Source organism: Microbulbifer sp. S227A (assembly GCF_049800935.1).
Map to the genome: position 1 here is coordinate 1 of NZ_JBNAFZ010000016.1, position 55206 is coordinate 55206.

A 55206-nucleotide genomic window follows, 5' to 3' on the forward strand; every position below is an offset into this window, starting at 1 on the left:
GAGAGACGCATATGAAGGTATTGGTGCCTGTCAAGCGCGTGATTGACTATAACGTCAAGGTTCGAGTGAAGGCGGACGGAAGCGGTGTTGATCTTGCGAATGTCAAGATGTCGATGAACCCGTTTGACGAGATTGCGGTGGAAGAGGCGATCCGTTTGAAGGAAGCGGGCCAGGCGGATGAGATCGTGGCGGTTTCGATCGGTGTCAAGCAGAGCCAGGAGACGCTGCGCACGGCGTTGGCGATGGGGGCGGACCGGGCGATCCTGGTGGTGGCCGCGGATGACGTTCACAGCGATATCGAGCCGCTGGCGGTGGCCAAGATCCTCAAGGCGATCGTGGATGAAGAGCAGCCCGGCCTGGTGCTCTGTGGCAAGCAGGCGATCGACAACGACATGAACGCCACCGGTCAGATGCTGTCGGCGCTGCTGGGCTGGAGCCAGGGCACCTTTGCCTCCGAGCTTGGCATCGATGGCGACAGCGCGGTGGTGACCCGCGAGGTGGATGGCGGCCTGCAGACCATCAAGGTCAGGATGCCGGCGATCATCACCGTGGACCTGCGCCTGAACGAGCCGCGCTATGCCAGCCTGCCCAACATCATGAAGGCCAAGAAAAAGCCGCTGGATGAAAAGACGGCGGCGGATTACGGCGTCGACGTGGCGCCGCGCCTGTCGATCGTCAAGACCGCCGAGCCCGAGGCCCGCGCCGCGGGGATCAAGGTGGGTTCGGTGGACGAGCTGGTTGCGAAACTCAAGGAAGTGGGGGCTGTATAATGGCTGTACTTTTGCTTGCCGAGGTTACGGATGGCGAACTGGCGCTGGACGCGACGGCAAAGGCGGTGACCGCCGCAACCATGCTGGGCGATGTGACCGCGCTGTGCTGTGGCGCCTCAGCCGCCGCCGCGGGTGAGGCCGCCGCGAAGATCGCGGGGGTATCCAGGGTTCTGGTGGCCGAGGATGCCAGCCTGGGCCACCGCCTGGCCGAATCGACGGCAGCGTTGATTGCCAGCTTGGCCGGAGAGTATGAACATATCGTTGCCCCGGCCACGACCGACGCCAAGAACGTGATGCCGCGGGTGGCCGCGCTGTTGGACGTGATGGTGATTTCCGACGTTTCCGGGGTTGTCGACGGCGACACGTTCGAGCGCCCGATCTATGCGGGCAACGCGATCCAGACGGTGAAATCGGGCGATGCGAAAAAGGTCGTGACGATCCGCACCTCGACCTTTGACGCGGCGGGTGACGGCGGGTCGGCCACGGTTGCGACCGTGTCGGCGGCGGCGGATCCGGGCCTGTCGGAATGGGTCGAGGACAAGGTTGCCGAGAGCGATCGCCCCGAGCTGACCTCGGCGGGGGTGGTGGTTTCCGGCGGCCGCGGCGTCGGCTCGCAAGAGGATTTCGCGCTGATCGAGAGCCTCGCCGACAAGCTGGGCGCCGCCGTCGGAGCCTCGCGCGCGGCGGTCGATTCGGGCTATGCGCCGAACGACTGGCAGGTGGGCCAGACCGGCAAGGTCGTCGCCCCCGATCTCTATGTCGCGATCGGCATCTCGGGCGCCATCCAGCACCTCGCCGGCATGAAAGACAGCAAGATCATCGTCGCCATCAACAAGGACGAAGAGGCCCCGATCTTCCAGGTCGCCGATTTCGGCCTCGTCGCCGACCTCTTCACAGCCGTCCCCGAACTCACCGGGAAACTGTGAAGCGGCTCCGGCCGGGTGACCCCCCGAGCACCCGGCCGGACTCATACAACCGCTGGACGATACTCGCGGTCCAACCCCGCATAGCGCGGCCCAAACGCCTCCAACCCCCTCGCCGTCGTAAACGGCGCAGGCGCGGGAAGAACAACAACCGCAACCTGCTGGCCCTGGTAATAGTTCGGGTTGGTGACCGGTTCGCCGCTATCGGTGTCGATCATGCAGATCAGGTCGGGGATTGTGGCGTGAACCTCGTTATCCAGCCAGCCCACCATGTTCTCGTTCTTGAGCCAGATCCGATACGCCTTGCCCGCGAAGTCGCCCGCGCCGTCGATGGACACGTTGCCAAAGGTAAAGCCGTCACGGGTTTCCCAATCGCTGGCCGACACCGCGCCGCGAAAGGCGACAAAGCCCCCGCCCTGCCGCGCGATGGTCGCGCTCGTGTCTTGCCCGGCATCGCGGGCCTCGCGCCAGGCGCGGCCCATGTCCAGCGCCAGGCTGATCGCGCCGGGGATGATCGCGTCGCGGATTTCGCGGATTTCCAGCGCGTGATCGATGGCCGCGATATTGTTGCGGCTGACCTTTGACAACGCGCGCACCACATGTTCGGCACGGGCGTCGTCAATGACGTTCTCGCAGATGATCGCCTCGCCAAACTCGTTCGCCATGACGATGGGAGCAGCGGGCAGGCCATTGATGTAATAGGTCGAATGGGTGATTTCCGGCACCGCCCTGCCCGCCGGGTCGGCATCGATGATATAGGCATCCGACATGGCCGCGGCATAGAATGCCGTTGCCGTGTTGGAGCCGCCCAGCTCGCAGGAAATCGTGCCGTAGAACTTGCGCCCGAGATAATCCTCGAACCGGCTGTAGGCCGCCAGGATCTCGGGCTTGCCGGAGCGGGGCAGACGCGCATAGAGGCGTTCTTCCTCGGGTGGCAGCGCGGATATCGCGCCCAGCATGTAGGGCGTGCAAACCAGCGCGTCCTGCGGTGCCTCGTCAAGGCTGACCATGTTGAATTGCTTGCCCCGCGCGAGGGCGTCATCGATCATCGCGAGGCCCTCGGAGATCTCGCCGCCGCCGCCGGTGCCTAGGATCGCCGCGCCATAGAGGATGTCTTCCAGGTCTTGCCGGGTCAGTGTTTGCATGGGTCTCTTCCAGTTCAGAATGGGCGGCGCGGATCAGTCGCGCGAGGCCCCGAGGAGTTTCAGAAGGTCGGTGATCGAGGCCAGCACCAGCAGCACGCCGATCGTCAGCAGGGCAAAACCCATCGCCGCCGAGGCCACCACCGGGGTGTAGCCATATCGCACGTTGTTGAAGATGCGGATCGGCAGGGTTTCCACCGCAAAGCCGGACACCATGTAGGAGATCAGGTATTCGTTGACGCTGATGATCGCGACCAGAGCATAGCCGGTGATCACATAGGGCAGGACCAGCGGAAAGATCACCTTGGTAAAGGTCTGCAACGGGGTTGCCCCCATCGTCCGCGAAGCCTCGATGACATCATCCGACAGGGCGGCAAAGCCCCGCGCGATGATCACCAGCGGCAGCGTCACGAAGAACACCCCGTGCGAGATCACCGTGGCCTCGGCGCGCCCGTACCAGCCCATCTCGGCCCAGAAAACGCTGGCACCCATGGCAATGATGATCGGGGGCAGCATGAAGGGACCAAGGCCAAGTGCAAAGACCGCCCTGCCAAAGCCGGATTTCAGACGCCACAGCACATAGTTCGCTGCCAGCGCGATGCTCACCGCGATCAACCCGGCAAACGCGGCGATCACCAGCGAATTGCGGATCGGGATCAGCCAGTCGCGCTCGGTCAACAGCACCGTGTACCAACGCGCCGACAGCGCACTTGGCGGGAATGAGATGTTGCTGTCGGCGTTGATCGACACGCCGGCAACGATCAGGAACGGCAGGATCAGCCCGGCGGCAATACCAAAGAGAAACAGGCGTTTGAGCAGGTCGGTCATGATTTCGCTCCCCGGCGCGAGGCCAGCATCAGCCCGCCGATTATGATCAATGTGAAGATCAGCATGATGACCGACAGCGCCGCGCCAAGCGGCATGTTGGCATCGCCCACCGCCTTGTCGGTGATGATGACGGTCATGTTCCAGTCCTGCGGGCGGCCCAGCATCGTCGGCATCACGAACACGCCCAGGAAATAGACGAACATGGTGACCAGCGACGATATGATGGCCGGCATGAAATTGGGCAGCACCACCTTGGTGAACACCCGCGCCGGCGGCGTGCCAAGCGTCAGCGCGGCCTCTTCGATGCTGCGGTCCCGCTGGGCCATGCCCGGATAGAACATCAGCGCCACCAGCGAAAAGCCCAGGGTGACAAACCCGACCAGCATGGCACCGAAACTGGGCGACAGCGAGCGCGGTTCGTCCCAAAGCCCGACCCAGCCGAGGAATTTCGGGATGCCCGAGTTTTCCGAGAACAGGATCAGCCAGGCAAACCCGATGATGACTTCGCTCAGGCACATCAGCGACAAGAGCAGGATTGCCCAGAAAAGCTGCCAGCGGCGATGCAGGTCGACGATGATGTACATTGCCGGAAAGGCCAGGAGCACCACCAGCAGCGACCCGAGCGACGCAGACCACAGCGAGCGCATGGACACCGTGTAATAGAAGGACGAGAAGAACTTGGCGTAATTGTCCCAGACAAAGGCCACGTTGTAAAAACCCAGCGGGTCGCGTTCGAAAAAGCTGACAACGACCATGAAGGCCAGCGGCCCGAGGAAAAAGATCCCCAGCATGGCCAACGGGAAGGCTCCGATGAGATACGGGATGGCTGTGCGGGTCATGACGGGATCACCCAGGCGCGGTCGAGATCGAAGCTGATTTCGGCGCGATCGCCCACGTCGAACTCGGGGGCGCGGTCGCTGACCATGGTGTGAACGATGGTGCGATCCCCGACGGCCAGTTCGGTTTCGACCGATGCCCCCAGAAGTCGCACGAAATTCACCGTCCCGATCAGCCCGGAGCCGTCGCCCGAGACCGGTCGGAGCCGCAGGTATTCCGGCCGGATGGCCACCTTGTGCGCCCCTTCGAGCGCGGCCATGTCACCGCTCGGCCGCCCCAGGGACACGCCGTCCAGCATCGCGTCGCCGCCCGGCGTAAAGCTGGGCGTGATGATGTTGTTGGTGCCCATGAACTCGGCGACGAATTCGGTTCTGGGCCGGGCGTATACCTCGGTTGGCGTGCCGGCCTGCTCGATCCGGCCCTCGTTCAGAATGACGATGCGGTCGGCAATCGACATGGCCTCGTTCTGGTCATGGGTGACGAAAATCGTGGTCACGCCCAGGCGGCGTTGCAGCTTCTTGACCTCGATCTGCAAGTGCTCGCGCAGCCCGGCATCCAGCGCGCTGAACGGTTCGTCCATCAGGAACAGCACCGGTTCGATGGCCAGGGCGCGGGCGATGGCAACGCGCTGGCGCTGGCCGCCGGACAATGCGGAAACAGGGCGCTTGCCCAGCCCGGACAGGCCGACCACCTCGAGCAGCTCTTCGGCGCGGGCCTGTTGCGCCTCTCTTGGCACCTTGCGAATATCCAGACCATAGGTGATGTTCTCGCCGACATTCAGATGCGGGAACAGCGCGAGGCTCTGGAACACCATGCCGATATTGCGCTTGTGACACTCCACGCGGCTCAGATCCTCGCCATCCAGCAGCAGCGCGCCGGATGTCTGGATGTCGAGCCCCGCGATGATGCGCAGCAGCGTTGTCTTGCCACATCCCGAGCCACCCAGCAGGCAGATGAATTCGCCTGACCGGATATCGAGATCAACATTCCTGAGAGCCTGGTAGGTCCCGAAGGTCTTTTCCACATTCTTCAGAGCGAGCGTTGCCATCGGCCTGCCTCCTTGGTGTCTGGGGTATATGTTGGCGCGCACCACCGTGGCGCGCGCCGGGTTCGTTCAACGCGAGATCATTTCGAGATAACGATCCGACAGCCAGTCGCTTTCGCGCAGGTGAATCTCGGTCTGCACACGGATCGGGGTGCCCGCGCTGCCGACGGCGGCGAATTCCTCGTCGCTGAGATCCATCGTGTCCCGCTGCGCAACAGGCGCGACGCCAAGGGTGCGGGCCAGCTTTGCCTGCACGTCGGGGCGGGCCATGTAGTTGATGAATTTTTCGGCCGCCGCCACGTGTTCGGAGTCACGCGGTACGATCCAATAGGCATCGCCCAGGATGCCGCCCTCTTGCGGGAAGGTCGACGCCACCGGCAATCCGTCCGCCGCCGACAACATGGTCACGTCGTGGTAATACAGGCCGCCGACAAGTTCGCCCGCTTCGAGGCTTTGCTGAAACTGGCCCTCGTCGCGATACCACAGCTGCACCTGCGGCTTGAGTTCGGCGATCTTTTCGATGACCTGCTCCAACCCCTCGCGGGTTTCCATCACTTCGTAACCGCCAAAGAAGGTCTGCGCCACGACCTCCATCAGCCCGCTGTTGGAATTCGAGGTCAGGCCCAACTTACCGTCCCAGTCGCGCGTCCAGAGATCGGCCCAGCTGGCCGGCAGATCGGACACCTGATCGGTATTGGTGACAAAGGTGGTAAACCACGAAAGCGCGCCGACACCGTAAAGGTTGCCGTCCTCATCCGTCTTGGTAAAGCCATCGGCAAGGGTTGCGGTATTGGGAATGTTTTCCGCGTCCAGCGTGGCCCAGAGGCCGATCGACTGGCCCCGGATCAGAACCTCGTCCGCCACCAGCGACAGGTCGGCGGGGGCCGTGCGCGCCCGGGCGGCATTGGTCAGCTGCGTCAGCCACGCCTGGTCGGCGGGCTGGGCGATCGAGCGGATCTCGATACCGGTTTCCTCGGTAAAGCCCGGATAGACCTCGGCCTTGAGGGTCTCTTCGAAGAACCCGCCCCAGGCGCTGACGGTGAGTTCCTCGGCAAATCCCGCGCTCGCGGAGAATGCCAGAAGGCTGGCAGAGAGAATGAAGGAATTCGGACGATACATGTTGGGCCTTCCTGTTATCTGGTTCGAATGACGGGGCTGGTGTCGGGAAATTTCGATTTCAAGAACCCTAGGAAGATGTCCCCGGAGGTTCCATATCGTTCAGGTGATGCATTCATAACCCAATCGACATGCACCGGGCATCTGGCCTACATTTCCGGCGGACACTGGGAAAGGAATGCCCTTGCGATTGTCGGATATCGATCTGCGGCTGCTGCGGGTCTTCAAGGCGGTGGCCGAGGCCGGTGGGTTTGTCCGCGCACAGGACGAACTGGGCATCAGCCAGCCCGCCATCAGCTCGCATATCGCCAATCTGGAACAACGCCTGAACGTCCGCCTCTGCGAACGTGGCAGGCGGGGATTTTCGCTGACGCCTTACGGGCAAGAGGTGCTCGGGGAAACCAACCAGCTGCTCGCGCATCTGGATTCCTATGCCGACCGTCTTGTGGAAATCGGCAGACGCCCCCGCCAGCGGCTGCGAATCGGGGTGGTCGATTGCCTGCTGACGGATCGCAACAACCCGCTGCCGGCGGTGATCGGGTCGGCCGCCGCCGAGTTTGACGACATGCGCACGCGGATCGGGGTCTATGATTATCTCGACTGCCTGACCGAATTGCGCGCCGGGCGGCTGGACATCGCGGTTGCCGGCATCGCGCAGGATGAGCGGATGCCCGACGATTTCGAAACCCTGCATCTATATGACGAATGGAGCGGGCTCTATTGCAGCCCCGCCCATGATTGCGCGGGCATCGCCGATCCTGACGCGCTGTTTGCCGCGCTCAAGACGGCCAAGATCTCGGCCCACAGCTTTCTCAGTAACCCGCTGGATGACAGCCTCGATCTGTATCTGCTGGACGAGAATGCCGAGATTTCGCAGGGCAACATCGAATCCACCACCTATCTGACCCTCGCGGGAACCCATGTGGGGCTCATCCCCAACCACTATGCGGCAGGTTGGGTCGCCAGCGGTGATCTGGTGGCGCTCGCGCCGGAAACCTATGGCATCCTGTCGTCGATCCACGCGATGCGCCTTGCATCCGCCGAACAGAACGAGGTCGCGAACCGCATCTGGGACAGGCTTTCCAGCCCCTAGCGTTCCGGGTCGGGGCGCATCGTCGCCAGCAGTTCCGCCACCTTGAACCCGTATTTGCGCAGTTCCGAGCGGTTCAGGATGACGCCGTTATCTGTGAGATACAGCCAATCCGTCACCGTCAACACATGGCCACCGGCCTCCGGCGGCAGGATGATCTTGTAATCCATCCGCACGGTCGCCCCCGAGACAACGCCCCGCGCCGTGCCCACGATGTCATCCGCCGTTGCGGTAAAGCTGTTATCCGGCCCCAGCGTCAGAAACCATTTCCGGTTCTGCTTGCGCCCGGTGGAATAGGTGAATGCCTCGGACAAGGTACCAGTGTCACCCTCCCATGTGCCATGCATCTGGGCGGTAAAGCGACTGGTGACTCGGCCATCCGGCCCATAGATCAGCCCCTCGGACAGGATCGGCCCCGACAGGTGTGTCTTGAGCGAAAAGGCCGGGGCGGTGTCGGCATAGTCGGCGGGCGACTGGGCGCGAAAGCTGAAGAACATGGTCTTGACCACGATGACCGCAAACCCGAACAGAAGCAGCGCAATCAGGAGTTTCATGAAGGTCGTTCCTTTGCCGGAAGCGCCAGGACCAGCCCGATAGCGCCGAGTTTCAGGATGCAGGGGATCACCGCGTAACAGAAGTTCAGCGCACCAAGCGCCGTGGCGTCATTGTCGGTGCCGGGTTCGAAACCATGGCTCTGGAGCAGCGGCAACACCGAGAACGCGGCCAATGCCAGCCCCAGCTTGCCCGCGAAAGACCAGATGCCGAACGCCTGCGAGGCGCGCAGCCCGGCGCGCGTCAGGGCCACCGAAAACATCGCCGGAAGGATCACGAGATCGGCCCCAAGGGCGGCACCGGACAGTGCGCAGATGATGGCAAAGCCCAACAGGTTCCCGGCTGAGAGGAACGCCGCGCCGACAAAGCCGAGTATCGCCAGCGGCATGGCGATCAACAACGTGGCCCGCGGCCCCGATTTGTGGCTGAGCCGGGTCCAGAGCGGCACGCTCAGCCCGGCGCTGAGAAAGAACAGGATCAGCAACGGCCCCGCCGCACCCGCCAGCCCGAGCCGGTCTTCGACAAAAAACAGGAACAATGTCGAGGTGATCGCCACCGGCAGGCTGTTGACCAGGGCAAGCAACAACAGCCGCAACGCCCCCGCCTCGCCCAGGGCCGCGAGCGACAGGCGCGCGCCAAGCACAACCGGACGCCGCCAGATCGGCAGCGACGCCGCCACCGAGGCCAGCGCCATGGCCCCAAGGAACAACCCGAATGCCGGATAACCCTGTGACCCCGCGCCCAGCGACACAAACACCGTAGGCGCAATCGCCGCGATGACCACACCGGCGAGCATGCCGCCCTCGCGATAGGCGGCGAGTGTCATCAGCCCGTCCTCCGATGCGTCTTGGGCCAAGGTGGCGCTGCGACCATACAGCAGGATCATTCCCAGGCTGTAGGCCGAGAATAACAGGATCAGGATCGCGACCAGCTGGATCAGAACATGCGGTCCGCCATGTAGCATGAACAGCGCTGGAAACCCGACGGCCAGACCCAGTGCCGCCGCGACCGCAAATGCCATTTGTGCCCGGGGCCAGCGATCGATTGCCCAGCCGATCAAGGGGTCTTGTACCAGGTCCACCAGCCGGATCAGCAACAGCACGGTCCCGATCGTCCCCAGCCCGATGCCGAGGTTCACCGAGGCAAAGCGCGGCAGGTGGATATAGAGCGGAATCCCGGCGGCAGCCAGCATCAGCGCATAGAGACTGACCCGCGGATAGACCATCATTCGCCCCGCAGCTTGCGGGTAAAGCCGGGCGAGCGGGTATTGTCGCCCAGAAAGATCGCCATGAAGCGGGTTTTGATCCGGGGATGTTGCAACGTGCAGGTCCGTTGCCCGTTCAACCAGAATCCGATCCGGTCCTGCCCTTGCGAAACGGCGGTAAACCGGTCGCCGCTGCGCACATCCGCAAAGCACCGGTCCAATTGCCGGCGCAGCGGCAATGCCCCACCGGTCCGTTCAAGCTCGCGCAGGGTGCTCTCGGTCAGGTCACCCCGGCTCAGGTCGCGCAGATAGGTCAGTTCAAGCGCGAAATCGCGGCCCCAGTCCAACGGCGCGCCGGTCGGAGTATAGAGCCGGGCCCTGTAGAGCGGAAAACCGAACAGCCGGAACACCGCTTCGCCCCGCAGTTCGGCCCCTGGCAGGGTGCCGGCGATGACAGAGGCCTGCCCCACCAACGGCACGAGCATCGCGGCGCAGACACAAACAACCCTAAGCATGGGACAGCTCAACCTGAACGACATCGGTATGACCAATGGCAAAGGAGGCGGCGCAGCTCTCAAGATAATATTGCCAGTTGCGCAAGAACCCCTCGCCATGGCCCAGCCCGGAAATCCGCCGCTTTTGCGCGCGCAGCCGGTCGGCCCAGATCCGGCAGGTTCTTCCGTAATCGGGTCCAAAGGCAAAACTGTCCCGTACCTTGAGCCCCACCGCCCCGGCCTGTGCGCGGATCACCGCGTCAGACAACAGCATGCCGCCCGGAAACACATATTGACGAATGTAATCCGACGACGTGCGGTAGCGCTCGAAGTAACCGTCCCGCACGGTGATCGCCTGCAACAGGATACGACCCCCTTCGGCCAGGCTGCGCTTGAGAACGGCGAAATAGCTGGGCCAGTAGCGCGCGCCGACGGCCTCGATCATCTCGATCGATACGATGTTGTCATAGGTGCCGCGGATGTCGCGATAGTCGCGCAGCTGGATATCGGCACGCCCGTCCAGGCGCGAATCCGCATAGCTGTGCTGGTTCGGCGAAATGGTCACGCCGGTCACCGCGCGGCCTTCGGCGCTGGCCTGTTCGGCAAAACCACCCCAGCCACAGCCGATTTCCAGGACGCGGTCACCCGGCCCCAGCCGCGACAGGGCCCGCGCGTTCTTGCGGGTTTGCGCCCGGCCAAGATCGGTTTCGCCATCGGCAAAGAGGCCCGAGGAATAGGTCATGCCGTCGTCCAGCCAGAGGCCGTAGAATTCATTGCCCACATCGTAATGCGAGCGGATATTCCTGCGTGCCCCCCGCCGCGAATTGGCGCGCAGCAGCGTATCGACCATCCGGAACCTGGCCCGGCTTAGCGGCCCGGCGCGGTCATACTCCGCCAGGTGATCGCGATTGCGCATGACAACCGACATCAACCCTTCGATCGACGGCGTGTCCCAGAGCCCCTGCACGTAACTCTCGCCCAGCCCGACCTGGCCATGCGCCGCCAGCGCCGATACCGCCGCCCAATCGCGAATGGTTATCTCGGCCTCGGGTCCGCGCGTGCCGAAATGATAGCGTTCTCCCTCGGGAGTCCGCAGCAGAAGCTGCCCGTCACGCACACGCGCGCAAGTTGACAGGAAGTTCGTCTTGAGAGCCCTGTTGGTCACGCGCATGGGGCATTCCTTTCTGGTTGTAGGGGTCATTCAACCTGCGCACGATGCGCATGGCGCTGGCGATTCCGTCTTCGTGAAATCCGTGGCGGTTCCACGCGCCCGCGAACCAGGTGCGGTTCCGGCCTTGCAGATCGACAATGTCGCGCTGCGCGGCCAGCGCCGCCTTGTCGAAGACCGGGTGGTCGAAATCGACGCTGTCATAGATCATGTCGCCGGGGATTTCGCGCGAGGGGTTCAGGGTGACAAACAGCGGATCGCTCTCGGGGATGCCCTGTAGCCGGTTCATCCAGTAGGTGACACCAATCTTCCCCTCTTGCGAGTGATAGCTCCAGCTTGACCAGCAGGCACGGCGGCGGGGCATCTGGCTTACGTCGCAATGCAGAACCGCGCGGTTGGGCTGATACCGCAGGCGCGACAGGGCACCGGTTTCCGCCGCTGTGGCGCTGCTGCCCAGGATTTTCATCGACTGATCCGAATGGCAGGCGAGGATCAGGTCATCAAACAGGCCGGCCTCTGCCCCCGCGGCTTGTATCTCGACCCCCTGCGCGCCACGGCGCACGCCTTGCACCGCCATCCCCTTGTGGATGCGGCACCCACGCGCCAGCAGCGCCGCCTCGAGGCGTTTGACATATTCGATGCTGCCCCCCTTGACCGTCCACCACTGGTGTTCCGCCGAACCGGCGAGCAGCGCATGGTTGCGAAAGAACCGCACCAGCGATCTTGCGGGAAACTGGTCGACCTCGTGGATCGGCGTGGACCAGATGGCGCCGCACATGGGCATCAGGTAGTGCTCGCGGAAACTGTTGCCCAGCCCGAGTTCGCACACCAGTTCACCGATGGTCATGTCGTCACTCTGCGCCGCCGCTTCGGCCCGTTTGCCGAAACGCAGGATGTCGGCGATCATCTTGTAATAGCGGGGCCGCAACAGGTTGCGCTTCTGCGCGGTGATCGATCCGAGGTTGGTCAGCCCGTATTCAAACCGCCCGTTGTCGATGCTGGCCCCAAAGCTCATCTCGCTCTTGGTGACGGGAACGTCCAAGTCCCGGAACAGCCGGGTCAGATTGGGATAGGTCGCATAGTTGAACACGATGAAACCGGTATCGACCGGCTGATCTCCGTTGCGCCCGGCGATGACGGTACGTGCATGTCCCCCCAGGCGCGCGGCGGCCTCGTACAGGGTCACATCATGGTAAGGGGCAAGGTAATAGGCGGCGGACATTCCGGAAATCCCGCCTCCGACAATGGCAATCTTCCTGCGTGGCCCCTGGGTCTGATCCAGCATTCTGTCCTCATTCTCAATCGTTATGAAGCAATTACGTGTCAGCGGGCCGCTCGGATCATTCGAATGTCAAAGAAATCCTGGCGCGGGATTGATCCGGACCGCGTCGCCGGGCGTATTAGACGCGCAATGATCGAACATGTCGCCGCCACAACCCATCACAGCCGACGGGGCGCGTTGAAAAACGCCTTTGCCTATGGCGTCGATTACGTGTTGACCGATTTTGGCCCCGGCTGGCCCGCCGCGATCTCGCGCAACCGGTTCAACCTGTGGTCGGTTCGCGACCGGGATCACGGTGGCGCACGCGGCGAGGGCCGGGGCGTCGATTGGTTTCGCGAGGTGCTGGCGGCGCATGGGTTTGACCACGGCAATGCACGGCTCCTGCTGCTCACCCAGCCCGGATTCCTCTGGTTTCAATTCAATCCGGTCAGCTTCTGGATCGCCATGGTTGACGGGGCACCGCACGCCTTCGTGGCCGAGGTCAACAGCACCTTTGGCCAGCGGCATTGCTATTTTTGCGCCCACGACGATTTTCGCCCCATCACCGCATCCGACCGGATGATCGCCGAGAAACGCATGCATGTGTCGCCGTTTCAGCAGGTGCAGGGTAGATACCTGTTCAATTTCGGCATGACCGACAGCGCCATCAACATCCGCATTTCATATGAGAACGGCGATCAAGGCGTGCTGGCGACCCTGTCCGGCACGCGGCGCAGGGCAACAAACCGGTCCCTGCTGGGCGCGGCGCTGCGGCGGCCGTTGGGCGCGGCACGGGTTCTGGCGCTGATCCACTGGCAGGCAATGATCCTCGCGATGAAACGCGCGCCGTTCCTGCGCCGGCAACCGCCGCCCGCCGCGCTGTTGTCCGACGGGCGGGGCCATGGGGACACGGCAGGATGACGCCGCTTGACCGCAAGGCCTTATGGCTGGTGGGAGCCAGCGAAGGGCTTGGCCGTGCATTGGCCCGCCGGCTGGACGCTCGCGGCGCGCAGCTGATCCTGAGCGCACGCAATGCCGGGCGGCTGGACAGCCTCTGTGAAACCCTGAACAACGCGCGCAGCCTGCCAATGGATGTCACCGACGCGGACTCGGTCCGGCGCGCCTGCGACAAGGTCGGCCATCTGGATGGGCTGATCTACAATGCCGGCTCGTATGAGCCGATGCGCACGACCGATTGGAACAGCGACGCGGCCCTTGCGATGTGCGACGTCAACTTCATGGGGGCCATGCGCGTTCTGGGGCAGATCGTACCGAATTTCACGGCGCAGGGGCACGGAGACATCACGCTGATCGGTTCGCTCGCCGGGTATCGCGGATTGCCCGCCGCCATCGGTTATGGTGCCAGCAAGGCCGCGCTGATCAGCCTTGCCGAAACCATGCGATTTGATTTGCGCGGCACGGGTGTACGCGTCCGCGTGATCAATCCCGGCTTTATCGACACGCGGCTGACGGCACAGAACGCGTTTTACATGCCGATGCTGATGACCCCCGAACACGCGGCGGACCGGGTCATCCGAGCCATGCGCAAGCGGCGGTTTCGCACGGATTTTCCCGCTCCGTTTTCCTGGGCAATCCGTGGTCTTCGCCATTTGCCCGACTGGTTGGTCTATCGCGGGCGCTGACCCCCGACCGAGATGCAGCCGCCACCGGAACCGCAACGGAAAAGGGCCGGGATCACGGACAAACCCGTGATCCCGGCATCTGAACGTGCCGTGAGTGGTGGTTGGTTCAGATTCTGAAAATCGGTTGCAGCAACCGTGGCAGCATGGCGTTAAAGCGCAGCCGCGCATCGGTTGCCGCCAGACAGATACAGGCCTCGCCCGGATCGGCAACGGGAGTATGTTCGAGTTCTTCATCGGCGATTTCCAGATCGCCAACGCCAAACCGCCCGGTCTCGTCGCTGAAGCTGCCCTGCAACACGAGGGTCAGTTCCATGCCATTATGGCCGTGATCGGGCACCGCCTGTCCCGGCGGAATGTAAAGCAGCCGAACCGACCCGTGCCGGTCCTCGGACAGGATGTCCTGGCGCACCCCCATGCCCAGCGTTTTCCAACGCGGCGCGCGCCCCTTGAGCGCCTGCATCACCGGCCCCGGATAGACGCCCGAGCGCTCATAAACCGGCTCGGGCGTATAGGGCGCGTCTAGCAGGGACAGGATGTCATCCTTCATCCCCGCCGACACCGCAACGGTTTCGGTCTCTTCCAGCAACACGCCGCCAACCACCTGATGCGCCTGAAGCCCAGCGCGACATTGCGGGCACATGGATACATGGCTGGCCACGACAACCGCAAAGGCATGCGGCAGGTTCCCGGCTGCATAAGCGGCCAGCAAGGCATCGGGAACGTGATGATTTATGACGCTCATGACTTGAGGTCCTTCAGTTCATGTCTCAGGCGTTGCAACCCCAACCGGATGCGCGACTTGATGGTTCCCAAAGGAACCCCGGTCTGTGCGTTGATTTCCTGGTGGGTCATTTCGCCCATATAGGCTTTCTCGATCATCTCGCGCTGCTCGGAGCTGAGCCGGGCCAGTGCCTGTTTCAAAAGGCCGGTTTCCTGTTCCAGCCCGAGAATCTGGCTGGCATCCGGCTCGGCACCGGGCTCCTCGCGCAACTCTTCGGGCATGGGGCGGCGTTCCTTGCGCGCGATGTCGATCTGGCGATTGCGCGCGATCTGGTAGATCCAGGCCGAAACCTGCGCGCGATGGGGGTCGAACATCGCGGCCTTGCGCCAGACGGTCAGCATTACCTCCTGCACGATCTCTTCCGCCTGATGCGCCGAGCAGCCCGAGCGCATGATGAACCCCTTGAGCCGTGGCGCAAAGAAATCAAACAGCGCGCAGAACGCGTTGCGGTCCCGATCATCGCGCACCGCGATCATCCAGAGTGTTTGCTGCGACAGGTCGGCATTTGGCTGCGGCACGGCGGTCTTGTCCTCGCGGAGGGCCGTGCGGACACGGCGCGGGCGCTGCCCGATGGATGCGGTCTGTGTCAACATAAACAGACTACGCAGCGGCGGGGAATACGGATCACATTTCTTTTGCGCCCGGCCGGAACGGGCCGCAGAGCGAGCGCATTGCTTGGCTGAACCGAACCGCCGCGCGCCGTTGCGACGCGGCGTGTTTCACAAATCGAACGTGGCAAACACCGGGGCGTGATCGCTAGGCTTTTCCCAGCCGCGCGCGTCCCGCAGGACGCGGCTGGAATGTCCGGCCGAGGATATATCCGGCGTCGCCCAGACATGATCAAGCCGCCGCCCCTTGTCCGCCGCCGACCAGTCGCGCGCGCGATAAGACCACCAGCTATAGAGCTGACCGTCGGGAATATCCTGCCGTGTTATGTCCACCCAGCCACCGGCATCCTGGGTCTGGGCCAGGTGTTCCACCTCGATCGGGGTGTGGCTGACCACCTTCAAGAGCTGCTTGTGGCTCCAGACATCATCTTCGCGCGGAGCGATGTTCAGGTCTCCGACCAAGATGGATTTTTCCGGTTTCTCCGCATGGAACCAATCGCGCATTTCGGTGAGATAATCGAGCTTTTGGCCAAATTTCTCGTTCTTTTCCCGATCCGGCACGTCGCCGCCCGCCGGCACGTAGAAATTATGGATCGTCACACCGTTCTCCAGCCGCGCGGCGATATGCCGGGCGTGGCCGAGCCCGGCAAAGTCCCTGTCTCCGGCCTCTTCGATTGGCAACCGTGACAGGATGGCGACCCCGTTATACCCCTTTTGCCCGCGCGCAACCATGTGGGTATAGCCAAGCGCCGCAAAGCCTTCGGTCGGGATCTTGTCCACCGGCGATTTGCATTCCTGCAAACAGAGCACGTCGGGGGCCTCTTGTTGCAACAGCTTGAGCACGATGGGTTCGCGCAGCCGAACCGAGTTGATGTTCCATGTGGCCAGCGAAAAGCTCATAGGCGGGTTCCCATCCTCAGAAATTTGCGCAAACCTATGCGCCACGCCCCGGCGAGGCCAGCGCCAAATTGCATCCCGAGCCCCCATCGCCGTCGCCCCCGCCCCTGCGCATAAAAAAAGGCCGGGTACGAGACCCGGCCCAGTCCAACAGGGAGGTTGTATGTCATTGCCCGGACATACGCGGGATGCTCTGACTATAGCAGCACAGCGACGTGGTGTCTGTGAACCGCAACAATCATTTCAACCATAACGTGTAGCATGAAAAAAGTAAATATTTCATGTCAGGCAACAAGCCGATATCCGCCCGATTCCGTCACCAACAGGCGCGCATTCGAGGGGTCCGGCTCAATTTTCTGGCGCAGGCGATAGATATGGGTCTCGAGCGTATGCGTGGTGACGCCCGCGTTATAGCCCCAAACCTCGTGCAAGAGCACCTCGCGGGCGACCACGCCATCGGTCGAACGGTAAAGAAACTTCAGAATGCTCGTTTCCTTTTCGGTCAGGCGAATCTTGCGGTCATCCTCGGTGATCAGCATCTTCATCGACGGCTTGAACGTATAAGGCCCAAGCTGGAACACCGCGTCTTCCGATTGCTCGTGCTGGCGCAACTGGGCCCGGATACGCGCCAGCAGCACCGGGAACTTGAACGGCTTGCTGACGTAATCGTTGGCCCCGGCATCCAGCCCCAGGATCGTATCCGCGTCGCTGTCATGTCCAGTCAGCATCAGGATCGGCGATTTCACCCCCTGTTTGCGCATCAGGCGGCACAGTTCGCGCCCGTCCGTGTCCGGCAACCCCACATCCAGGATGATCAGGTCATAGAGGGCTTCCTTGCTGCGCTCCATCGCGCCCTGGCCGTCCCCGGCCTCGAATACATCGAAATCCTCGGTCAGGATCAACTGTTCGCTCAGAGCCTCGCGCAGGTCGTCGTCATCATCCACCAACAGGATCTTCTTGAGTTGTGGCATCGCGCAGTTCTCCTATCTGACCTCGGCCGGTGGCACCTTCGGCCCACCCCGCGAACCCGCCGCCGTCAGCGGCGCGGATAACGGGAAGCGGCTGGCTGGGCCTGGCTTGCGTTCCCGATCACAGATGTGTGCGGAATCGTGAGGCTGCAAGAAGTGCTGCAAAATTTCACGGTGACGTGTCCCGTACCGTGGAAATGTTTCACAATCCGTCAATCGGGGCTGGTGCAATCACTGCCCGCATCCCGCCTTCAAACGCAAAAAACGGGCCCCGGCATCACGCCGGGACCCGCGGAACATGGTCGGATCAGTGGATGACCGCGTCATCCGGCCGGGGCCGTTCGGAGGTGCCCAGCCGCTCGCCAATGATCAGCCCATCCGCCCCGGCGGCAACCGGAACCGTGTCGCCATCGCGAATGTCTCCGGCCAGCAGCGCCTCGGCCAACGGGTTCTGCAACGCGCGCTGGATCACCCGTTTCAGCGGACGCGCCCCGAACACCGGGTCATATCCCTCATCTGCGAGCCATTTGCGCGCCGACTCGTCCAGCGTCAGGTCGATCTTGCGACCGGCCAGGCGCTTTTTCAGCCGCGCCAGCTGAATATCGACGATGCCATCCATATTCGCCCGGTTCAGACGATCAAAGATGATGGTTTCGTCCAGACGGTTCAGGAACTCGGGCCGGAAATGCGCCCGCACCGCGTCCATCACGTCGCGCTTGGCCTCGGCGGCATCGGCGTTCTCTGGCAACTGGCTCAGCGCCTGCGCCCCGAGATTCGAAGTCAGGATGATCAGCGTCTGCTTGAAATCGACCGTCCGGCCCTGCCCATCGGTCAGCACCCCGTCATCCAGAACCTGCAACAGCACGTTGAACACGTCCGGATGCGCCTTTTCCACCTCGTCAAACAACACAACCTGGTAGGGCCGCCGCCGCACGGCCTCGGTCAGAACGCCGCCCTCGTCATAGCCCACATAGCCCGGAGGCGCGCCGATCAGGCGAGCAACGCTGTGTTTCTCCATGAATTCAGACATGTCGATACGCACCATCGCGGCATCATCGTCAAACAGGAACTCGGCCAGCGCCTTGGTCAGTTCGGTTTTGCCCACCCCGGTCGGCCCAAGAAACAGAAAACTGCCCAGCGGGCGGTTCTCATCCTGCAACCCGGCCCGCGCCCGGCGCACCGCGTTCGACACCGCGCGCACCGCGACATCCTGACCGATCACCCGCTTGTGCAGGCCGTCTTCCATCCTCAGAAGCTTTTCCCGCTCGCCCTCCAGCATCCTGTTCACCGGGATGCCGGTCCAGCGTTCGACCACCGAGGCAATCTGTTCGGGGCGGACCTTTTCCTCGACCATGACCCCGCTGGCCTCGGATTCCTCGGCCTGTTGTAGCTTTTTCTCAAGATCGGGAATAACCCCGTAAGACAGTTCGCCGGCCTTGGCCAGGTTGCCCTCGCGCTTGGCGATCTCCAACTCGGCCCGCTTTTGGTCCAGCTGCTCCTTGAGCTCGCGCGCGCCGGCCAGCTTGTCGCGTTCGGCCTGCCATTGGGCGGTCAACCCGGCGGATTTTTCCTGAAGCTCGGCAAGATCCTTTTGCAGGGTCTCCAGCCGATCCCGGCTGGCCGCGTCATCTTCCAGCTTGAGCGCCTCTTCCTCGATCTGCATTTGCAGGATCTGGCGATCCAGCTGGTCAAGCTCTTCGGGTTTGGAATCCACCTCCATCCGCAAGCGGCTGGCGGCCTCGTCCACAAGGTCGATCGCCTTGTCAGGCAGAAAGCGGTCGGTGATATACCGGTTGCTCAGAGTCGCGGCGGCCACCAGGGCGGCATCGGAGATGTCGACGCCGTGGTGAACCTCGTATTTCTCCTTGATGCCGCGCAGGATGCTGATGGTGTCCTCGACGGTGGGTTCCTGCACCATCACCGGCTGGAACCGGCGGGCAAGGGCCGCGTCCTTTTCGACATATTTGCGATACTCGTCCAGCGTGGTCGCGCCGATACAGTGCAATTCACCCCGCGCGAGCGCCGGCTTGATCAGGTTGGCCGCATCCATTGCGCCGTCGGATTTTCCGGCCCCCACCAGGGTGTGCATCTCGTCGATGAACAGGATGATTTCGCCCGCGGCCTCGGTCACTTCGGTCAGAACCGCCTTGAGCCGCTCTTCAAACTCGCCGCGATATTTCGCCCCGGCAATCAGCGCGCCCATATCAAGGGCCAGCAGCTTCTTGTCCCGCAGGGATTCGGGCACGTCACCATTGATGATGCGCAGCGCCATGCCCTCGGCAATGGCGGTCTTGCCCACGCCGGGTTCCCCGATCAGCACCGGGTTGTTCTTGGTCCGGCGGCTCAGCACCTGCATCGCGCGGCGGATTTCCTCGTCGCGGCCGATGATCGGGTCGATCTTGCCGGCACGCGCCGCATCGGTCAGGTCACGGGCATATTTTCTGAGCGCGTCATAGCCTTCTTCCGCCGTGGCGGTGTCGGCGGTGCGTCCCTTGCGCACGTCATTGATTGCCGTGTTCAGACCCTGCGCTGTGACATGGCCCGCATCCAGCGCCTCCTTGGCCTTGGACTTGACCATGCAGAGCGCCATCAACAGCCGTTCGACGGGCACGAAACTGTCCCCTGCCTTGGTGGCAATCGCCTCGGCCTCGGCCAGGACCTTGCCGGTGCCGCTGTCCATATAGATTTGACCCGCGTCGCCGCTGACCTGCGGTATCTTGGAGACGGCCAGGTCAACGGCCTCGACCACGCGCCCCGGATTGCCGCCGGAACGGCTGATCAGGTTGCTGGCCAGCCCCTGATCGTCATCCATCAATGCCTTGAGAATATGTTCGGGGGCGAGCCTCTGGTGCCCCTCGCGCAGTGCAATTGTCTGCGCCGCCTGCACGAACCCGCGTGCACGCTCGGTGAACTTGTTCAAGTCCATCTTTCTCTCCTTTTCCAAGCGCCCTGACTGGGTTGCGCCCGCTTGGCAGCACGCACCCGATGGGCCTCGTATCCAATTTGGGACATACGGCGCGCCGTTCAACCCCGATTGGCGGTCTTTTTCCGTCAAATTCAACCGGATCCGCGCCCATGGCCCGATCCGCTTGCCCCGGGTCCTCAACGGACATAGACAGGCGCAACCCCATGCCCCCATGATACGGAGCCCGCGATGTCCGATGACCGCCTGATCGTTGCACTTGATGTCCCCAATGCGTTGCAGGGGCTGGAACTCGCCAATCAGATCGGCGATGCGGTCGGTTTCTACAAGATCGGCCTGGGCATGCTGACCGGTGGCGGGCTGGCGCTTGCCAACGAACTGAAGGCCGAGCATGGCAAACGCATCTTTCTTGACATGAAGCTGTTTGACATCGGCGCGACGGTCGAAGCGGCGGTGCGGGGCCTCGCGCAATACGATCTGGATTTCCTGACCGTTCATGGCGATCCGCATGTGGTTCGCGCCGCCAAGCAAGGCGCGGCAGGAAGCAACCTGAAGATCCTGGGGGTAACGATCCTGACCTCGCTGGACCGGGGTGACCTGGATGACGGCATGATCATCCCCGGCGCGGTTTCCGACCTGGTCGTCGAACGCGCCGCCCGGGCGCTGGCGGCCGGGGCCGACGGGATCATCGCAAGCCCGCAGGAGGCCGCCGCCATCCGCGCCCTGCCCGAGGCGCAGGACAGGCTGATCGTGACACCGGGAGTGCGCCCCGCCGGCGCGGCGCTTGGCGACCAGAAGCGGGTTGCCACCCCGGCTTCGGCAATCGCGGACGGGGCCGATCATATCGTGGTGGGCCGCCCGGTCTGGACCGCCGCCGATCCGCGCGCCGCCGCACAGGCGATTCTCACCGAACTGGCCGACCTGTAGCGATCAAGCGCAGCGAGCGGGTAATATTATTACCCGGCTGTGCCCCCAAAAGCACATTCTGGAGTTGTGTTTCCCGAGTCGGGCATTCCGGACTTTTCAATTCGGCAAAATTAGGTGACGTTAGGTCAACGGATACTCCCCAACGAACCTTTTCTTCCTGTGGTTCGTTACCTCCCCCCGCTTCAGCAGCGGGGGGTCTTTCCACAAACCCAGCCTGTCATACGCTTCGACCATTTGTCTCGGCCAGGTACAAGCGGAGCTGTTCGGCGAAGTGCGGCACCGCCAATTCGTGGTCGCAATAGGTGCGGGCCGGCATCAGGCTCCACCCCTGCCCTTCGTTGCCGAATACGATCTGCTCCTGCATCCGGCGCGGCCCGTGCGCCGCAAAGAACCAGACCGTTCCATGCGATCGCGGGTAGTGACGCGCCCATACCAGATCATGTTCATGCAGGGTCAGGCCGACCTCTTCATAGGTCTCGCGCAAGGCACATTGCGCGGCGGTCTCGTTGCCTTCGCGCCCGCCGCCGGGCAGGTCCCAGTGGTTCGGCCAGGGGATGTCCGGCCGGTCATCACGGCGGATCACCAAAAGATCGGGCCCCAAGAACAGGGCCAGCTTGGCACCGGAAAATTCCATGATCGTGCTGGACCTCCTGAAAATTGCGCTGACGTGGCAAAGCATCCTGCTGTACCATGTGCCGATATAGTAACGATTTCCGTAACGGACACCTCCATCATGCCCTCCCTCTGCCGAGATTGCCTGCACCGGGTACAAGGCGACATGCGCCGCTGCCCCAAATGCGCCAGCCCGCGCGTGCTGCGGCATCCGGAATTGTTCGACCTCGGGATCGCGCATATGGATTGCGATGCGTTTTACGCTTCGGTGGAAAAGCGCGACAATCCCGACCTCGCGGACAAGCCGGTGATCATCGGCGGCGGCCGGCGGGGGGTGGTGTCGACGGCGTGCTATATCGCGCGCATACGCGGTGTACGCTCGGCAATGCCGATGTTCCAGGCGCTGAAACTATGCCCCGAAGCGGTGATCATCAAACCCCGCATGAGCGCCTATGTCGAGGCCAGCCGCCAGATCAGGGCAATGATGCAAGAGCTGACCCCGGCGATTCAGCCGCTGTCGCTGGACGAGGCGTTCCTTGACCTGACCGGCACCACCCGCCTGCATGGCGCGCCGCCGGCGGTGATGCTGGCGCGGCTGGTCAAGCGCATGAAGGACGAGCTTGGCCTGACCGGCTCGATCGGGCTGTCCCATAACAAGTTCCTGGCCAAGGTGGCCTCGGATCTCGACAAACCGCGCGGCTTCTCGGTGATCGGCGAGGCGGAAACCGCCGATTTCCTGCATGACAAGCCCGTGCGCCTGATCTGGGGCATCGGCCCCGCGGCACAGGCATCGCTGGAAAGGGCGGGAATCCGCACCTTTTCCGACCTGCTACGGTGGGAACGCAGAGACCTGTCGGCGCGGTTCGGCGCCATGGGAGAGCGCCTCTGGCACCTTGCGCGCGGACAGGACCGCCGCCACGTCTCGGCGCATGAGCCGGTGAAATCGATCAGCAACGAAACCACCTTTTTCGAAGACACCGGCGATCCCGACCTGCTGGATGGCCACCTGTGGCGAATGGCGGAAAAGGTTTCGGACCGCGCCAAGGCCAGACATCTCGCCGGACGGGTGGTCACGCTCAAGCTCAAACGCTCGGACCACAGCAGCCTGACCCGCCGCCACGCGCTGCGCGACGCGACGCAGATGGCCGATACGATCTATCGCACCGCGCGGGGTTTGTTCGACCAGGTGGCAGACCAGGGACCGTTTCGACTGCTGGGGTGCGGGCTGAGCGAATTGGTGCCCGAGGCCGAGGCCGACAAATCGGGCGACCTGCTGGACCCCGGCGCGAAACAGCGCGGCAATGCCGAACGGGCCACCGATGCCATCCGTGCGCGGTTCGGTGCGGATGCGATCAGGAAAGGACGGTCGCTACGCTGAGCCCCTGGCGCGAAACGATATGCGGCCTCACGGCAAGACCCAAAGCGGCGCGCGTCCGTCGATCCCCCGGATCGATTGATCATCGATGCGCCGCAACCCGGCCGGTTGCCCGGATTCGTCTTGTACCCGGCGATACATCGCCTCGCTGATCACCAGCCGCACGGAGAGGTCGCGGCTCATCGCCTCAAGTCGGCTGGCGATGTTCACCGTGTTGCCGACCACCGCATATTCCAGCCGGTTGGTCCCGACATTGCCCAGCACGACGGGCCCGTAATGCACGCCAAAGCTGACCTTGATCGGCGGCTCGCCCCGCGCCGCCCGCTCGGCGTTCCAGAGGTCCACGGCGGCGATCATGCTGTGGGCACAGTCCAGCGCATGGCTGGCATCCCGGTCCCCCGGCAATGGCGTGCCAAATGTCGCCATTAGGCCGTCGCCCAGGTATTTGTCGAGTGTCCCCTGATGGCGGAACACCTCGGGTTCCATGCGCGCGTGAAACGCTCGCAGGGTCTCGATCAGTTGCTGCGGCGTCCGGGTGGCGGCAAAGGCGGTGAAACCAACGATATCCACGAACAGAACCGCGACATCGTGGCTGCGGATCTGTTTCAACGGATCGTCGTTATGCGACAGCTCGTCCACCACATTGGGCGAGAAGTACCGCGACAGGTTGGTTCGCTCGCGTTCAAGCACCGCATTGTCCAGCAGCAACCGGTTGAACCGGCGCACCGACGCGGCAAGGGTAAAGGCGACGATCAGGAACAGGATCACCTCCTGGATGCGGACCCCGAAATCGATGCTGTTGGGATCAAGGATCTGCGCCATCTTGCTCCCCGCTCCAAAGGCGGTTTGTGCGGCCTCGGTCAGCTGCGGTTCGGTACGGCCAAACCACCACACGATGCCAAGCGCGATCAGCCACATGGCCGCCGTCCAGTTGCCGATCGCCAAAATGGTCCGCCAGGAATAGGCCAGGGTTCCGGCGGCCAGGATCACGAAGAAAAAGGTGAACGTACCAAAACGATAGGCCATGCCCGCCGGCCAGCCGCTTTGATCCAGCGGGTTGGGCAGCGCCAGAACGACCGTCATCAGCGACAATTCGAGGAACAGCAGCGCCAGTTCGAACCGCGAACGGCCCACCCGCCCCACCCGCCTCTGCGCCCATCCGATCACCGCCAGCGCAGCCAACAGAAGCTCGTAATAGATCATTTCAAAGCTGAAGTTCAGGAAGGGCAGCATCACCGCGATAATCGCCAGCGCGATCCAGCGCGCCCGGACCGCCAGTTCCAGCCCCTCGCGCTTGTGCCGCGCCAGCGTCGCCTCGGTAAAGCGATTGGCCGCGATCTCGTCATGGGTGGCACCGCGCGGCAGGTCGGCATCGGTGAAAATCGGCAGGCTCGGGCCGGTGGCGGTCATGACAGGCTCTACTCCGGTTGGTGCGCCATCATGTTACCGGGTTTCGGTCCGGGGCGGCACCATGATCTGCCCGCGCCGGGCAAACGAAAAGAGCCCCGCCATAAAGGCGGGGCAAGTCTGGTGCCTCATGACAGGCCACAGGCACCGGCGGTAGCTCGGAAATTCTGCTGGATCAGTTCTGCATCTCGGCGCGGATCTGCTGGCGCAGCACGTCGATCGGCACCGTCTTGCCATCGCGTTTGAAGCACCAATAGGTCCAGCCATTGCAGCTTGGCGCGCCTTCCAGGGCGGCACCGACCTGGTGAATTGATCCCTTGACGTCGCTGCCGATCAGGGTGCCGTCGGCGCGCACCTTGGCCTTGTGACGCTTGTTCATCGAAAACAGCTCTTCGCCCGGCCGCAACATGCCGCGCTCGACCAGCTGGCCAAAGGGAACGCGCGGCTCGGCACGCTTGCTGGTGCTGACCTGCAAGGCTTCGCGGTCGAACTTGCGCACCTTGGCGATGCGTTTCTCGGCAACCTTGCGATAGGCCGCCTCGCGTTCGATCCCGATGAAATCCCGGCCCAGCATCTTGGCCACGGCCCCGGTTGTACCCGTGCCGAAAAACGGGTCAAGCACCACGTCCCCCGGCTGGGTCGTGCCCACCAGGACCCGGTGCAGCAGGCTCTCGGGTTTTTGCGTCGGATGCGCCTTGTCGCCATTCTCGTCCTTGAGCCGCTCATGCCCGGTGCAGATCGGCAAGACCCAGTCGCTGCGCATCTGGATCCCTTCATTCAGCGCCTTGAGCGCCTCGTAGTTGAACGTATATTTCGCCGCCTCGTCCCGGCTCGCCCAGATCATCGTCTCATGGGCATTGGTCAAACGCTTGCCGCGGAAATTCGGCATCGGGTTGGACTTGCGCCACACCACGTCATTCAGGATCCAGAACCCCGCATCCTGCAACGCGGCACCAACCCGAAAGATGTTGTGATAGCTGCCGATGACCCAGATCGCACCGTTTGGCTTCAAGAGCCGGCGCGCCGCCGCCAGCCATTCGCGGGTGAACCGGTCATAGGCACCAAAAGAGGCAAATTGGTCCCAGTGATCGTCGACCGCGTCCACCTGGCTGTTGTCCGGGCGGTGCAACTCGCCCCGCAATTGCAGGTTATAAGGCGGATCGGCAAAGATCAGGTCGATCGACGCCTCGGGCAAGCTGTTCATTGCCTCGATGCAATCGCCATCCATGATCGTGTTCAGCGGGAGCGCGGCGGCCCCCTTGGTCTTGGTCTTGGTCATTTCGTCTGCCTCTGTCCATGGCGCTTTGTGCGCTCTTTGGTTGAGGCAAGGATGATTCAAAGGCGAATCGCCGTCAATTTCTTTTTTGAATCAGTGGTTTATAGATTTTTCTTGATACAAGATATTGTGTACCGGTTTAAAGGAACGTCTATGGTGTGGGGTTACACCAAGATTTTGAAGCGCCTCCCTGTGTCTTTTTGACGGGTATCCCGCATTGGTCTCCCAGCCATAGCCGGGATGCTGTTGCGCCAAATCCACCATGATGCGATCGCGCGCGATTTTGGCAACGATTGACGCAGCGGAAATCGACACCGAACGGGCATCGCCCTTGACCACCGCCTCGGCCGGTATGCTTAGCCCGCGGGGGATCAGGTTGCCGTCGATCAACAGGAAATCCGGCGCGGGCGACAGGGCGGCGACCGCCCGTTCCATCGCGAGATGACTGGCGCGCAGGATGTTCAGCCGGTCGATCTCTTCGACACTTGCATGGGCGATGCTGACCTCGGCGACCCGGAGCAGTTCCTCATCCAGCGCGGCGCGGGCCCTGGCCGACAGCTTCTTGGAATCGTTCAGCCCCGCGGGCAGCGTGGCAAGGTCCAGAACCACCGCCGCGGCGGTGACAGGCCCGGCCAGCGGGCCGCGCCCGACCTCGTCCACGCCGGCTATGCGAAGATGGCCGCGCGCGCGGGCGGCCAGTTCCAGGCTGTCATCAGGTGTGCTCATGCATCCCTGCTGCAATCAACGTGGTGCCATTGCAAGCGGAAAGCGCCGGCGTCCCGGCTCACCTGCCGACAATCCGGTATCCGCGTTCGCGCAGGCACAGCGGTTCGTATCCGGTGCGGCTGATGTTGCGGCCGTCAAATTGCAGGCGGCAAGCCCGGGGCAGTTGCGCGGTAAAGCGGTAGTTGCTCTTGAGGCATTGCAAACCCAGCAGGCGGGCCGGCCCCCCATGCAGCTTGTGATTGCGCAGGCATTTGGCAGGAAGATTGTACCGCGCCGCCCGTTGCGGCAGGGGGCGCGGGCGCACATCATGTCGTTTCGGCGGCGGTGCCACGTGCGACACGATGGGCGCGTCGTCGCGATCACGGGCGTTGTGGATGGCCAACCCAAGAATGGCAAGCGCCGCGAACCCGGCGATGGCCTTGGCCGTGTCATCACTGTCGGCGCGGGCAGGCATCGCGGAAAGGGCGGTGATGCAGAGGGCGGTGGAAACGATCAGGGCGATGAATTTGCGATGCATGGGGCATGTCCTTTCGCATAAGGTGGCGTGTGCAACCCGGTTCACATGACCGGGCCATGCACCCACGCTCTTCCCGAAGGCTTCGGACAGGCAATATCGCCCGCATGTTATCGAATATCAGCGCGTCAAATCCCTGTTGTTATTGAATATCCACCGCCGCCGACGCATCCTGCCGACATGAAACATCTTGCCCTGATCCTTGCGCTTGGCCTGTTGGCTGCCGCCCCCGGCATGGCCCGCGCCGCTGACTGCTATGCCGATTACAAGGCCAAGCAGGACAGCCCCTTGCGGTTGCATTACGGTGTCATGCAGCTGTCCGGCGCCTGCACCAAGAGGGCCGCGCAATCCGAACTTGCAACCCGGCTGGCACGCAATGGCTGGACCCTGCTGAATGTGTTGACGGTGTTCGGGCCCGAGGGGCTGGAGGAAAGGAAGACCAATGCCGGATCCTACTATCTCCGTTTCTGAGACACGCCGCTCGGGAACCCGGATCGTGACAGTCGGCATCCTGGCGATCGTGGCGGTTCTGGTGGTGGCCGGGGCGGTGCTGTTCCTGACCCTGCCCGACGCCAATGCGTTCAACGCGCGGGTGGAACGGGTGTTTGTCGAGAATGACCTGACCACGCAGGCCGAGATCAAGCTGCTGGAAATCCTCGCACAGTCGGGCACGGCGTTCTCGGACACGCTGGCCAGCTATCGCATGGTGATTTTCGTGCTGCTGGTCTTTGCCACCGCGATGCTGATCGCGGCGCTGGTGTTCCTGGTGATGCTGGTCATCCTGAACCGGCGCATGGCCCAGATCGAACGCACCGGGATACAGGTGAATTCCCTGTTGATCAGCCGCGAAGAAAACACGGTTTACCTGAACAACCTAGAATTCAAGCTGACGGCGGCGGCGATGGAGACCCTCGCGGTTCTGGCCGAGGCACGGCTGGATGACGACGTTCTGTCCGGGGCCGAGATCGAAGCGGTGATTTCCGGGCGCGATTCGGCGGATTGCGACGAGGCGGCAGGGGCCACGCGCATCAAGCGGTTGCGCGACACGCTGGGCAACCAGATGGTCAGCGCGCTGCTGGTCAAGAATATCGCGCGGCGCGGTTACATGCTGTCCATCGACAAGGACGTGATCCAGATGGTATGAGGGTCGCCCCGCGACCGCATCGTCCCCCAAGACCTTGGAAACCGAAGGTCGCGGCCCCATCTTGACCACAGCGCCGCACATAGGACCATCCATGACCAATCCCTACCGCATCCATATCGAGCCGCTGCACGGGCGCGTGACGGCCCGCCGGAATGGCACGGTACTGGCGAGCAGCGACAAGGCACTGGTCATGTATGAAACCCGTCTTGCCCCGGCGATCTATTTCCCGAACGACGATGTCGTCGCCCCGCTCGGCGATTTGAGCGACCTCAAGACCTTTTGCCCGTTCAAGGGCACCGCGCGTTACCACGATCTGGTGCTGGCCGATGAACGCCTGTCCAACGCGGTATGGTCCTATCATTCCGCCCTGCCCGAGAGCCGGGCCATCCAGGGTCATTTCGCCTTTATGCCCGGTGTCGTGACCGATATGGACCTGGGCGACAATATCCTGTGCCAACAAGAGACCGGCCACATCAGCGGTCCGGTGATCGACTGGCTGCTGCGCGATGCTGCCTTTATCGCCACGCCCGAGGAATTCACCGCCGCGCTCGCGCTCAAGCTGCGGGAACATGGCGTGTACCTGTCGCGCCTGAGCGTGATGCTGTGGTCGCTGCACCCGCTGATTGCCGGCAAGAACTATATCTGGGAACAGGGCGCGAAAGAGGTCAGCGTCTATGCGCCCTCTTATGAAATCCACGACCATCCCAGCTATATGAACAGCCCGCTGCGCCATGTCTCGAGCGGGCTGGGTGGCATTCGGCGCAAACTTGGAGCCGAAGATTACTCCAGCAACAGCTTTCCCATCATCGAGGATCTGCGCGCCAAGGGGGCAACCGATTACGTGGCGATGCCGATGCCGTTTTCCGACGGCCGCCGCAACGTCCTGACCCTCACCAGCGATCATCCTGACGGGTTCAACACGGCAAACCTGGGGCTGGTGTTTGAATGTTCCAACGTGATCAGCCGCTTTTACGAAGTCTTCATGCAGAAGGAAAACGCCCAGTCGCTGCTTGAGACCTATGTGGGCAAACGCACCGGCGCGCGGGTTCTGGGAGGCGAAATCCGCCGCGGCGACGGTGACGAGATCGATGCCGCCATCATGTTCTGCGATCTGCATGATTCAACCCGGCTGGCGGAAAAGCTGGGGCAGTCCGATTACATCACGCTGCTCAACCAGTTCTTTGAAACCTCATCGACCATCATTCACGATCACGGCGGCGAGGTTCTGAAATTCATCGGCGACGCGGTGCTTGCGGTATTCCCGGCGGGCGACGATGCCAAGGCGGCCTGCGCCCAGGCGCTCAGGGCGGCGCGGGCGATCGTGGATCACTCGGCGGATCGCGAAAACGCCGCCTCGCTGCACGATTACGAATGCTCGATCGGAATTGCCTTTGGCCGCGTGACCTATGGCAATGTCGGCTCTCGCGAACGGCTGGATTTCACTGTCATCGGCCAGGCGGCAAACCTCGCGGCGCGGTTGAACGACTATGCTAAGCGCAACAACCACGGCATCGTCGTGACCCGCGACGTGGCCGGAACCCGCGAGGACATGATCGAACTGGGTCCGCTTCGGCTGCATAACATGTCCGATACGGTGCATGGCTATGTCGCAAAGGTGCCGGCGGTCGCCTAGGCGCGCCCGGTTTCAACGCGCGACGCTAGCCGGCCGGGCCACGCCCCTTGCGCACCATGCCACGGGCCGGATCATAGCCGATCAGGCTGCCGATCATGAAGACCGCAAAGGCCAGAACCACCCAGACCAGCGCCATGCCGTTAACGCTGCCATAAAGAGCAAAGCGGATGAGTTCGACCGCATGGGTGAACGGGTTCACCGCACAGATATCGCGCAGCAGGACCGAGCTCTCGGCCATCCGCCAGAGCGGGTACAGCGCCGTCGACATGAAGAACATCGGAAAGATCACGAAATTCATGACCCCCGCGAAATTCTCCAACTGCCGGATGGTGGAAGAGATCAGCAAGCCAAGCGCGCCGAGCATCAAACCGCTGATCACCAGCGCAGGCAGCACATACAGATAACCGCCCCACGGCATCGTGATGCCAAAGGCGGCGGCGATCGCCAGAAATACATAGACCTGAAGGATCGACACCGCGACCCCCGCCAGCAGCTTCGAGAACAGCAGCCACCAGCGCGGCAACGGGCTGGTCAGCAAGAGTCGCATCGACCCCATCTCGCGGTCATAGACCAGCGACAGCGACGACTGCATCCCGTTGAACAGCTGGATCATGCCGCAGAGGCCCGGAACGATATAGACCTCGTAGGTGATATAGGTCTGGTAAGGCGGGATGATCGACAGCCCAAGGGCGGCACGAAACCCGGCGGCAAAGACGATCAGCCACACCAGCGGCCGCACCAGTGCCGCGACAAAGCGGCTGCGCTGGCTGATGAAACGCATGGCCTCGCGCAGCACGATGGCGCGAAGCGCAACCAGCCAGCGCCTCATGCGGGTTCGTCCTGGGCGGTCATCTCGATAAAGGTGTCGATCAGGGGGCGCCCCCCGGCAATGGCGGCGGCCCTGTCATGGCGCAGAACCCGCCCCCGGTGCAGCACGACCACATCGTCCTGATCGCGGATTTCATCCACGAGATGCGTGGCCCAGAACACCAGCAACCCGGATTCGGCCAGTTCGTGCACATGCGCGGTGATCGCCTTGCGGCTGCCGGTGTCCAGCCCGACCGTGGGTTCGTCCAGCATCAGAACCTTGGGATCATGGATCAGGGCGCGGGCAATCTCCATCCGGCGGCGATGTCCACCGTTCAGGGCGCGCGCCTTTTCGCCCGCCCGCTCGCGCATGTCCAGACGATCCAGCGCGGCATCGATGCTGCGCTGTGCCCCGGCCCCGGACAGGCCCTGCAACGCTGCGAAATAGCGCAGGTTTTGCAGCACCGTCATGTCAAGATCGAGGGTTTGCTGCTGAAACACCACGCCAATGCGGGCCAGCGCCGCGCGCGGGCTGCGGGCCAGGTCGTGCCCCGCCACCGAGATCGCCCCGTGCCGCGTCACCAAAAGCCGCGTCATCAAAGAAAACAGGGTGGATTTGCCCGCGCCATTCGGGCCCAGCAGGGCGCAGAAACGCCCCGCCGCGATGTCGAAACTCACATGGTCAAGCGCGCGTTTGGACCCATAGCTATAGGACAGGTCCCGAACCGCGAGCATGGTCATGCCGGGTTACTCGATGATGATTTCGACCCGCTGACTTTCACCGGTGGACCCTGGCTGTTTCAACTCATAGCGCCCGGGCTTGATCGCGACAAACTCGATTTCCATCGTGCCCGCCTCGTCGAACTCCAGGCTGTGGATACCAAACGGACGGATTTCCAGACCGTTCACAACCACTTCGTTGACCCAGATTGCACGGAAAAACCCCGAACCCTCAAGGGCCAGTTCGCCGGTGCCATCCGCCTCGATCTCGATCTCATAGGCCATGCCGGATTTCAGCGTGATCGGACCGTCGGCAATTGGCTTGCCCACCGACAGGGTCAGTTCCGGCAATTCCTGCTTGTTGGATTTCGACAATACCCCGGCAAAACCGAAATCATGCGCCATGGCCGCCCCGCCCAGCAGCGCCGCCGCGCAGGTCATCGCAATAAGCCGTTTCATGTCAAACCTCTCCCTTTGGACAATTATTGTGGCCCACCGGCAATCTCCGGTGCCGGGAAGCAGGATCATGCCGGTGGGCCAGTGCAGATGTGCGGTCTGCGTCGTCAGAATTTCACAAGTGGCGCACAGGTCAACCGCCACCAAAGGCGTAACTCCGCGCGCGCGCTGCCGCCGCAGTGCCGCAACAGCCGCTTGTGGATTGACCTGTCGCGACAGTTTTTAATAGAGTAAAGAAATATCTTTACACGCGGCATGAAAATGGGGTCCTTGCGAATGTACAAGCAAAAAATCCGCAACATGGATGCGTTCTCGACCGTATGCGGCGTATCGCGCCCGACATTATCCAAGTATTTCAACGACCCTGACAGCGTCAAACGCTCGACCCGCGACAAGATCGAACAGGCGCTGGACAAGTACGATTATCGCCCAAACATTTACGCGGTGAACCAGAATCGGGAAAAGACTCGCAACATCGGCATCGTGGTGCCCAACCTTGCGGACCCGTTTTTTTCCGAGATCGGCCGCGTTGTCGAGCTGGCCTGTCATGATGCCGGTTACAGCCCCATCGTGCTCAGCTCACATGGGCGGCCGTCGCTGGAGGCCAGCAACCTGAATTCGTTGCGGTCCCTGAAACCGGCGGGCGTTCTGCTGGCGCCGTTCGGGCGGGTTTCGGATGTGAGCGTGGTCGAGAGCTTTGCCAGGGACGTCCCCGTCGTGCTTTTTGACGCCAACATAGACGGGATCGGCGAGGCTTTTGTCGGCACGGACAACAATCAGAGCGTGGACCTGATGGTCGAATATCTCTGCCGCAGCGGCCAGCCGCCTTGCCTGTTCGAGATGAAATCGCCGCTCAACCCAAATGCCAACAAGCGGCGACAGGCCTATCTGGACAGCATGCAGCGCCACGGTTTCGCCGCGCATGTGCTGCAAGCCGAGGGGACGGGCTGGGATTTCGAGGCCATCGGCAGTGCCGAGGGCGGCAGGATGCTGGCCGAAAACGCCTTTGCCACCAATACCGTGCTATGCAGCAATGACCGGCTGGCGATCGGCATGCTGTCGGCGGCCTATGGCCTGGGCCTGCGCGTCGGGCACGGCACTGATTGCACCCTGCGGATTGCCGGCCATGATGATCACCCCTATTCGCGCTATACCTGCCCCTCGCTCACGACGATTGCCCAGGATTACTCGGCAATCGCGACCCGCGCCGCCCAAACACTTTTTTCCATCATCGAATCGCCGGAAACCGGCTCGGACCGCCGGGAGACCCTGCTGGATGGCAAACTTGTGATGCGCAATTCCGCCTAACCAGTTGAATCCATGTAATCCCTTCCAATTATTTTACGCGCGTAAAAATATTCGTTGACTTGAGTGACGTAAGGTCGCTATCACTATCGGGCAAACTCGAATGGGGGAGGACCCGTAATGTCACTCAAGAAATCACTTCTGGCGGCAACGGCGCTAGGCTGTGCGGCGGCGTTTGGCGCCCACGCCCAGACCACCGTCACCATCGCCACCGTCAATAACGGCGATATGGTCCGCATGCAGGGGCTGGCCGATGAATTCACCGCGGCCAACCCGGACATCACGCTGGAATGGGTCACGCTGGAAGAGAACGTGCTGCGCCAGCGCGTCACCCAGGACATCGCCGCCAAGGGCGGTCAATTCGATGTGATGACCATCGGCACCTACGAAGTTCCGATCTGGGGCGCGCAGGACTGGCTTGTTTCGCTCAACGACCTGCCGGCGGAATGGGATGCGGATGATATCCTGCCCGCGATCCGCAACGGTCTGACCATTGATGGCGAACTCTATGCCGCGCCGTTCTATGGCGAGAGCTCGATGGTCATGTACCGCACCGACCTGATGGAAAAGGCCGGTCTGGACATGCCCGAGGCCCCCACCTGGGCCGATATCAAGACCGCCGCCGAGGCGATGACCGACAAGGAAAACGAAATCTACGGTATCTGCCTGCGCGGCAAGGCCGGCTGGGGCGAGAACATGGCGTTCCTGACCGCGATGTCCAACTCGTTCGGCGCGCGCTGGTTCGATGAAAGCTGGGCACCGCAGCTGGACAGCGATGAATGGGCGGCCACCGTCAACTTCTACATGGACCTGATGAACAGCTACGGCCCTCCGGGTGCCTCGACCAACGGGTTCAACGAAAACCTGTCGCTGTTCCAGCAGGGCAAATGCGGCATGTGGATCGACGCCACCGTGGCGGCGTCATTCGTGACCAACCCCACCGACTCGACCGTGGCCGACAAGGTCGGTTTTGCCCTGGCACCCGACAACGGGCTGGGCAAGCGCGGCAACTGGCTCTGGGCCTGGTCGCTGGCAATTCCTGCCGGGTCGGACGCAACCGATGCTGCCAAGGCATTCGTCGCCTGGGCCACCAGCAAGGACTATACCGCCCTGGTCGCCAGCAAAGAGGGCTGGGCCAATGTCCCGCCGGGCACCCGTACATCGCTGTATGAGAACCCGGAATATGCCAAGGTTCCCTTTGCCGAGATGACGCTCAAGTCGATCAACGAAGCCGACCCGAGCGCACCTTCGGTGCAACCGGTACCCTATACCGGGGTCCAGTTCGTCGCCATTCCCGAATTTGCCGGAATCGCGACCCAGGTTGGACAGGAAATCTCTGCGGCGCTGGCAGGCCAGCAATCGGTTGCAGAGGCGCTTGACAAGGCGCAGGCCCTGACCGTCGACGAAATGGAAGCGGCCGGCTACTAGGCCCCTTCCCCACCTGCGGGGGGGATCGACAGCGATACCCCCCCTCGGGCACCATGAATTCTCCACATTCACATTCTGCCGACGGCTGCCCACGGGCGGTCAACAGAGGAGGTGCGCCCGATGGCAACCCAACATTCCCGATCTGCGGCCCGGTTCATGATGGCCCCCGCGGTCGTTCTGCTCCTGGGATGGATGCTCGTCCCGCTGATCATGACCCTGTTCTTTTCGTTCAAAAAATACCTGCCCCTGCGCGGTGGCGACCTTGGCTGGGTCGGGTTTGACAATTACGTGCGCTTCGTGACCTCGAGCGCGTTCTGGCCCTCGGTGCTTGCGACGCTGCTGATTGTCGGCGGCGTGCTGATCATCACCGTCGTTCTGGGGGTGCTGCTGGCGGTTCTCCTGAACCAGCCGATGTGGGGACAGGGCGTCGTGCGCATCCTCGTCATCGCCCCGTTCTTTGTCATGCCCACCGTGTCGGCCCTGGTGTGGAAGAACATGTTCATGGATCCGGTGAACGGGCTGTTTGCGCATATCTGGAAGTTCTTTGGCGCGCAGCCGGTGGAGTGGCTCAGCGAGGCGTCGATGACATCGATCATCATGATCGTCTCCTGGCAATGGCTGCCCTTCGCGACGCTGATCCTGCTGACCGCGATCCAGTCGCTGGACGGTGAACAGCTCGAAGCCTCGGAAATGGACGGCGCACCGCCGCTCGCCCGTTTCGGGTATATCATCCTGCCGCATCTGGGCCGGGCCATCACCGTCGTGGTGTTGATCCAGACGATCTTTCTGCTGTCGATCTTCGCGGAAATCTTTGTCACCACCCAGGGCTCGTTCGGCACCCGCACCCTGACCTACCTGATCTATCAGCGCGTGCTCGAAAGCCAGAATGTCGGCCTTGGTTCCGCGGGCGGTGTCTATGCAATCATTCTCGCCAATATCGTTGCGATCTTCCTGATGCGCATCGTCGGCAAGAATCTCGACGCGTGAGGAGGAAAACATGGCACGTGGCGTTACAACCCGACGCAAGATCATCAACACATCGGCCGCCTGGACGGTTGGACTGCTGATCTTCTTTCCGATCCTCTGGACCATCCTGACGAGCTTCAAGACCGAAGCAACCGCCATCGCGGATCCGCCGGTCTTCCTCGCCTTCGACTGGACCATGGAGAACTATACCGCCGTCCTCGAACGCTCTGACTATGCGCGCTATCTCTGGAACTCGATCATCATCGCCGGCGGTTCGACCATCCTCGGCATCATCATCGCGGTTCCCGCCGCCTGGTCGATGGCCTTTGTGCCCTCGCGGCGCACCAAGGACATCCTGCTCTGGATGCTGTCCACCAAGATGTTGCCGGCGGTCGGTGTGCTCTATCCGATCTATCTCATCTTCATCAAGATGGGGCTGCTGGACACCCGGCTTGGCCTGACGATCGTGCTGATGCTGATCAACCTGCCGATCATCGTCTGGATGCTCTATACCTACTTCAAGGAAATCCCCGGTGAAATCCTCGAAGCCGCCCGGATGGATGGTGCAACGCTCAAGGAAGAAGTGCTGTACATCCTCACCCCGATGGCCATTCCGGGCATCGCATCCACCTTGCTGCTGAATGTCATCCTGGCCTGGAACGAAGCGTTCTGGACCCTGAACCTGACGGCGGCCAAGGCGGCACCGCTGACGGCCTTTATCGCCAGCTATTCCAGCCCCGAGGGGTTGTTCTACGCCAAGCTGAGCGCCGCCTCGACCATGGCCATCGCGCCGATCCTCATCCTTGGCTGGTTCAGCCAGAAGCAACTCGTCAGCGGCCTGACCTTTGGCGCCGTGAAATAAGGAAACTGACCAATGGGACAAATCCAGCTCAACCAAGTGACCAAATCCTTCGGCGACGTCCAGGTCATTCCCCCGCTTGACCTGACCATCGAAGACGGCGAATTCACGGTCTTTGTCGGCCCCTCGGGCTGTGGCAAGTCGACCCTGCTGCGGCTGATTGCCGGGCTCGAGGACATGACCAGCGGAACCATCGCCATCGATGGCGCGGACGCAACCAACGTGCCCCCGGCCAAGCGCGGCCTGGCGATGGTGTTCCAGTCCTATGCGCTCTATCCGCATATGTCGGTGCGCAAGAACATCGCCTTTCCGATGAAAATGGCCAAGATGCCCGAGGACGAGCAGAACCGCCGGATCGAAGCCGCCGCCAAGGCGCTGAACCTGACCGACTACCTGGACCGCAAGCCGGGGCAGCTCTCGGGCGGTCAGCGCCAGCGGGTCGCCATCGGGCGCTCGATCGTGCGCGAACCCTCGGCCTTCCTGTTCGACGAACCGCTGTCCAACCTTGACGCCGCCCTGCGGGTCGGGATGCGGCTGGAAATCAGCGAGATGCACGAGCGTCTGAAAACCACGATGATCTATGTGACCCACGACCAGGTCGAAGCCATGACCATGGCCGACAAGATCGTGGTGCTGCGGGCCGGGATCATCGAACAGGTGGGATCGCCGCTGGAGCTGTACCACAAGCCGCGCAACGAATTTGTCGCGGGCTTTATCGGATCGCCCAAGATGAACATCATCAGCGGCCCCGAAGCGGCCAAGCATGGCGCACATTCCATCGGCATTCGCCCGGAACATGCGGATGTCAGCACCTCGGACGGCATGTGGAAAGGTGTGGTGGGCGTTGCCGAACACCTGGGGTCGGACACGTTCATTCACGTGCACGAAACCGGCCTTGCCGATCTGGTCACCGTGCGGATCAGCGGCGACATCCCGGTCCGCCATGGCGACACGATCCATATCACCCCGCAGATGGACAAGCTGCACAAGTTCGATGCGCAGGGGCTGAGGATCGAATGAAACGGCTGGCTGGAAAGACAGCCCTGATCACAGGTGCCGCCCGCGGAATCGGGCGCGCCTTTGCCACGGCCTATATCCGCGAGGGTGCGCGTGTTGCCATTGCCGACATCAACATGCAAGGCGCACAAGAGACCGCTGCCGCTCTTGGCGAGGCGGCGATCGCGGTAAGGCTCGACGTGACAGAGCAGGCCAGCATCGATCAGGCGGTTGCCGAAACCGTCGCGGCGTTCGGGCAGATCGATATCCTGATCAACAACGCCGCGATCTTTACCGCCGCCCCGATCACCGAAATCACCCGCACCGATTACGACCACAGCTTTGGCATCAATGTCGCCGGGCCGCTGTTTACGCTTCAGGCGGTGGCGCGGCACATGATCGACGCGGGGATCAGGGGCAAGATCATCAACATGGCCAGCCAGGCGGGCCGCCGCGGCGAGCCGCTGGTTGCCGTGTACTGCGCGACCAAGGCCGCCGTGATCAGCCTGACCCAATCGGCGGGGCTGAACCTGATCGCACATGGCATCAACGTCAACGCCATCGCACCAGGCGTGGTGGATGGCGATCACTGGGACGGGGTCGATGCGTTCTTTGCCAGATACGAGGGTAAACCCCCGGGTCAGAAAAAGGCCGAAGTCGCGCGCGCCGTTCCCTTTGGCCGCATGGGCAGCCCCGATGACCTGACCGGGATGGCCGTTTTCCTTGCCACGGATGAAGCCGACTACATCGTGGCCCAATGCTATAACGTGGATGGTGGACAATGGATGAGCTGATCCCCCTTTCGAACGCCGCCCTGGGCCGGATGCCCGACCGGGTGCGCGTGCCGGGTTATGACCGCAAGGCGCTGAGTGCCGGTATCGTTCACATCGGCCTGGGCAATTTTCACCGCGCGCATCAGGCATGGTATCTGCATCGCCTGTTTGACCTCGGGCTCTGCCATGACTGGGCGATCATCGGTGCCGGCGTGCGCCGCAATGATGCCGTGACCCGGGACCGGCTGATCGCGCAGGATTGCCTGACAACGCTGGTCGAACTGGACCCCGCCGGCATGTCCGCCGAGATCTGCGGCTCGATGATCGATTTCCTGCCGGTCGAGGACGGCAACGGCGCGTTGATCAAGGCCATGACCGATCCGGCGATCCGTATCGTCGCGCTGACCGTGACCGAAGGGGGCTATTACATCGACGCCGTGACCGGTGCCTTTGACACCGCACATCCCGACATCGTGCATGACGCCGCCCATCCCGACAGCCCCAGAACCGCGTTCGGTGCCATGGTTGCCGCCCTGAAACAGCGACGCGCCACCGGCGCCGGGCCGTTCACCGGACAGAGCTGTGACAACCTGCAAGGCAACGGTGCGGTCCTGCGGCAGGCGGTTGTGGGACTGGCCCGGCTGAGCGATCCCGACCTGGCCGATTGGATCGACAACAACTGTTCCTTTCCCAACGCGATGGTCGATTGCATCGTGCCCGCCACCGGCCCCAGGGAACTGGAACTGGTCAAGGGGTTCGGCATCGCCGACGCCGCCCCGGTCACGCATGAGAATTTCCGCCAATGGGTCATCGAAGACGATTTCTGCAACGGGCGGCCCGATTGGGACAAAACAGGCGCAACCTTTACCGACCGGGTGCATGATTTCGAGACGATGAAGCTGCGCATCCTGAATGGCGGCCACCAGGTCATCGCCGTTCCGGGAGAGATACTTGGCATCAATTCGATCGCCGAAACGATGCAAAACCCGGCCATCCGGGGATTGCTGCGCAAGGTCATGACCGACGAGGTTGCCCGCCATGTGGCGCCGGTTCCGGGGTTCACCGCGCTTGAATATCTCGACCTGATCGACCGGCGGTTCTCCAATCCCGAGATTGCCGATACCACCCGCCGCGTCGCCTTTGACGGGTCCAGCCGGCAGACCGGTTTTGTCATCCCGAGTATCCGCGACGGGCTGCGAAGCGGCGCGCCGGTCACCGGGCTGGCGCTGGTCTCCGCGCTTTGGGCGCGCTATTGTCAGGGCACCCGCGAGGATGGCAGCAGCGTCGACCCCAACGATCCGCACTGGGAAACCCTGCATACGACCGCACAAAAGGCCCGGAAGCGACCGCGCGCCTGGCTGGAGATGGAGCAATATTACGGCGACCTTGCCACGCAAACCCCCTTTGCCGAAGCCTTTGACGGTTGGCTCAGCATGATCAACGCCAAGGGCACCGAGGCCGCCATCTCCGCCTATCTGCAAGGCGAGGGCGTTTCGCGCTAGATCTTGATCGGCTGGTTGCGGCCGATCGGTATCGCATTCTCTCCAACAAGCGCGTCGATCTTGTGGCGCGGCCAGACGACTTCGACAATCGCGCCCCGCCGCTCGCTCTTGCCGATGCCGCTGTGATAGGGGTCCGAGCCATTCGCGAAACTCAACTCGGCCCCCGAGCGCTCCAGCAGGGTCTTGGCGATGAACAGCCCCAGGCCCATGCCCTCGTATTCCGGGCGGGCCTTGCTGTCGGATTCGGTGCGGCGGCGGCGCACGAAGGGATCGCCGATCCGGCCGATCATCTGCGGCGGATAGCCGCGCCCGTCATCCATGATCCTGACCGAGATCATGTTCTGGCTCCAGGTCGACTCGATCCAGACATTCGCGCGGGCAAAATCCACGGCGTTCTGGATGAGGTTGCGCAACCCGTGGATCATCTCGGGCTTGCGCAACACCGAGGGCTGCGGCAGGTTTTCGTCAAGATCGAGCCCTTCTTCGAAATGCACGAACTTGCCGCGATGCATATGCGGCTCGGCGGCCTCGTTGATCACCGCCGTCAGCGGTGCCTGCCGCAGGTGCAGGTCATCCTTGCCCGCGCGGCCCATGTCCCGCAGGATGTCGCGGCACCGATCCGCCTGTTCCCGGATCAACACGGCGTCCTCGCGCAGGCTGGGAGTGTCCTCAAGCTCTTCGACCAACTCGCTGCTGGCCAGCTTGATCGTCGCCAGGGGCGTGCCAAGCTCATGCGCGGCGGCGGCAACGACGCCGCCCAGATCGGTCAGCTTCTGCTCGCGCGAGAGCGCCATCTGTGTCGCAACTAGCGCGTCATTCATCGACTGGATTTCCGAACTGATGCGCCGCGAATAGGCCCCCATGAATATGATCGCGATGATGATCGCCGCCCAGTTGCCAAAGATGAAGAAATCGGGGATGCGCAGGATCAGTCCGAATTCCGTGCGCAGCGGGATGTTGAACATCGCCAGGAACGTCACGAGGATGATCGCGCTGCTGCCGATCAGCACCGTCGAACGCAACCCCAGTACCGTTGCCGAAATCGTGACCGGCCCCAAGAGCAGGAGCGCGAACGGATTGCTCAGCCCTCCGGTAAGGTAAAGCAGGAACGCCAGTTGCAGCAGGTCGAACAGGACCATCATGAAATTCTCGAATTCCGAGAGCCGCTTGCTCTCGGGAAAAACGAAAATCGCCACCAGGTTGCCGATCACCGAGATCCCGACCGTCAGGAAACACAGGCCCATTTCAAGCTGCAGGCCAAAGAACTGCGTCGCCGTGGTGATCGCCGCCAATTGCCCCGCGATGGCCACCCACCGCAACAGGATCATCGTGCGCAGCCGAATCCATGTGCTGCGCGGGCGGCCATGCAGCAGGCCCACTTCGGATGCGATCATCTTGCCCCCCCTGACTGGTTGCAACGGCTGACTAAGTTGATAGGAGTCCGCGTCGAAACGTCAACCACATCAGCCCCGGAGTCGCCCCGCCATGTCACGTCAATATGCGATCATCGCTGCCGTCGTTCTGGCGGCGCTTGTCGGGGGTATCTGGGTCGCGACCATGATCGGCGGCCGCACCGAAGACCGGTTCGCCCAGTGCCGCGCCAGCCAGATCGCCGGGGGGGCCGACCAGATCGGCGGCCCGTTCGAGCTGGTCAATGCCAATGGCGAGACGGTGACCGACAAGGATGTCATCACCGAACCCGCGCTGCTCTATTTCGGCTATACTTTCTGCCCGGATGTCTGCCCGCTGGACGTGGCGCGCAACGCCGATGCCATCGACATCCTGCAAGAGCGCGGCAAGACGGTCACGCCGGTCTTCATCTCGATCGACCCGGCCCGCGACACCCCCGAGGTGGTCGGAGATTTCGCGTCGAACCTGCACGAGCGGATGATCGGCCTGACCGGCTCGCCGGAACAGGTGAAAGCCGCTAGCCAGGCCTTCAAGACCTATTACAAGGCCCACCCCGCCGAGGATGACTATTACCTGGTCGATCACTCGACCTTCAGCTACCTGGTGTTGCCGGAACAGGGCTTTGTCGAGTTTTTCCGCCGTGACATGACATCGGATGACATGGCGGATGCAATCGGCTGCTTTGTCGATAACATGTAATTCCGACACAGCGTTTGACCTTTGGCGGACCGCTGTTAATACTCGTCGGACACAATAAGAAAAACTGTCCGGGGGAGGAACCTTATGGCGGAACCAGCACAGCAGGAGATCGGACCCGACAAGTCGTTGTTGCTCGTGGATGACGATGAACCGTTTCTCAGGCGGCTGGCAAAAGCCATGGAAAAGCGCGGCTTTGACATCGAAATGGCGTCATCGGTCGCCGCCGGTCGCGCGATTGCAACCGCAAGACCGCCGGCCTATGCGGTGGTCGATCTGCGGCTCGAAGACGGCAACGGGCTGGATGTTGTCGAGGTTCTGCGTGAAAAGCGCCCGGACAGCCGGGTCGTGGTTCTGACCGGTTACGGAGCGATTGCCACCGCCGTTGCCGCCGTCAAGATCGGCGCGACCGATTACCTGTCCAAGCCCGCGGATGCCACCGACATCACTAATGCCCTGCTTGCCAAGACCGATGAATTGCCGCCACCGCCGGAAAACCCGATGAGCGCGGATCGCGTCCGCTGGGAACATATCCAGCGGGTCTATGAGCTGTGCGACCGAAATGTCAGCGAAACCGCGCGCCGGCTCAACATGCACCGGCGTACCTTGCAGCGTATCCTGGCCAAGCGCAGCCCGCGATAGCGATGCCGGGATCGGCAGAGAGCCAACCCCTGCCCGAGGGCGGCTGGTCGGAAGAGATCAGACAGCTCACGGATGCCACCGTGCTGCCCCCGGTCGAGAACGGCTTCGTGCAGGCCGCCGGCATTCTGGACTGCAACGGTGCCTATTGCGCCCACGGCGCGTTGTGGCGCAAGTTTCGCCCCCTGACAACCGAACCGACCCTCCCCGGGGGCCCGGTGCAGAAGCTGACAGGCCGCTGGTTGTGGGGCGGGGTCCTGTGGGCACATTTCGGCCACTTCCTTGTCGAGAGCACCTCGCGTCTCTGGGCGCTGGCGCATCTCGATCAACCGGTCGATGGCATCCTGTTCATCCCCAAGCGGCCCCGTTCCGGCGAGAACCTGCGCGGGTTCCAGACCGGTTTTCTCGACATGATGGCCCCCGGCCTGCAAATACGTGTCGCCGCCGATCCCGTGCAGGTCGAGGAATTGATCGTGCCGGGCCAGGGCTTTGGCCTGGGCAAGATCACCGCCGGAACCGAGCGGTTCCGCAACGCCATCCATTCCGGCTTCGCGCAGGACATCGCACCGGACGGCCCGGACAAGATTTACCTGTCGCGTTCGGCCCTGGGTCTGGGCAAGGGCGGGTTGCTTGGCGAAGAGCACATGGAAACGCTGTTGCGGGCCGAAGGCTATGACATCTTTCACCCCGAGCAGCATGACCTCGCCACCCAGGTCGCCCGCTACAAAGCGGCGCGCAAGGTGGTCGCCGCCGATGGCTCGGCCGTGCATCTATATGCGATGGTCGGCCGCCCCGACCAGTCGGTCGCCATGATCCTGCGGCGGCAATCGCGCTCAACCAACCTGCTGGCGGAAAACGTCCGGCATTTCTGCGGCACCACCCCGACGGTGATCTCGGCGCTGCGCACCGAATGGCTGCGCAAGAGCCAGAAAAAATCGAACCGGCTTTCATTCGGTGAACTCGACCATACGGTCATCGGCGCGGCGCTGGCGCGGGATGGGTTCATCTCGGAAACCGCGCAATGGCCGGCGCTGAGCGACACGCAACGCAGACAGGTTTTTGCCGACAAGGGGCTGAACCGGTCGGACGATTTCATCGAGAGCCCGTATTTCGTGCGCCAGCGGGTGCGGGCCATGCGGCGGGCCCGGCGCGCGGGTTGAATCCCGGCCTCAGCCCAGTTGCCGCAAAAGCCCGTCATGGCGCGCAACGAAATCGCGGCGCACCTCGACCGGCGGGCGCAGGCGGATGTGAAGGTCGGCAATCAGGCCGCGATCGGGTTTGCCAAAGAACCTGTTGGCCTCGGCCTCGGAAAAGCCGGCGATCTGGGTTGCCTCCATCCAGGCGCTCAGGCGGTCCGCGCGCTTGATCTGTCGCTTGATCGAAACCGGCAGCGCGGCAGGCAGGCCAAACCGGATATGGATGGCCGCCGCAAGCCGCGCATCCAGTTCGTCATACCCCGGTCCGACCGAATCCTTGACCGGCGAGATCATGTCTCCGATCACATATTCGGGAGCATCATGCAGCAGCGCCGCCAACCGCCATTTGACCGGGGCTTTGGGCGCGATCCGGACGAACAGCTCTTCGACCAACAGCGAATGCTCGGCCACCGAATAGGCGAAATCGCCGACCGTCTGGCCGTTCCAGCGGGCGACAAAAGCCAGCCCGTGGGCAATGTCGTCGATCTCGATATCCACCGGCGTCGGGTCCAGCAGGTCGAGCCTGCGCCCCGAGAGCATGCGTTGCCAGGCGCGGTTTTGCACTGCCATGTATCGGCCCCTCCTGTGGCCGGCGGATGATCGGCGTCAGATGTCGACCGGACCGGTTGCGTAGACATGATTGCCATGAACCTTGCCAACCGCCCGGTATTTCAGGTTGCGGAAGGTTCGGCTGATCCAGCGGGCCTGTTCGAAATACTCCAGAACCAGGATCGGCTGCCATAGGTTGATGATGTGATAAGCACCTTGCAGCGCGCTTTTCTCGTGGCCTTCCACATCCAGTTGCAGGATCGAGACCTTGCGCGCGGTCGGCACCGCGTAATCGAGCATCACGGACCCGACTGCGCTGACCCCCTGGCCCGGTGCCTCGACCACGCGACTGACCCCGCCCATCGGGGATCCATCCTTGCGGTGGGTCTGAAACAGCAGTTCGCCCGCCCGGTCGGACACGGCGGAGTTCTGCAATTCGACATTGCCGAGATCATTCAACGTCACTGTCTGTTGCGCGGCGGCAAAGCTGCCGGGGTTGGGTTCGAATGCCCAGACCTTTGCCCCCTTTGCCATGCCGGCAGACAGGCCCGGAAGGAAATCGCCAAAGAAGGTCCCGGCATGGATGATGTCGCCATCGCCACAATTGGCCCGCATGAAATCGATCGTGTCCGGCTCGAATACCCGTCCGGCCAGAACCGCCCTTGCGGCCGGTCGCGACTGGACGGCTGCGGGGATGTGATAGAGGCCGAACCTGTTGCGGCCGATCAGCGCGTCGCCTGCCATATGCTGCCTGTTCCAGCGTTACCCGTACCCTACGGGTTTTGGTCGATGTTGCCGGGACTATCAAGAGATGTTAGGGCGACGCCAATCGATGCAATCAAACTGGAGAGCCCGGGCCAATGTCCGAAGATTATCTCGTCAAAGACATCTCGCTGGCCGACTTCGGCCGCAAGGAACTGGACATCGCGGAAACCGAGATGCCGGGCCTGATGGCGCTGCGCAAGGAATATGGCGACAGCAAGCCGCTCAAGGGCGCACGCATCGCCGGCAGCCTGCACATGACCATTCAGACGGCGGTTCTGATCGAAACGCTGGTGCATCTGGGCGCCGATGTGCGGTGGGCGTCGTGCAACATTTTCTCGACCCAGGATCACGCTGCCGCCGCGATCGCCGCCACCGGCACGCCGGTGTTTGCGGTCAAGGGCGAAACCCTGCCGGAATACTGGGACTATGCCGACCGGATCTTCCAGTTCGAGGAAGGCGGCGCGAACATGATCCTGGACGATGGCGGCGATGCAACGCTGTACATCCTGATGGGGGCCCGCGTCGAAGAGGGCGAAGACGACCTGATCGCGGTGCCCACCTCCGAAGAGGAAGAGGCGCTGTTCGCCCAGATCAGAAAACGCATTTCCGAAACACCCGGCTGGTTCGTCAAGCAGCGCGCCATGATCCAGGGCGTCACCGAGGAAACCACAACCGGTGTGCACCGGCTCTATCAGATGATGGAAAAGGGCCACCTGCCTTTCCCCGCGATCAACGTCAATGACAGCGTGACCAAGTCGAAATTCGACAACAAATACGGCTGCAAGGAATCGCTCGTGGACGGCATCCGCCGCGCCACCGATACGATGATGGCGGGCAAGGTTGCCGTGGTCTGTGGCTATGGCGACGTGGGCAAGGGCTCGGCGGCCTCGCTGAGCGGTGCCGGCGCGCGGGTGAAAGTGACCGAGGTCGACCCGATCTGCGCCCTGCAGGCGGCGATGGACGGCTTTGAGGTCGTGACCCTGGAAGACGCGCTGAGCACTGCCGACATCTTTATCACTACCACCGGCAACAAGGACGTGATCCGCATCGAGCACATGCGCGAGATGAAGGACATGGCGATCGTCGGCAATATCGGCCATTTCGACAACGAGATTCAGGTCGCCTCGCTCAAGAACCACAAATGGACCAACATCAAAGACCAGGTGGACATGATCGAGATGCCGAACGGCAACCGGTTGATCCTGCTATCCGAGGGGCGGCTGCTGAACCTTGGCAATGCTACGGGGCACCCGTCCTTCGTGATGTCGGCGTCGTTCACCAACCAGACGCTGGCGCAGATCGAGCTTTGGACCCGCGGCGACAATTACAAGAACGAAGTCTATGTGTTGCCCAAGCATCTGGATGAAAAGGTCGCGCGCCTGCACCTTGAGCGGATCGGCGTAAAGCTTTCGTCGCTCAGCAAGGAACAGGCGGATTACATCGGTGTCTCGGCGGATGGACCGTTCAAACCCGAGCATTATCGCTACTGATTTTCCGACCGGAACGCAGATGGGCAGCATTCGTCTGAATGCTGCCCATGGTGTTTTGGGGATGCAAAACACGCGAATGCCCGGAACGGCAGGCATTTGACGCATCGGCAGCATCGCACAGAACCGGATTGTTGCCGACGGGAAGCTTTGCCGATATTTCCCCTTTGTTTACCATCCTCTCGCCGTTAACCTCCCTGCGAGCCAATGGGGCTGTGTTTGCAATGCGGGAGTTATTTGATGGGCAAACGTGACGATTTGATTGCGCAATATGCGGACGATCTGAAGACCAAGTGCGGCATGACGCCGGATATGGACCTGCTGACCAAGGTGACCATCGGGTGCGGGCCGGCGATCTATGACGCCGACGCCTCGACCGTCGCGGGATCGCAGCCCGCCGAACTCGAAACGGTCAAGAAGAATTTCCTCATCAAGAAACTCGGGCTCGAAGACGGCCCGGCGCTGTCCGAAGCCATCGACAAGGCTATCGAGACCTATGGCAAATCCGAGCGCAACAAATACCGCGCCGTGATCTATTACATGCTGACCAAGCATTTTGGAAAAGAGTCGGTTTACGGCTGATTTCCAGGAGAATCCCAACCCCGAAACGCCCGTGCCTTGTGCCGGGCGTTTCGCATTTTAGACAGATCGTTCGGGCTTTGCATTTGCGGAATCGGTGGTGGATGGGGTAGCAACAGATACGGCCAGGACGGTCGGGACCTGAGATTTCAATACGCGTGTGGTGAGTAGGTAACACGCGGGGTGAGAGGGAGGGTCCGACTACGTTCGGGCCCTCCCTGAGTTTTCACCAAAGCCGGTATCTTCGATTAACGGCCCCCGTTTGCGCGGCGGCTTTGCCGATCCCTCACAACAGCGCCAGCACTGCACCCATCGCGGCGCAGCCAAGGGTCGCATAGCCGCCATCAATCACGGTCAACCGCAGCGGACGCATTCCATAGGCGTTGTTGATCGCGATCCACGGGGAGATAAGAAACAATCCGACCCCGCCGCCGGCCACCAGACCCGCGCCGAGGGTATCGATCCCGGTCAGCGCAAAGACATGGCGCATCATCCCTGCGACCACCAGCTGCAACAGGAACGTCGCGCCAAACAGCAAGGGTGATTGCCCGCCCTCGGGTTTGCCATCGGCGTCACGCGGGATGCGTGCCGCCTGCATCCACGGCTCGGCCAGCGCCATGTACCACACGGCCCCCAGGACAAAGGACGCCGCGGCGGCGGCGATCACGCTCAGAAACTCCATGGCATTCTCCGTCGCTTGCTCTCTGACGAAACCTTGCCCGATCAATCCGGTTTTGTCTGCCCCATCCCGCAGATGACACGCCATTCTTCGTCGCCTACCGGCTGTACCGAGAGGCGCGAATTCCTGACCAGAACCATCTCGGCAAGCCGCTCCTCTGCCTTGATCTGATCAAGTGTCACCGGCTCGGCAAAGGGGCGCACGGCCTTGATGTCAACACAGTCCCAGCGTTCGTCGTCGGTGGTGCTGTCCGGATGAGAGGTGGCACAGACCTCGACGATCCCGACGATCTTGCGATCCTTCTGCGACAGGTAGAAAAACCCCCGGTCGCCGAGCTGCATCTGGCGCATGAAGTTGCGCGCCTGGTAATTGCGCACGCCATCCCATTCCTCGCCGGAGTCTCCCTTGGCCACCTGTTGTTCCCAACTCCAGGTCGAAGCCTCGGATTTGAACAACCAATAAGCCATCAGCCGACGACCTTTTTCCAGGGGATCAGTTCGACATTCTCGAACAGCCCGGCCTTGGCATAGGGATCGTTTGCCGCCCAGTCGCGCGCGGCATCGACATCGGCAACATCGAGAATGACAAGCGACCCGATCATCGCGCCCTCATCCCCCAGAAGCGGACCCGCCTGCGTCACAACGCCGGTTTCCTCGATATAGGCAAGATGCGCGGCGCGATTGTCGAGCCGGGTTTGCAGGGCGTCTTTCTTGTCACGGGCAATCAGGGCAACGAGCATGTCATTCTTCCTTTAGGGGACGCGCGAGCAGGTCTGCCATGGCGTCGGTGAGTGTCAAATTTCCGTCCAGCAGGCCAACAACCGCGCGGGTAATCGGCATGTCCAGCGCCATCGCGCCGGCCCTGGCACCAACCGCGCGGGCCGTCGCCGCCCCTTCCACCGTCACCAGGGGATCAAACCCCTCGCCCCGGCCAAGCGACAGGCCAAGCCGGTAGTTGCGCGATTGTTCCGACGTGCAGGTCAGCGTGAGATCGCCAAAGCCCGACAACCCGGCGAGCGTCTCGGGCTGCGCGCCAAGTGCCAGCGCCATGCGCTGCATCTCGGCATATCCGCGGGTCATCAGCGCCGCGCGGGCACTGTCACCCAGCCCGGCCCCCATGACCGCACCGCAGGCAATCGCCACCACGTTCTTGAGCGCGCCGCCCAGTTCCGCGCCGATCACGTCGCCCGTGCGATAGAGGCGCAGGTTGGCGGTTGTCAGCTCTTGCTGAAGCCCGCGCGCCAGGGTCGCGTCCCGGCAAGCCAGCGTCAGCGCGGTCGGCAACCCGCGGGCGATGTCATGGGCAAAGCTTGGTCCGGTCAGCAGCGCGGCGCGGGTGTGCGGCAGCACCTGAGCCATCACCGCAACCGGGCCAATCCCGGTTTTCAACTCGATCCCCTTGCAGCAGGCGACCAAAACACGCGTGGCAAACAGGTCCGCATGATCCGCCAGCACCCCGCGCAGTTGCTGCATCGGCACGGCCAACAACACCGTGTCATGCTCGGCGGCCTGTGCCAGTTCCGATGTCACTGTCAGTTGATCGGGCAGCGTGACCCCCGGCAGGCGCGACCGGTTCACCCGGTCTCGCTGGATCACCGACGCCTGTTCGGCGGATCGCGCCCACATGGTCACCGGAACATGTTGCGCCAACGACACCGCCAGCGCGGTGCCAAACGCTCCCGAGCCGATCACGCCGACGCTCATGCCTTGGCCCCCTTGCGGCCGCTGCCGAGCAGGGCGGGGCTGCTTTGATCCAGCGGCCAGCGCGGACGAGCGGCGAGGTCCATGCCATCCCGCGCCCCGGCGCGAAACCGTTCGATCCCGGCATAGGCAATCATCGCCGCGTTATCGGTGCAAAGGCTGAGCGGCGGCGCGAGGAACCGTGTCCCGGCCTCCTGCGCTACGGTCTGCAACGCGGCCCGGATCGCGGTGTTCGCGGCCACGCCACCGGCAACTGCAAGGGTCGGCTCGGACGGGTTCTCGGCGAGATAGAGACCCAGGGCGCGGCGGGTCTTGGCGGCCAGAACGTCGGCCACCGCCTGCTGGAAACCGGCGCACATGTCGGCCCGGTCCTGCCGGGTGATCCCGCCCTTTTCGGCGACAATCTGATCGCGCTGGCGCAAGAGCGCGGTCTTGAGGCCGGAAAAGGACATGTTGCAATCGTCCCGGTCCAGCAACGGGCGCGGAAAGCGATACCGCCCCGGTTCGCCCCTGGCCGCCTCGGCCTGCACCGCCGGGCCGCCGGGCTGAGACAGCCCCAAAAGGCGCGCGGTCTTGTCAAAGGCTTCGCCCGGCGCGTCGTCGATAGTGCCGCCCAGGCGGGTGAATTCATCGGTGCCGCGCACAAGCAGGTATTGGCAATGCCCGCCCGAGACCAGCAGCATCAGGTAGGGAAAGGCGATGCCATCCGTGAGCCGCGGAGTCAGCGCGTGACCGGCCAGATGGTTGACCCCCACAAGCGGCAAGCCGGTCGCGGCAGAAATCCCCTTGGCGCACATCACCCCGGACATCACCCCGCCGATCAGCCCCGGACCGGCGGTCACCGCAACCGCGTCAAGATCCGTCAGCGCCAGTTCTGCGCCCACAAGCGCATCACGCACACATTGATCAAGCTTTTCCGCATGTGCCCGTGCCGCCAGTTCGGGCACGACACCGCCATAGGCGCTGTGCAGCTCGGTCTGTCCGAACACGATCGACGACAGGATTTCGGCGGCTCCGGTCGCGGATTGCCGCACCACCGCGGCGGCGGTGTCGTCGCAGCTGCTCTCCAGCCCCAATACGGTAAGTGTCTGTGCCATAGGCCCGATCATTGCACCCTGTCCCGCCGGGGGGTATCACCCTATGCGGTGCCAAACAATCCCGGTGCGTGTTGATGAAGGATCCGACGGTAACTTTGCTGCTGACCCGTCCGCGCCCCGAGGCCGAGCGGTTCCTGCGGCAATTGCACGGTGATGTGACCCGGCGGATCACCCCGGTTGTCGCCCCGCTGCTGGGGATCGAACCCTGTGGAACGGATGTCGATCTTGGCGGTATCGCGGGGGTGGTGTTCTCATCGGGCAACGCGGTACGCGCCGTATCTGTCGATACACATGATATCCCGGCCCATTGTGTTGGCACGGCGACGGCGCGGCTGGCGGGTGAACGGGGCTGGGCGGTGGGTGCGCTCGGGGCGAATGCCGACGCTCTGGTTGCCGCGCTGATCCGGGCCGGATCGACGGGCCCGCTCCTGCATCTGTGCGGCAGCCATACGCGCGGCAGGATCGCCGAACGCCTGAACGCCGCGGGCTGTGCCACGGCACGGCAACAGGTCTATGCCCAGAAACTGCTCCCCTTTGGCGAGGAAACCCGCGTGATTCTGCGCCAGAGCGCCGGTGTCATCGCGCCGATCTTTTCGCCCCGCACCGCGCGGCAATTTGTCAACCAATGCCCGCAAACCGGGCATCTGCACCTTGTCGCGATGAGCGCCGCCGTCGCCGAACCCCTGTCTGGCATGGCCAAAACGACACTAACGGTTGCGCCAGAGCCGAATAGCGCCAGTATGGCCGCAGTCGTTGAAATGCTTGTACATCGGCACTGCCGGGTTGAGAGTGGCCCGGGCGCACAGTAACATTCGCGTGGGCTTTGGTATGATTGATCTGAGAATCGAAAGGGTAATTAACGGTGGCTGAAAAAAAGACGCCCGAACACGACCAAGACGCCGACGGCCAGACCGAACCCGACAAGACCGACGTCGAAACGGACGCCCCCGACAGCAATGAGAACCATGCAACCCCCGATCCCGATCAGGATCTACAGGATGCTCTGGCCCCGGCCGAACGCGTGATCGAAAAGGAAAAGATCATCGAAACCCGCAGCGGTTTTGGCTCGGCGCTGTTTGGCGGGATCGTTGCCGCCACCATCGGGTTCATTGCCGCCCGTTCGGATGCGATCGACCCCTACCTGCCCGATTTCCTGCGCTCGCAGGACCTGTCGGGCGAAATTGCCGAGCTGCAATCCGGTCTTGCCGCGCAAACCGACGCCGTTTCGGCGGTCAGCGGCAAGGTGGGTGCGATCAAGCTCCCCGATCTTGCTCCGGTCGAGGCCAGCATCGCGGATCTGACCACACAGGTCGCGCCGCTGGGTGAGCGTATCGACGCTCTGCGTGGCGACCTCGCGGACATGGACAAGCGCCTGACCGAAGTGGCAAAACGCCCGATCGACGAAGGCGTGTCCGAAGCCGCGATCGCCGCCTATGAAAAGGAACTTGCCGACCTGCAAAAGGCGATGGCAACCCAGCGTGGCGAGGTCGAGGGGCTGATCGCCGATGCACGCGCCATCAAGGCCGAGGCCGGCGCGTTGGAAGCCAACGCCGCCAAGGCCGCGCAGCAGGCCGCCAACCGGGCGACGATGGCGCAACTGCGCGCCGCGCTGGATGCCGGGGCCCCGTTTGCCGCACAGTCGCAGGAGTTGAAATCCGCCGGTGTGGACGTGCCCGCCGATCTTGAGGAACATGCCGCCGAAGGGGTTGCGACGCTGACCGCTTTGAACAACAGCTTCCCCCCGGCGGCGCGGGCGGCTCTGGCGGCGGCGCGGGCTGAAACAAAAGACGAAGATCGCGGTATCGGCGCGTTTTTCAAGCGCCAGCTTGGCGCGCGCTCGGTCGAACCGCGCGATGGCGACGACCCGGATGCGATCCTTTCGCGTGCCGAGGCCGCCGTTGCCGATGGACAACTGGACGCGGCGCTGTCGGATATCGCCCTGCTGCCCGAGACCGCACAGGCGGCGATGGGCACCTGGGTTGACCGGGCGCATGCACGACAGGTTGCGGTCACCGCCGCCGACTCTTTGGCTGCCAGCCTGAACACCAACTGAAGGACCCGCCATGCTCTGGTCACTATTGAAGATACTGATCTTTGTCGCGATCATCGCGCTGCTCGCCATGGGCGCGGGTTACCTGATGGAATCCGAAGGCGGGGTACAGATCACCCTCGCGGGAACCGAATACACGCTTGGCCCGCTGCAATCGGTGATGGCGGCGGTGGTTCTGGTGGTGTTGGTCTGGATCGGCCTGAAACTGCTGTCGCTGCTTGTCGCGACCCTGCATTTCCTCAATGGCGACGAAACCGCCTTGTCCCGGTATTTTGACCGCAACCGCGAGAAGAAAGGCTTCGAGGCCCTGTCCGACGGTCTGTTGGCGCTGGCGTCGGGCGAGGCAAAGACCGCCATGTCCAAGGCCGCAAAGGCCGAGAAATACCTGCAAAAGCCCGGTTTGACCAATCTCTTGACCGCACAGGCGGCCGAGATGGCAGGCGATACGCGCAAGGCGACGGAAACTTACAAAAAACTGATCCAGGACGAAACCACGCGCTTTGTCGGGGTTCGCGGGATCATGAAACAGAAGCTCTCCGAAGGCGACACGCAAACCGCGCGCAAGCTCGCGGAAAAGGCGTTTCAGCTCAAGCCGCGCCACGAAGAGACGCAGGATGTTCTGCTCAAGCTGCAAGCCCAGGCACGCGATTGGGCCGGGGCGCGCAACACCCTGAACGCCAAGCTGAAATCCGGCAGCCTGCCGCGTGACGTGGTGACCCGGCGCGAGGCCGTTCTGGCGCTCTCCGAAGCGCGGGACATCATCGCCGAAGGCACCGGCATCGAGGGGCAGGAACAGGCCATCGAGGCCAACCGCCTGTCACCCGACCTTGTGCCGGCGGCGGCGATGGCGGCGCGCTCATATATCGCAGCCGACAAGCCACGCAAGGCGATCCGGGTGCTGAAAAAGGCATGGGACGCCCAGCCGCATCCCGATCTGGCCGCCGCCTTTGCCGAGATCAACCCGACCGAAACCGCCCAAGACCGGGTGAAACGGTTTGCCACGCTGACCAATATTCACCCGCAGCATCCGGAAACCCGGCTGGTGCGGGCCGAACTGAACATCGTGGCCGAGGATTTCCCCGAAGCCCGCCGCGCGCTTGGCGATCTGGCCGAAACCGCGACGGATGCTCGTGCGCTGACGTTGATGGCGGCGGTCGAGCGCGGAGAAGGTGCACCGGATTCCGTGGTGCAGGGCTGGCTCGCCAAGGCTTTGAACGCGCCGCGTGGCCCGCAATGGGTCTGCGAGAACTGCAACCACATCCATGCGAGTTGGTCGCCGGTCTGCGAAAATTGCGAAAGTTTCGACACGCTGGCTTGGAAACCGCCCCAGACCAACGAAGTCAGCAGCGCAACGGGCGCGCATATCCTGCCGCTGATTGCAAACACCCCGGAATCGACAGAGATCGTCGCGGAACAAGAGCTTATCGAAGCTGAAACCGACGGCGACGCGCCGCAAGACAGCACCGATCAGAACGGTTCTCGGCCCGACGACGACGCGACCAAGGACAAGCCTGCCGGCTGACCCGGTTGCGATGGCGAATTGACAGGGGCGCCGGCGGATCAAACGCCGCCGGCGCCCCTTGTTCGTGCTACCAGGCGTTGAAACCCAGGTATTTGCCCGACATCTCGAGCCGGACGCGATCGCCTTTTTCACTGGGCACGCGCGAAATTTGCATGTCGAAATCAATGGCCGACATGATCCCATCGCCGAATTCCTCGTGGATCAGCGCCTTGATCGTCGGGCCATAGACCCCGACGATTTCATACAGCCGATAGATGCAGGGATCGGTGGGCACCGATTGCTGCCAGATCTTGGTCGGGCTTTCCGTCAACACCCCAACCGCCTGTTCGGGCAGACCCAACAAGTTGGCCAATGCCAGGGCCTTGTCCTCGGGCATCGCGTTCATTCCAACCGCCGCGGAATGGGTCCAGACCGGCGACATGCCAATCGCATCGGCAATGCCACGCCATTCAAGGCCCAGCTTTTTCTTGGCGGTCAGGATCAGCGCGGTCACGTCCTCGCGCGTCAGGTCGTCAGACAGGGTCAGGTCTTTCATTTCAGGGTCTCCAGTTGCTGTGGGTCAACCGCCCAGCCGGGCGGCAAGTAGGAAACAGATCACCGCGAGGATCGCGGAAACGCCTTGCCAGAAACGTACCGGGTGGCGTTCGGCGAGTGGCAGGTGCCGCTCTTTCGCCCAGGCCGCGCCCGGGCGTGACAGGTCGGCGACGAACTCGGACAGGGCGTCATACCGGCGTAACGGGTCGGGATGCGTGGCACGGCGCAACGCCGTGTCGATCCAGCGCGGCAGGCCGGTGTCATCGTCACAGGCGGGCGCATAGCGCAGCCGGTTCTGCTCATTGCGGTTGCTGATGCGGGCCACCGCCGCGCCATAGGGCAACCGCCCGGTCAGCATTTCATAGGCAATCACGCCAAGCGCGAATTGATCCGACCGCCAACTGACCACATCGCCCGACAGGTATTCCGGCGCGGTGTATTGAAAGGTTCCGGGCAGTGCCCCGAGCAAGCCCGGCGCGGCCTCGTGGATGCCCGCAACAGAGACCGCACCGAGATCGATGATCTTAACCGTCCCGTCGGGATCAATCATGATGTTCTCGGGGCGCAGGTCCTGATGCAACATCTGGCGGCGATGCAGCGCGCGCAGGCCGCTGGCGATCTGTTCGA

At 62.8% G+C, this 55206-nt stretch carries 58 protein-coding genes (1 of these 58 only partly in view); 25 read left to right on the forward strand and 33 right to left on the reverse strand.

Annotated elements, in window-relative coordinates:
- The first annotated feature begins 11 nt into the window (after positions 1-11).
- A complete protein-coding gene (locus ACP15R_RS23460) occupies positions 12-770 on the forward strand; it encodes an electron transfer flavoprotein subunit beta/FixA family protein (protein WP_424985798.1) in 759 nt (252 codons plus the stop codon).
- Positions 770-1696: an electron transfer flavoprotein subunit alpha/FixB family protein gene (locus ACP15R_RS23465; protein ID WP_424988274.1), complete on the forward strand. Its 927-nt coding sequence runs from the start codon at positions 770-772 to the stop codon at positions 1694-1696. Before ACP15R_RS23460 ends, ACP15R_RS23465 begins: the two co-directional genes overlap by 1 nt.
- Positions 1697-1737: 41 nt before the next feature.
- Here ACP15R_RS23465 and ACP15R_RS23470 read toward each other — a convergent pair whose 3' ends face one another.
- From ACP15R_RS23470 to ACP15R_RS23490, 5 genes are all read right to left on the reverse strand, one after another.
- Complete coding sequence (locus ACP15R_RS23470; RefSeq protein ID WP_424988365.1) at positions 1738-2838, reverse strand: DUF917 domain-containing protein; 1101 nt, start codon at positions 2836-2838, stop codon at positions 1738-1740.
- Between the two features lie 33 nt (positions 2839-2871).
- Positions 2872-3663 (reverse strand): ABC transporter permease, encoded by a 792-nt coding sequence (locus tag ACP15R_RS23475; protein WP_424988366.1) that lies wholly within the window; start codon positions 3661-3663, stop codon positions 2872-2874.
- On the reverse strand, positions 3660-4502 hold the full coding sequence (locus ACP15R_RS23480; protein WP_424988367.1) for an ABC transporter permease: 843 nt from the start codon (positions 4500-4502) through the stop codon (positions 3660-3662). Before ACP15R_RS23480 ends, ACP15R_RS23475 begins: the two co-directional genes overlap by 4 nt.
- Positions 4499-5548 (reverse strand): ABC transporter ATP-binding protein, encoded by a 1050-nt coding sequence (locus tag ACP15R_RS23485; protein ID WP_424988368.1) that lies wholly within the window; start codon positions 5546-5548, stop codon positions 4499-4501. Before ACP15R_RS23485 ends, ACP15R_RS23480 begins: the two co-directional genes overlap by 4 nt.
- A 66-nt stretch (positions 5549-5614) precedes the next feature.
- The gene (locus ACP15R_RS23490) at positions 5615-6664 is read right to left on the reverse strand and encodes an ABC transporter substrate-binding protein (protein ID WP_424988369.1); all 1050 of its coding nucleotides are present in this window, start codon (positions 6662-6664) and stop codon (positions 5615-5617) included.
- A 175-nt stretch (positions 6665-6839) separates the two neighbouring features.
- Between ACP15R_RS23490 and ACP15R_RS23495 the strand changes: the two genes are divergently transcribed.
- Positions 6840-7754, forward strand: coding sequence for a LysR family transcriptional regulator (locus tag ACP15R_RS23495; RefSeq protein ID WP_424988370.1), 915 nt, complete (start codon positions 6840-6842; stop codon positions 7752-7754).
- Here the strand turns inward: ACP15R_RS23495 and ACP15R_RS23500 are convergent.
- Genes ACP15R_RS23500 through ACP15R_RS23520 form a run of 5 tightly spaced genes read right to left on the reverse strand, consistent with a single transcriptional unit; the run spans position 7751 to position 12454 of the window.
- Positions 7751-8305, reverse strand: coding sequence for a DUF3833 domain-containing protein (locus ACP15R_RS23500; RefSeq protein WP_424988371.1), 555 nt, complete (start codon positions 8303-8305; stop codon positions 7751-7753). The genes ACP15R_RS23495 and ACP15R_RS23500 overlap by 4 nt on opposite strands.
- Positions 8302-9531 (reverse strand): MFS transporter, encoded by a 1230-nt coding sequence (locus tag ACP15R_RS23505; RefSeq protein ID WP_424988372.1) that lies wholly within the window; start codon positions 9529-9531, stop codon positions 8302-8304. Before ACP15R_RS23505 ends, ACP15R_RS23500 begins: the two co-directional genes overlap by 4 nt.
- Positions 9528-10022, reverse strand: a complete 495-nt coding sequence (locus ACP15R_RS23510) for a chalcone isomerase family protein (RefSeq protein WP_424988373.1) — start codon at positions 10020-10022, stop codon at positions 9528-9530. The genes ACP15R_RS23505 and ACP15R_RS23510 overlap by 4 nt, the downstream gene beginning before the upstream one ends.
- Positions 10015-11172, reverse strand: a complete 1158-nt coding sequence (locus ACP15R_RS23515; RefSeq protein ID WP_424988374.1) for a class I SAM-dependent methyltransferase — start codon at positions 11170-11172, stop codon at positions 10015-10017. Before ACP15R_RS23515 ends, ACP15R_RS23510 begins: the two co-directional genes overlap by 8 nt.
- Positions 11111-12454 (reverse strand): NAD(P)/FAD-dependent oxidoreductase, encoded by a 1344-nt coding sequence (locus tag ACP15R_RS23520; RefSeq protein WP_424988375.1) that lies wholly within the window; start codon positions 12452-12454, stop codon positions 11111-11113. The genes ACP15R_RS23515 and ACP15R_RS23520 overlap by 62 nt, the downstream gene beginning before the upstream one ends.
- A gap of 63 nt (positions 12455-12517) precedes the next feature.
- On the opposite strand from ACP15R_RS23520, the gene ACP15R_RS23525 reads away from it, so the two are divergent.
- Together ACP15R_RS23525 and ACP15R_RS23530 are read left to right on the forward strand one after the other, a co-directional pair.
- On the forward strand, positions 12518-13351 hold the full coding sequence (locus ACP15R_RS23525; protein ID WP_424988376.1) for a DUF1365 domain-containing protein: 834 nt from the start codon (positions 12518-12520) through the stop codon (positions 13349-13351).
- Positions 13348-14073 (forward strand): SDR family NAD(P)-dependent oxidoreductase, encoded by a 726-nt coding sequence (locus tag ACP15R_RS23530; RefSeq protein WP_424988377.1) that lies wholly within the window; start codon positions 13348-13350, stop codon positions 14071-14073. The genes ACP15R_RS23525 and ACP15R_RS23530 overlap by 4 nt, the downstream gene beginning before the upstream one ends.
- Before the next feature lie 106 nt (positions 14074-14179).
- Here the strand turns inward: ACP15R_RS23530 and ACP15R_RS23535 are convergent, their stop codons facing one another.
- The 5 genes from ACP15R_RS23535 to clpB form a co-directional block, all read right to left on the reverse strand.
- On the reverse strand, positions 14180-14815 hold the full coding sequence (locus ACP15R_RS23535) for a ChrR family anti-sigma-E factor (RefSeq protein ID WP_424988378.1): 636 nt from the start codon (positions 14813-14815) through the stop codon (positions 14180-14182).
- Positions 14812-15447: a sigma-70 family RNA polymerase sigma factor gene (locus ACP15R_RS23540; RefSeq protein ID WP_424988379.1), complete on the reverse strand. Its 636-nt coding sequence runs from the start codon at positions 15445-15447 to the stop codon at positions 14812-14814. Before ACP15R_RS23540 ends, ACP15R_RS23535 begins: the two co-directional genes overlap by 4 nt.
- Before the next feature lie 126 nt (positions 15448-15573).
- On the reverse strand, positions 15574-16362 hold the full coding sequence (locus ACP15R_RS23545) for an exodeoxyribonuclease III (RefSeq protein WP_424988380.1): 789 nt from the start codon (positions 16360-16362) through the stop codon (positions 15574-15576).
- Between the two features lie 281 nt (positions 16363-16643).
- Positions 16644-17330, reverse strand: a complete 687-nt coding sequence (locus tag ACP15R_RS23550; protein ID WP_424988381.1) for a response regulator transcription factor — start codon at positions 17328-17330, stop codon at positions 16644-16646.
- 304 nt (positions 17331-17634) lie between these two features.
- Complete coding sequence (clpB, locus tag ACP15R_RS23555) at positions 17635-20253, reverse strand: ATP-dependent chaperone ClpB (protein WP_424988382.1); 2619 nt, start codon at positions 20251-20253, stop codon at positions 17635-17637.
- Positions 20254-20481: 228 nt separating this feature from the next.
- On the opposite strand from clpB, the gene pyrF reads away from it, so the two are divergent.
- On the forward strand, positions 20482-21177 hold the full coding sequence (pyrF, locus tag ACP15R_RS23560) for an orotidine-5'-phosphate decarboxylase (protein ID WP_424988383.1): 696 nt from the start codon (positions 20482-20484) through the stop codon (positions 21175-21177).
- 217 nt (positions 21178-21394) lie between these two features.
- On the opposite strand, the gene ACP15R_RS23565 is transcribed toward pyrF, so the two are convergent.
- Positions 21395-21811 carry an NUDIX hydrolase gene (locus tag ACP15R_RS23565; protein WP_424988384.1) on the reverse strand — a complete coding sequence of 139 codons (417 nt, stop codon included), beginning with the start codon at positions 21809-21811 and terminating at the stop codon, positions 21395-21397.
- A gap of 99 nt (positions 21812-21910) precedes the next feature.
- Here ACP15R_RS23565 and ACP15R_RS23570 point away from each other — a divergent pair, with 99 nt between their 5' ends.
- Positions 21911-23167 carry a DNA polymerase IV gene (locus ACP15R_RS23570; protein WP_424988385.1) on the forward strand — a complete coding sequence of 419 codons (1257 nt, stop codon included), beginning with the start codon at positions 21911-21913 and terminating at the stop codon, positions 23165-23167.
- Between the two features lie 27 nt (positions 23168-23194).
- On the opposite strand, the gene ACP15R_RS23575 is transcribed toward ACP15R_RS23570, so the two are convergent.
- The 4 genes from ACP15R_RS23575 to ACP15R_RS23590 all read right to left on the reverse strand — a co-directional run bounded on the left by ACP15R_RS23575 (position 23195) and on the right by ACP15R_RS23590 (position 27090).
- Positions 23195-24574, reverse strand: a complete 1380-nt coding sequence (locus ACP15R_RS23575) for an adenylate/guanylate cyclase domain-containing protein (RefSeq protein WP_424988386.1) — start codon at positions 24572-24574, stop codon at positions 23195-23197.
- 172 nt (positions 24575-24746) lie between these two features.
- A complete protein-coding gene (locus ACP15R_RS23580) occupies positions 24747-25850 on the reverse strand; it encodes a site-specific DNA-methyltransferase (protein ID WP_424988387.1) in 1104 nt (367 codons plus the stop codon).
- A 90-nt stretch (positions 25851-25940) separates the two neighbouring features.
- Positions 25941-26573 carry a ribonuclease HII gene (locus ACP15R_RS23585; RefSeq protein ID WP_424988388.1) on the reverse strand — a complete coding sequence of 211 codons (633 nt, stop codon included), beginning with the start codon at positions 26571-26573 and terminating at the stop codon, positions 25941-25943.
- 58 nt (positions 26574-26631) lie between these two features.
- Entirely contained in the window at positions 26632-27090 is a 459-nt protein-coding gene (locus ACP15R_RS23590) for a hypothetical protein (protein ID WP_424988389.1), read from the reverse strand.
- A gap of 177 nt (positions 27091-27267) precedes the next feature.
- Between ACP15R_RS23590 and ACP15R_RS23595 the strand changes: the two genes are divergently transcribed.
- The 3 genes from ACP15R_RS23595 to ACP15R_RS23605 all read left to right on the forward strand — a co-directional run bounded on the left by ACP15R_RS23595 (position 27268) and on the right by ACP15R_RS23605 (position 29864).
- Positions 27268-27558, forward strand: a complete 291-nt coding sequence (locus ACP15R_RS23595; RefSeq protein ID WP_424988390.1) for a hypothetical protein — start codon at positions 27268-27270, stop codon at positions 27556-27558.
- Between the two features lie 25 nt (positions 27559-27583).
- A complete protein-coding gene (locus ACP15R_RS23600; RefSeq protein WP_424988391.1) occupies positions 27584-28231 on the forward strand; it encodes a winged helix-turn-helix domain-containing protein in 648 nt (215 codons plus the stop codon).
- Between the two features lie 91 nt (positions 28232-28322).
- A complete protein-coding gene (locus ACP15R_RS23605; RefSeq protein ID WP_424988392.1) occupies positions 28323-29864 on the forward strand; it encodes a DUF427 domain-containing protein in 1542 nt (513 codons plus the stop codon).
- Positions 29865-29889: 25 nt separating this feature from the next.
- On the opposite strand, the gene ACP15R_RS23610 is transcribed toward ACP15R_RS23605, so the two are convergent.
- The 3 genes from ACP15R_RS23610 to ACP15R_RS23620 are packed head-to-tail and all read right to left on the reverse strand — an operon-like array spanning position 29890 to position 31850.
- Positions 29890-30693 carry an ABC transporter permease gene (locus ACP15R_RS23610; RefSeq protein WP_424988393.1) on the reverse strand — a complete coding sequence of 268 codons (804 nt, stop codon included), beginning with the start codon at positions 30691-30693 and terminating at the stop codon, positions 29890-29892.
- Positions 30690-31412, reverse strand: a complete 723-nt coding sequence (locus ACP15R_RS23615; RefSeq protein WP_424988394.1) for an ABC transporter ATP-binding protein — start codon at positions 31410-31412, stop codon at positions 30690-30692. The genes ACP15R_RS23610 and ACP15R_RS23615 overlap by 4 nt, the downstream gene beginning before the upstream one ends.
- Positions 31413-31418: 6 nt before the next feature.
- Positions 31419-31850 carry a hypothetical protein gene (locus ACP15R_RS23620; RefSeq protein ID WP_424988395.1) on the reverse strand — a complete coding sequence of 144 codons (432 nt, stop codon included), beginning with the start codon at positions 31848-31850 and terminating at the stop codon, positions 31419-31421.
- Between the two features lie 273 nt (positions 31851-32123).
- On the opposite strand from ACP15R_RS23620, the gene ACP15R_RS23625 reads away from it, so the two are divergent.
- The 7 genes from ACP15R_RS23625 (at position 32124) to ACP15R_RS23655 (ending at position 39676) form a co-directional block, all read left to right on the forward strand.
- Positions 32124-33155, forward strand: a complete 1032-nt coding sequence (locus tag ACP15R_RS23625) for a LacI family DNA-binding transcriptional regulator (RefSeq protein ID WP_424988396.1) — start codon at positions 32124-32126, stop codon at positions 33153-33155.
- A 117-nt stretch (positions 33156-33272) separates the two neighbouring features.
- Entirely contained in the window at positions 33273-34580 is a 1308-nt protein-coding gene (locus ACP15R_RS23630; protein ID WP_424988397.1) for an ABC transporter substrate-binding protein, read from the forward strand.
- 120 nt (positions 34581-34700) lie between these two features.
- Positions 34701-35567, forward strand: a complete 867-nt coding sequence (locus ACP15R_RS23635; RefSeq protein WP_424988398.1) for a carbohydrate ABC transporter permease — start codon at positions 34701-34703, stop codon at positions 35565-35567.
- Positions 35568-35577: 10 nt separating this feature from the next.
- On the forward strand, positions 35578-36408 hold the full coding sequence (locus ACP15R_RS23640; protein ID WP_424988399.1) for a carbohydrate ABC transporter permease: 831 nt from the start codon (positions 35578-35580) through the stop codon (positions 36406-36408).
- 12 nt (positions 36409-36420) lie between these two features.
- The gene (locus tag ACP15R_RS23645; protein ID WP_424988400.1) at positions 36421-37425 is read left to right on the forward strand and encodes an ABC transporter ATP-binding protein; all 1005 of its coding nucleotides are present in this window, start codon (positions 36421-36423) and stop codon (positions 37423-37425) included.
- The gene (locus ACP15R_RS23650) at positions 37422-38195 is read left to right on the forward strand and encodes an L-iditol 2-dehydrogenase (protein WP_424988401.1); all 774 of its coding nucleotides are present in this window, start codon (positions 37422-37424) and stop codon (positions 38193-38195) included. Before ACP15R_RS23645 ends, ACP15R_RS23650 begins: the two co-directional genes overlap by 4 nt.
- Entirely contained in the window at positions 38183-39676 is a 1494-nt protein-coding gene (locus ACP15R_RS23655) for a mannitol dehydrogenase family protein (protein WP_424988402.1), read from the forward strand. The genes ACP15R_RS23650 and ACP15R_RS23655 overlap by 13 nt, the downstream gene beginning before the upstream one ends.
- Here ACP15R_RS23655 and regB read toward each other — a convergent pair.
- Positions 39673-41070, reverse strand: a complete 1398-nt coding sequence (gene regB / locus ACP15R_RS23660; RefSeq protein ID WP_424988403.1) for a sensor histidine kinase RegB — start codon at positions 41068-41070, stop codon at positions 39673-39675. The two genes, ACP15R_RS23655 and regB, sit on opposite strands and share 4 nt — an antisense overlap.
- 91 nt (positions 41071-41161) lie before the next feature.
- On the opposite strand from regB, the gene ACP15R_RS23665 reads away from it, so the two are divergent.
- The 3 genes from ACP15R_RS23665 to ACP15R_RS23675 all read left to right on the forward strand — a co-directional run bounded on the left by ACP15R_RS23665 (position 41162) and on the right by ACP15R_RS23675 (position 43581).
- Positions 41162-41785: an SCO family protein gene (locus ACP15R_RS23665; RefSeq protein WP_424988404.1), complete on the forward strand. Its 624-nt coding sequence runs from the start codon at positions 41162-41164 to the stop codon at positions 41783-41785.
- Between the two features lie 84 nt (positions 41786-41869).
- The gene (locus ACP15R_RS23670; RefSeq protein WP_424988405.1) at positions 41870-42424 is read left to right on the forward strand and encodes an ActR/PrrA/RegA family redox response regulator transcription factor; all 555 of its coding nucleotides are present in this window, start codon (positions 41870-41872) and stop codon (positions 42422-42424) included.
- A gap of 2 nt (positions 42425-42426) precedes the next feature.
- Positions 42427-43581 (forward strand): glycosyltransferase 61 family protein, encoded by a 1155-nt coding sequence (locus tag ACP15R_RS23675; RefSeq protein ID WP_424988406.1) that lies wholly within the window; start codon positions 42427-42429, stop codon positions 43579-43581.
- 9 nt (positions 43582-43590) lie between these two features.
- Here the strand turns inward: ACP15R_RS23675 and ACP15R_RS23680 are convergent, their stop codons facing one another.
- Both ACP15R_RS23680 and ACP15R_RS23685 read right to left on the reverse strand, forming a co-directional pair.
- Positions 43591-44187 carry an HD domain-containing protein gene (locus ACP15R_RS23680; protein WP_424988407.1) on the reverse strand — a complete coding sequence of 199 codons (597 nt, stop codon included), beginning with the start codon at positions 44185-44187 and terminating at the stop codon, positions 43591-43593.
- 36 nt (positions 44188-44223) lie between these two features.
- Positions 44224-44910 (reverse strand): FkbM family methyltransferase, encoded by a 687-nt coding sequence (locus ACP15R_RS23685; protein WP_424988408.1) that lies wholly within the window; start codon positions 44908-44910, stop codon positions 44224-44226.
- Positions 44911-45026: 116 nt separating this feature from the next.
- On the opposite strand from ACP15R_RS23685, the gene ahcY reads away from it, so the two are divergent.
- Together ahcY and ACP15R_RS23695 are read left to right on the forward strand one after the other, a co-directional pair.
- The gene (ahcY, locus tag ACP15R_RS23690; RefSeq protein ID WP_424988409.1) at positions 45027-46421 is read left to right on the forward strand and encodes an adenosylhomocysteinase; all 1395 of its coding nucleotides are present in this window, start codon (positions 45027-45029) and stop codon (positions 46419-46421) included.
- A 237-nt stretch (positions 46422-46658) separates the two neighbouring features.
- The gene (locus tag ACP15R_RS23695) at positions 46659-47000 is read left to right on the forward strand and encodes a DUF2853 family protein (RefSeq protein ID WP_424988410.1); all 342 of its coding nucleotides are present in this window, start codon (positions 46659-46661) and stop codon (positions 46998-47000) included.
- 283 nt (positions 47001-47283) lie between these two features.
- On the opposite strand, the gene ACP15R_RS23700 is transcribed toward ACP15R_RS23695, so the two are convergent.
- Genes ACP15R_RS23700 through tsaD form a run of 5 tightly spaced genes read right to left on the reverse strand, consistent with a single transcriptional unit; the run spans position 47284 to position 50473 of the window.
- Positions 47284-47679 carry a DUF1761 domain-containing protein gene (locus tag ACP15R_RS23700; RefSeq protein WP_424988411.1) on the reverse strand — a complete coding sequence of 132 codons (396 nt, stop codon included), beginning with the start codon at positions 47677-47679 and terminating at the stop codon, positions 47284-47286.
- A gap of 41 nt (positions 47680-47720) precedes the next feature.
- Positions 47721-48143 carry an EVE domain-containing protein gene (locus ACP15R_RS23705; RefSeq protein ID WP_424988412.1) on the reverse strand — a complete coding sequence of 141 codons (423 nt, stop codon included), beginning with the start codon at positions 48141-48143 and terminating at the stop codon, positions 47721-47723.
- Positions 48143-48415 carry a YciI family protein gene (locus ACP15R_RS23710; RefSeq protein WP_424988413.1) on the reverse strand — a complete coding sequence of 91 codons (273 nt, stop codon included), beginning with the start codon at positions 48413-48415 and terminating at the stop codon, positions 48143-48145. Before ACP15R_RS23710 ends, ACP15R_RS23705 begins: the two co-directional genes overlap by 1 nt.
- Position 48416: 1 nt before the next feature.
- On the reverse strand, positions 48417-49379 hold the full coding sequence (locus tag ACP15R_RS23715; protein WP_424988414.1) for an NAD(P)H-dependent glycerol-3-phosphate dehydrogenase: 963 nt from the start codon (positions 49377-49379) through the stop codon (positions 48417-48419).
- Positions 49376-50473 carry a tRNA (adenosine(37)-N6)-threonylcarbamoyltransferase complex transferase subunit TsaD gene (gene tsaD, locus ACP15R_RS23720; RefSeq protein ID WP_424988415.1) on the reverse strand — a complete coding sequence of 366 codons (1098 nt, stop codon included), beginning with the start codon at positions 50471-50473 and terminating at the stop codon, positions 49376-49378. The genes ACP15R_RS23715 and tsaD overlap by 4 nt, the downstream gene beginning before the upstream one ends.
- A gap of 74 nt (positions 50474-50547) precedes the next feature.
- On the opposite strand from tsaD, the gene ACP15R_RS23725 reads away from it, so the two are divergent.
- The 3 genes from ACP15R_RS23725 to ACP15R_RS23735 are packed head-to-tail and all read left to right on the forward strand — an operon-like array spanning position 50548 to position 54045.
- Positions 50548-51282, forward strand: coding sequence for a uroporphyrinogen-III synthase (locus tag ACP15R_RS23725; RefSeq protein ID WP_424988416.1), 735 nt, complete (start codon positions 50548-50550; stop codon positions 51280-51282).
- A gap of 53 nt (positions 51283-51335) precedes the next feature.
- Complete coding sequence (locus ACP15R_RS23730) at positions 51336-52526, forward strand: COG4223 family protein (RefSeq protein ID WP_424988417.1); 1191 nt, start codon at positions 51336-51338, stop codon at positions 52524-52526.
- A gap of 10 nt (positions 52527-52536) precedes the next feature.
- Positions 52537-54045, forward strand: coding sequence for a heme biosynthesis protein HemY (locus ACP15R_RS23735; protein ID WP_424988418.1), 1509 nt, complete (start codon positions 52537-52539; stop codon positions 54043-54045).
- A gap of 67 nt (positions 54046-54112) precedes the next feature.
- On the opposite strand, the gene cynS is transcribed toward ACP15R_RS23735, so the two are convergent.
- Both cynS and ACP15R_RS23745 read right to left on the reverse strand, forming a co-directional pair.
- Positions 54113-54553 carry a cyanase gene (gene cynS, locus ACP15R_RS23740; RefSeq protein ID WP_424988446.1) on the reverse strand — a complete coding sequence of 147 codons (441 nt, stop codon included), beginning with the start codon at positions 54551-54553 and terminating at the stop codon, positions 54113-54115.
- Between the two features lie 51 nt (positions 54554-54604).
- Positions 54605-55206, reverse strand: the final stretch of a protein-coding gene (locus ACP15R_RS23745) for a protein kinase domain-containing protein (protein WP_424988419.1). It continues 1126 nt past the right edge of the window; only the last 602 of its 1728 coding nucleotides appear in the window; its start codon lies beyond the right edge, outside the window; its stop codon occupies positions 54605-54607.

Bases quoted from the DNA above. Each gene is read 5' to 3' on its own strand.
- ACP15R_RS23460 (WP_424985798.1), top strand. From the start codon at position 12: ATGAAGGTATTGGTGCCTGTCAAGCGCGTGATTGACTATAACGTCAAG.
- ACP15R_RS23465 (WP_424988274.1), top strand. From the start codon at position 770: ATGGCTGTACTTTTGCTTGCCGAGGTTACGGATGGCGAACTGGCGCTG.
- ACP15R_RS23470 (WP_424988365.1), bottom strand. From the start codon at position 2,838: ATGCAAACACTGACCCGGCAAGACCTGGAAGACATCCTCTATGGCGCG.
- ACP15R_RS23475 (WP_424988366.1), bottom strand. From the start codon at position 3,663: ATGACCGACCTGCTCAAACGCCTGTTTCTCTTTGGTATTGCCGCCGGG.
- ACP15R_RS23480 (WP_424988367.1), bottom strand. From the start codon at position 4,502: ATGACCCGCACAGCCATCCCGTATCTCATCGGAGCCTTCCCGTTGGCC.
- ACP15R_RS23485 (WP_424988368.1), bottom strand. From the start codon at position 5,548: ATGGCAACGCTCGCTCTGAAGAATGTGGAAAAGACCTTCGGGACCTAC.
- ACP15R_RS23490 (WP_424988369.1), bottom strand. From the start codon at position 6,664: ATGTATCGTCCGAATTCCTTCATTCTCTCTGCCAGCCTTCTGGCATTC.
- ACP15R_RS23495 (WP_424988370.1), top strand. From the start codon at position 6,840: ATGCCCTTGCGATTGTCGGATATCGATCTGCGGCTGCTGCGGGTCTTC.
- ACP15R_RS23500 (WP_424988371.1), bottom strand. From the start codon at position 8,305: ATGAAACTCCTGATTGCGCTGCTTCTGTTCGGGTTTGCGGTCATCGTG.
- ACP15R_RS23505 (WP_424988372.1), bottom strand. From the start codon at position 9,531: ATGATGGTCTATCCGCGGGTCAGTCTCTATGCGCTGATGCTGGCTGCC.
- ACP15R_RS23510 (WP_424988373.1), bottom strand. From the start codon at position 10,022: ATGCTTAGGGTTGTTTGTGTCTGCGCCGCGATGCTCGTGCCGTTGGTG.
- ACP15R_RS23515 (WP_424988374.1), bottom strand. From the start codon at position 11,172: ATGCGCGTGACCAACAGGGCTCTCAAGACGAACTTCCTGTCAACTTGC.
- ACP15R_RS23520 (WP_424988375.1), bottom strand. From the start codon at position 12,454: ATGCTGGATCAGACCCAGGGGCCACGCAGGAAGATTGCCATTGTCGGA.
- ACP15R_RS23525 (WP_424988376.1), top strand. From the start codon at position 12,518: ATGTCAAAGAAATCCTGGCGCGGGATTGATCCGGACCGCGTCGCCGGG.
- ACP15R_RS23530 (WP_424988377.1), top strand. From the start codon at position 13,348: ATGACGCCGCTTGACCGCAAGGCCTTATGGCTGGTGGGAGCCAGCGAA.
- ACP15R_RS23535 (WP_424988378.1), bottom strand. From the start codon at position 14,815: ATGAGCGTCATAAATCATCACGTTCCCGATGCCTTGCTGGCCGCTTAT.
- ACP15R_RS23540 (WP_424988379.1), bottom strand. From the start codon at position 15,447: ATGTTGACACAGACCGCATCCATCGGGCAGCGCCCGCGCCGTGTCCGC.
- ACP15R_RS23545 (WP_424988380.1), bottom strand. From the start codon at position 16,362: ATGAGCTTTTCGCTGGCCACATGGAACATCAACTCGGTTCGGCTGCGC.
- ACP15R_RS23550 (WP_424988381.1), bottom strand. From the start codon at position 17,330: ATGCCACAACTCAAGAAGATCCTGTTGGTGGATGATGACGACGACCTG.
- clpB (WP_424988382.1), bottom strand. From the start codon at position 20,253: ATGGACTTGAACAAGTTCACCGAGCGTGCACGCGGGTTCGTGCAGGCG.
- pyrF (WP_424988383.1), top strand. From the start codon at position 20,482: ATGTCCGATGACCGCCTGATCGTTGCACTTGATGTCCCCAATGCGTTG.
- ACP15R_RS23565 (WP_424988384.1), bottom strand. From the start codon at position 21,811: ATGGAATTTTCCGGTGCCAAGCTGGCCCTGTTCTTGGGGCCCGATCTT.
- ACP15R_RS23570 (WP_424988385.1), top strand. From the start codon at position 21,911: ATGCCCTCCCTCTGCCGAGATTGCCTGCACCGGGTACAAGGCGACATG.
- ACP15R_RS23575 (WP_424988386.1), bottom strand. From the start codon at position 24,574: ATGACCGCCACCGGCCCGAGCCTGCCGATTTTCACCGATGCCGACCTG.
- ACP15R_RS23580 (WP_424988387.1), bottom strand. From the start codon at position 25,850: ATGACCAAGACCAAGACCAAGGGGGCCGCCGCGCTCCCGCTGAACACG.
- ACP15R_RS23585 (WP_424988388.1), bottom strand. From the start codon at position 26,573: ATGAGCACACCTGATGACAGCCTGGAACTGGCCGCCCGCGCGCGCGGC.
- ACP15R_RS23590 (WP_424988389.1), bottom strand. From the start codon at position 27,090: ATGCATCGCAAATTCATCGCCCTGATCGTTTCCACCGCCCTCTGCATC.
- ACP15R_RS23595 (WP_424988390.1), top strand. From the start codon at position 27,268: ATGAAACATCTTGCCCTGATCCTTGCGCTTGGCCTGTTGGCTGCCGCC.
- ACP15R_RS23605 (WP_424988392.1), top strand. From the start codon at position 28,323: ATGACCAATCCCTACCGCATCCATATCGAGCCGCTGCACGGGCGCGTG.
- ACP15R_RS23610 (WP_424988393.1), bottom strand. From the start codon at position 30,693: ATGAGGCGCTGGCTGGTTGCGCTTCGCGCCATCGTGCTGCGCGAGGCC.
- ACP15R_RS23615 (WP_424988394.1), bottom strand. From the start codon at position 31,412: ATGACCATGCTCGCGGTTCGGGACCTGTCCTATAGCTATGGGTCCAAA.
- ACP15R_RS23620 (WP_424988395.1), bottom strand. From the start codon at position 31,850: ATGAAACGGCTTATTGCGATGACCTGCGCGGCGGCGCTGCTGGGCGGG.
- ACP15R_RS23625 (WP_424988396.1), top strand. From the start codon at position 32,124: ATGTACAAGCAAAAAATCCGCAACATGGATGCGTTCTCGACCGTATGC.
- ACP15R_RS23630 (WP_424988397.1), top strand. From the start codon at position 33,273: ATGTCACTCAAGAAATCACTTCTGGCGGCAACGGCGCTAGGCTGTGCG.
- ACP15R_RS23635 (WP_424988398.1), top strand. From the start codon at position 34,701: ATGGCAACCCAACATTCCCGATCTGCGGCCCGGTTCATGATGGCCCCC.
- ACP15R_RS23640 (WP_424988399.1), top strand. From the start codon at position 35,578: ATGGCACGTGGCGTTACAACCCGACGCAAGATCATCAACACATCGGCC.
- ACP15R_RS23645 (WP_424988400.1), top strand. From the start codon at position 36,421: ATGGGACAAATCCAGCTCAACCAAGTGACCAAATCCTTCGGCGACGTC.
- ACP15R_RS23650 (WP_424988401.1), top strand. From the start codon at position 37,422: ATGAAACGGCTGGCTGGAAAGACAGCCCTGATCACAGGTGCCGCCCGC.
- ACP15R_RS23655 (WP_424988402.1), top strand. From the start codon at position 38,183: ATGGATGAGCTGATCCCCCTTTCGAACGCCGCCCTGGGCCGGATGCCC.
- regB (WP_424988403.1), bottom strand. From the start codon at position 41,070: ATGATCGCATCCGAAGTGGGCCTGCTGCATGGCCGCCCGCGCAGCACA.
- ACP15R_RS23665 (WP_424988404.1), top strand. From the start codon at position 41,162: ATGTCACGTCAATATGCGATCATCGCTGCCGTCGTTCTGGCGGCGCTT.
- ACP15R_RS23670 (WP_424988405.1), top strand. From the start codon at position 41,870: ATGGCGGAACCAGCACAGCAGGAGATCGGACCCGACAAGTCGTTGTTG.
- ACP15R_RS23675 (WP_424988406.1), top strand. From the start codon at position 42,427: ATGCCGGGATCGGCAGAGAGCCAACCCCTGCCCGAGGGCGGCTGGTCG.
- ACP15R_RS23680 (WP_424988407.1), bottom strand. From the start codon at position 44,187: ATGGCAGTGCAAAACCGCGCCTGGCAACGCATGCTCTCGGGGCGCAGG.
- ACP15R_RS23685 (WP_424988408.1), bottom strand. From the start codon at position 44,910: ATGGCAGGCGACGCGCTGATCGGCCGCAACAGGTTCGGCCTCTATCAC.
- ahcY (WP_424988409.1), top strand. From the start codon at position 45,027: ATGTCCGAAGATTATCTCGTCAAAGACATCTCGCTGGCCGACTTCGGC.
- ACP15R_RS23695 (WP_424988410.1), top strand. From the start codon at position 46,659: ATGGGCAAACGTGACGATTTGATTGCGCAATATGCGGACGATCTGAAG.
- ACP15R_RS23700 (WP_424988411.1), bottom strand. From the start codon at position 47,679: ATGGAGTTTCTGAGCGTGATCGCCGCCGCCGCGGCGTCCTTTGTCCTG.
- ACP15R_RS23705 (WP_424988412.1), bottom strand. From the start codon at position 48,143: ATGGCTTATTGGTTGTTCAAATCCGAGGCTTCGACCTGGAGTTGGGAA.
- ACP15R_RS23710 (WP_424988413.1), bottom strand. From the start codon at position 48,415: ATGCTCGTTGCCCTGATTGCCCGTGACAAGAAAGACGCCCTGCAAACC.
- ACP15R_RS23715 (WP_424988414.1), bottom strand. From the start codon at position 49,379: ATGAGCGTCGGCGTGATCGGCTCGGGAGCGTTTGGCACCGCGCTGGCG.
- tsaD (WP_424988415.1), bottom strand. From the start codon at position 50,473: ATGGCACAGACACTTACCGTATTGGGGCTGGAGAGCAGCTGCGACGAC.
- ACP15R_RS23725 (WP_424988416.1), top strand. From the start codon at position 50,548: ATGAAGGATCCGACGGTAACTTTGCTGCTGACCCGTCCGCGCCCCGAG.
- ACP15R_RS23735 (WP_424988418.1), top strand. From the start codon at position 52,537: ATGCTCTGGTCACTATTGAAGATACTGATCTTTGTCGCGATCATCGCG.